The organism is Pseudomonas sp. BMW13 (assembly GCF_013357275.1).
In the GTDB taxonomy this organism is placed as follows: Bacteria; Pseudomonadota; Gammaproteobacteria; order Pseudomonadales; family Pseudomonadaceae; genus Aquipseudomonas; species Aquipseudomonas khazarica.
The window spans coordinates 1-54,467 of record NZ_SUKD01000019.1 but is presented as its reverse complement, the minus strand read 5'-3'; the positions used below and the strand labels follow the sequence as shown (position 1 = coordinate 54,467).

Sequence of the window (54,467 nt, the reverse complement as noted above, 5' to 3'; positions counted from 1 at the left end):
AAAGCGGTCGGACATGAACTCGCCCTTGTTCAGGCGCGCCCAGAACTCGCGGTAGTCGTCGCTGTGGCTGTCTTCTGCCAGGCAGAACATCCGGTGATGCTGGCCGATCACCTCGTCGCGGGTATAACCCATCAGGTCGAGGAAATTCTGGTTGGCGCTCACCACCTCGCCATCCAGGTTGAATTCGATCACCGCCATGGAGCGGTCGATGGCCTTGATGTAGCTCTCGTGCATGTGTTCGGCGGCGACCTGACGGGTGATGTCGGTGGCGATCTTCATGACCTTGGTTACCGCGCCCTGGGCGTCACGGATCGGCATGTAGGTGGCTTCGAGCCAGACTTCCCGGCGATCCCGCGTCAGCCTGGGAAAACGGTCGCTGAAGTGTTCGCCCTGGCGCAGGCGCTGCCAGAATTGCTGATAGGCCAGGCTCTCGCTCAGGCTGCGCGAACAGAACAGTCGGTGGTGCTGGCCGACGATCTCCTCCAGGCTGTAGCCCACCACCTCGAGAAAGGCGCGATTGGCATCGAGGATGATGCCATCCGGGGTGAACTCGATCATCGCCATCGATTGTCGTATGGCCTGCAGCTCGGCCGTTCCGGCGCTGGGCGCGTCCTTCTGCTCTTTATTGCGTGACAGCCACATCTCGCGTCTCCTTTCGTTCCGCCACCGGAGATAACACTAGACGACATTTGCGCGTTCCACTGGCGGTTCAAGCTGTGTAGGGTTGTCCGTTCGATGAACGAGGGACGGACATGGACAGAATCGATCGACTGGCCGCGCAACTGGGTGACGGGTTGAAAAGGCTGGGCGCCCAGGTGAGCACCGCAGAGTCCTGCACCGGCGGTGGGATCGCCGAGGCCATTACCCGCATTCCCGGCAGTTCGGCCTGGTTCGAGGCGGGCTATGTCACCTACTCCAATGCGCAGAAAACCAGGCAGCTGGACGTGTGCAGCGAGTTGTTCGTCAGCGTCGGTGCGGTCAGCCAGGAAGTCGTCGAGGCGATGGTACGAGGGGCCCAGGCGCACAGCGGCGCGCGCTACGCAGTCGCGGTCAGCGGAGTGGCCGGTCCCGACGGCGGCTCGGCGGAGAAGCCGGTGGGCACTGTCTGGTTGGCCTGGGGCGATGGCGAGCGGCTTTTCAGCGTGCGCAAACAGTTCGCCGGAGGCCGTGATCAGGTGCGCCGACAAACGGTCGAGGCCGCACTGACGGGGCTTCTCGCCCTGTTGGCGGAGGAAAATCCTTCCCTGGGGTAGGCGGACGACTTGCCCTGTGGAATAATACTGGCTACTTATACAGTTGTTGGTGGCCTGCCGGCCCTCTTGAACATGCGAGGATAGAATGGACGAGAACAAGAAGCGTGCCTTGGCGGCTGCCCTGGGCCAGATCGAGAAGCAGTTTGGCAAGGGCGCGGTCATGCGCATGGGCGATCACGAGCGCCAGGCGATTCCGGCCATTTCCACCGGTTCGCTGGGGCTGGACATCGCGCTGGGCATCGGCGGCCTGCCCAAGGGCCGTATCGTCGAGATCTACGGTCCGGAATCCTCCGGTAAGACCACGCTCACGCTGTCGGTGATCGCCGAAGCGCAGAAGCTCGGTGCCACCTGTGCCTTCGTCGATGCCGAGCACGCGCTGGACCCGGATTACGCCGGCAAGCTGGGTGTCAACGTCGACGACCTGCTGGTCTCCCAGCCCGACACCGGCGAGCAGGCCCTGGAAATCACCGACATGCTGGTGCGCTCCAACGCCATCGACGTGATCATCGTCGACTCCGTGGCGGCCCTGGTACCGAAGGCGGAAATCGAGGGTGAGATGGGTGACATGCACGTCGGCCTGCAGGCTCGCCTGATGAGCCAGGCGCTGCGCAAGATCACCGGTAACATCAAGAATGCCAACTGCCTGGTCATCTTCATCAACCAGATCCGCATGAAGATCGGTGTCATGTTCGGCAGCCCGGAAACCACTACCGGTGGTAACGCGCTGAAGTTCTACTCCTCGGTTCGCCTGGACATCCGTCGCACGGGTGCGGTGAAAGAGGGTGAAGAGGTGGTCGGTAGCGAAACGCGGGTTAAGATCGTCAAGAACAAGGTCGCTCCGCCTTTCCGTCAGGCCGAGTTCCAGATCCTCTATGGCAAGGGCATCTACCGCAACGGCGAGATCATCGACCTCGGCGTGCAGCAGGGCCTGGTCGAGAAGTCGGGTGCCTGGTACAGCTACCAGGGCAACAAGATCGGCCAGGGCAAGGCCAACGCCGCCAAGTACCTGGAAGACAATCAGGCCGTGGCACGCGAGATCGAGGGTCAGATTCGCCAGAAGCTGCTGGTCAGCAGCACTCCGGCGAAGGCGACTGCCGATGACCTGGCTGACGCAGAAGTCGACTTCTAAGCCTGCCGCGCACGCATGACCGCGATACTGGACAACCCGCTCGCCGTTCGGCGGGCGGCCATGGACCTGCTTGCCCGGCGTGAGCACGGGCGTGTCGAGCTGACGCGCAAGCTGCGCAAGCGCGGTGCACCGCAGGAGCTGATAGAGGTGGCCTTGCAGCGCTTGTCCGAGGAAGGCCTGCTGTCCGAGGCGCGCTATCTGGAAAGCTTCGTTGCCTATCGTGCGCGTGCCGGCTATGGGCCGCAGCGCATTCGCGAAGAGCTGGGGCAGCGGGGGCTGGAGCGCGGCGACATCGATCAGGCGCTGCGCGAAAGTGCTATCGACTGGTTCGAGTCGTTGCGTGAGACCTGGCAGCGCAAGTTTGCCGGTCAGTTGCCGACGGACGCTCGTGAGCGTGCCAAGCAGGGGCGGTTTCTCGCCTATCGAGGTTATTCGCTGGACATGATCGGACGTCTGTTGCGCGGCAGCGACGAATAGACGCCAGCGATCACTCGGCGACGCTTGCCAGCTGGCGCAGATAATCCAGCACGTTTGGCGCGCCGGCCAGGCGCAGTCCTTCGCCCAGGGCGGTGGCGTCCTGGTGCTCCTTGGGGAGCAGGAGGAACTCCGGCTTGCCGGCTTTCTTCAGCAGCGACAGGCGCGCGTAGGGTATGCCGTTGTCCAGCAGCAAGCCCATGAAGCCTGGATCGCTCCAGGCCTCTTCAGGCATGGCCAGTACGTGGTAGCGGTGCTGCAGGTTGTCCAGGCCCGTCTCGCTCAGGCGATAACGCACCATGTTGGCGGGCAGCAGCACTTCCAGGCCGCGTCTGCGCGCGTAGGCAATCGCGCTGGCGAAGGCTTCCCCCCGTGTTTCCCCTGCCCAGAATGTGCGGGTGCGCCAGTTGGCTTGCAGCAACTCCACCGGGTCGCCGGCCATGAAGCGTGGCAAGGGCTGGCTCATGGCCTTGAGGAAGTCCTTGTAGCTGATGATGCGGACCTGCCGGCAATGCTCGCTCGCCGCATAGTCTTCGAAACTGCCGTAGCCGGGGGCGGGAGTCGTACAGGCAAAACCGTCGATCAGGCGCAGGTCGAAGGATTGCAGCTGTTGCGTCTGCGCCTCCACGACCTGGGTCAGGGCGGAATGCGCCTGTGCCTTGTCCTCCTGCACCGGGCCGGACAGGGCGCCGCGAGGGAGGTGGAGCAACTGTTGCAGTTGCGGGCCCTCATGCCAGCAGATGCTGTCGGCAGGCGCTGGTAGCACCTTGAATGGCAGGCGCAGCACGCTGGCCCTGGCGAAGATCTGCCGCGAGGCACGACCCAGCAACCCCAGGCGTTGTGCCAGGGCCGTCAGGCGGCCACCAAGGGTGGAGGATTCGGGCAGGCTCATGGCCGACAGGTCGCTCCTGAAGCGTCTACTGCAGTGTGGCAGACACAGGCGGCTATTGCCCATACAGCGTGGTGCGGCACGTGAGCGCCTGTGGCTGCGTAGGTCTGTGGCAAAATAGCCGCATTCATTTGCGAGGGTGCCTCCATGCCCAGCTTGGTGCTGGATATTGCGTTATCGGCCGAACGAGTGCAGGCCATCTATCGGGGCCAGGCCAACCGGATTATGGCGCAAAGCCGCGACGGACGCCGAGTTAGTTTGCCAGCGCATCATTTGCGGCCGTATTTGACCCATGCAGGCATCCATGGTTCCTTCGTTCTGGAATTCAATGATGCCGGCGAGCTGCTGAGCTTACGCCCTCTGGGCTGATCTGGCGCACGTGCCTCGCGCCCGTCATGCGTGCACGGCTATAATCGCCGGTCCGCCCACCCTCTATCTGTCGAGCTGAGCCTGCCCATGTACACCCTGGCCCGCGAGCTGCTGTTCAAACTTTCCCCGGAAACCTCCCACGAGCTGTCTATCGACCTGATCGGGGCGGGGGGGCGTCTGGGGCTCAATGGTTTGCTGACCAAGGCGCCGGCCAGCTTGCCGGTCAACGTGATGGGCCTGCAGTTCGCCAACCCGGTGGGGCTGGCGGCGGGGCTGGACAAGAATGGCGACGCCATCGACGGCTTTGCCCAGCTTGGCTTCGGTTTCGTCGAGATCGGCACCGTGACGCCTCGGCCGCAGCCGGGCAACCCCAAGCCGCGCCTGTTCCGCCTGCCGGAGGCCGAGGCGGTGATCAACCGCATGGGTTTCAACAACCAGGGCGTCGATCATCTGCTCGAGCGGGTCAAGGCTGCGAAATTCAAGGGTGTACTGGGCATCAATATCGGCAAGAACTTCGATACCCCGGTCGAGCGTGCGGTGGATGACTACCTGGCGTGCCTGGACAAGGTGTACGCCCACGCCAGCTACGTCACGGTCAATGTCAGCTCGCCCAACACGCCCGGGCTGCGCAGCCTGCAGTTCGGCGACTCGCTCAAGGAACTGCTGGAAGCCTTGCGTCGCCGTCAGGAGGACCTGGCCCAGGAGCATGGCAAGCGCGTGCCGCTGGCGATCAAGATCGCCCCGGACATGAGCGATGAAGAAACCGCGCTGGTGGCGTCGGCGCTATTGGGCGCGGACATGGACGCGGTGATCGCGACCAACACCACGCTCAGCCGCGAAGGTGTCGAGGGGCTGGCCCATGGCGACGAAGCCGGTGGCCTGTCCGGTGCACCGGTGCGCGACAAGAGCACGCATATCGTCAAGGTGCTGGCTGGCGAGCTGTCCGGCCGACTGCCGATCATCGCCGTTGGCGGTATCACCGAAGGTCGGCATGCGGCGGAGAAGATCGCTGCCGGCGCCAGCCTGGTACAGATCTATTCGGGGTTCATCTACAAGGGGCCGGCGTTGATCCGTGAAGCGGTGGATGCGATCGCGGCACTGCGTAAATAAATAGGGCTCCCGAAGGAGCCCTTGGGCTTGCGCCCGCCGCCCGGATGGGGTCGGCATGGTGAAGTCGGGTGTGATCCTGATCAGCCGACAGCGTGAAGTTCGTTGAGTCGATGAATACCGGCCGCGCCGGTCAGCCCATCCCAGTTGTCACCACGGCCCTCACGCCAGCCATTGAGCCAGGCTTGACGTACCGATGGCAGGGTAAAGGGGCAAAGTTCGCGGGATTTACCATTGATGCCGTACTGATAGCCGCGCAAGAAAGCTCGTTCTAACGGATCACGCTTAAGTCTTCTCATAGGGTGTTGCCCTCACTGTTGACTGTTATGTCCCGTTGGCCTTGTGGCAAGGCCGGGCAGAAAATGTCTGCCTGCGAAGGCCCGCTGCCGGCGTGGCGGACCTTCTGTGCACTCGCCGTTGCAACGAGCGCCTTAGGTAGTGTTCTAACGAATGCACCGAGGCCTGTGAATGATCGATTTGTCATAAGGGCGTAACCTAAATGAGGGTGGCGCCATAAGGGGGCTGGGCATACATCCAGGCCCATTCGGCCAGACGCCGTGGGGCCTGGCTGAGCGCAGGCATGCCTGCAAAGTGCTAGTGCGAATGAGAGCGCTTGCTTATTCCGACGAAGGGTCGCCGTGTGACGTTTTGTCACTTATTTTTGAGTCGAGGTGCGCCGCCGCATCTCCCGGATTGCCATAGGCAGTAGGACACCATGTCTGATCGTTACGAAATCGTGCTGACTTGCCCCAAGGGGCTCGAAGGTCTGTTACTGGAAGAGGCCAGGGCGCTGGGGCTGGAGGAAGCGCGCGAGCAGACGGCGGCAGTCCGTGGCCATGCCGAGATCGAGGTCGCCTATCGCCTGTGCCTGTGGTCGCGCCTGGCCAACCGTGTGCTGCTGGTGCTGTCGCGTTTCACCATGAACAGCGCGGAGCAGCTGTATGACGGGGTCAAGGCGGTCGACTGGCGCGATCACCTGGAGCCGGCCGGCAGCCTGGCGGTGGAGTTCAGTGGCCAGGGTTCGGGCATCGACAACACCCATTTTGGCGCGCTCAAGGTCAAGGATGCGATCGTCGACCGGCTGCGGACCGCCGCCGGCGAGCGTCCGAGCATCGACAAGGTCAATCCCGACTTGCGCGTTCACCTGCGCCTGGACCGGGGAGAGGCGGTGCTGTCCCTGGACCTGTCCGGGCACAGCCTGCACCAGCGCGGATACCGCCTGCAGCAGGGCGCGGCGCCGCTCAAGGAAAACCTCGCGGCTGCGGTGCTGATCCGTGCCGGTTGGCCGCGTATCGCCGCCGAGGGCGGCGCCCTGGCCGACCCCATGTGCGGTGTCGGTACGTTCCTGGTGGAGGCCGCGCTGATGGCGGCGGACGTCGCCCCGAACCTCAAGCGCGAACGCTGGGGCTTTTCCAACTGGCTCGGGCACGTGCCGGCGCTGTGGAAGAAGCTGCATGCCGAGGCCGAGCAGCGTGCGGCGGCGGGCCTGGCCAAGCCACCGTTGTGGATTCGTGGCTACGAGGCCGATCCCCGCCTGATCCAGCCGGGGCGCAACAACGTGGAGCGTGCCGGGTTATCCGACTGGGTGAAGATCTATCAGGGCGAGCTGGCTCACTTCGAACCGCGTCCGGACCAGAACCAGAAAGGCCTGGTGATCAGCAACCCACCCTATGGCGAGCGCCTGGGGGATGAAGCCAGCCTGCTGTACCTCTACCAGAACCTCGGCGAGCGCCTGCGCCAGGCCTGCCTGGGCTGGGAGGCTGCGGTGTTCACCGGGGCGCCTGAGCTGGGCAAGCGCATGGGTCTGCGCAGCCACAAGCAATATGCCTTCTGGAATGGCGCGCTGGCCTGCAAACTGTTGTTGATCAAGGTGCAGACCGAACAGTTCGTGACCGGCGAGCGCCGGGCGAAGAACGTCGACGAGCCCGAGCAGGAAGCGCCGCAACAGGCGCGCCTGTCGGAGGGCGGGCAGATGTTCGCCAACCGCCTGCAGAAGAACCTCAAGCAACTGGGCAAGTGGGCGCGCCGCGAGGGGGTCGAGTGCTATCGACTCTACGATGCGGACATGCCGGAGTATGCCCTGGCGGTCGATCTGTACCGCGACTGGGTGCATGTGCAGGAGTACGCGGCGCCGCGCTCGATCGATCCGGAGAAGGCGCAGGCGCGCCTGCTCGATGCGCTGGCGGCGATTCCCCAGGCGCTGGGCGTGGCGCAGAACCGTGTGGCGATCAAGCGCCGTGAGCGCCAGGCCGGTACCAAGCAGTATCAGCGTCAGGCGGCTCAGGGCCAGTTCATGGAAGTGAACGAGGGCGGGGTCAAGCTGCTGGTCAACCTCACCGACTATCTGGATACCGGGCTGTTCCTCGATCACCGGCCGCTGCGCATGCGCATCCAGCGCGAGGCGGCCGGCAAGCGCTTCCTGAATCTGTTCTGCTACACCGCCACGGCTACGGTCCATGCGGCCAAGGGCGGGGCGCGCAGCACCACCAGCGTCGACCTGTCGAAAACCTACCTGGACTGGGCGCGGCGCAATCTGTCGCTGAACGGTTTCTCCGACAAACAGCGCCTGGAGCAGGGCGATGTGATGGCCTGGCTGGGCGAGGACCGGGGCGAGTACGACCTGATTTTCATCGACCCGCCAACCTTCTCCAATTCCAAGCGCATGGAAGGGGTGTTCGATGTGCAGCGCGACCATGTCGAGCTGCTCGACCTGGCCATGGCGCGTCTGGCGCGTGGCGGCGTGCTGTATTTCTCCAACAACTTCCGCAAGTTCCAGCTGGATGAGAGCCTGATGGCTCGCTATCAGGTCGAGGAGATCAGCGCGCAGACGCTCGATCCGGACTTTGCGCGCAATGCCAAGATTCATCGCGCCTGGCGCTTCAGCGCGCGTTGATTGCGTAGCTGGTGCAGTCCGCAGGCTGGCCCCCGGACTGCACCGGCCACGGCATCGTCAGCGCTTGGGCTGCGTGTAGGTGTCGAGCAGCACCTGGTCGAGAATCGAGGTCGCGCCCCAGGGCTTCGGGTCGTTGAGGATGGCCACTACCGCCCAGTCCTGGCCGTTGCTGTCGCGGCTGTAGCCGGCGATGGCGCGCACGTTGTTCAGCGTACCGGTCTTGATGTGCGCCTCGCCCACCAGCGGGGTGCGTTGCAGGCGCCTGCGCATGGTGCCGTCCATGGCCACCAGCGGCATGGAGCTGCGGAACTCGGCGGAATACGGGCTGCGCCAGGCCGCCTGGAGGATCAGGGCCATTTCCCTGGCGCTGATGCGTTCCGCGCGCGACAGCCCGGAGCCGTTCTCCAGCACCAGATGCGGCGCGGTGATGCCCTTGCGCGCCAGCCAGTCACGGATCACCCGTTGCGCGGCCATGGCGTCGTCCTTGTCCGCGTCGGTGCGGAACTGCGCGCCGATGCTGAGGAACAGCTGCCGGGCCATGGTGTTGTTGCTGTACTTGTTGATGTCGCGGACGATTTCCACCACGTCCGGTGACAAGGCGCGAGCCAGCAGGCGCGCGTCTTCCGGCAGCGGGGCGAGGCGGTCCTTGCCGAGGATCTTGCCGCCCAGTTCCTTCCAGATGCTGCGCACCGCGCCAGCGGTGTAGCTGGGGTGGTCGAGCAGCGACAGGTAGGTCTGTGCGCTGCAGCCTTCGGCCAGCTGGCCGCTGACGATCAGCGTGGTGCCGTCGTACTGCTGCACCGCGTTGTAGCGGATGTCGGGCCAGGAGGGGCAGGTGGATGCCTTGAGCAGGCGCACCTGGTTGTCGATGCGCACGCTGGCGATGGGCGGGTCCATGGCGATCTGCACCTTGCCGTCTTCGGCGCGGGTGATGAAGCGTTGCGCCTTGAGGTTGACCAGCAGCGAGTCGGGGGCGACCAGGAAGGGCTTGTTGCTGTCGCCGCCATCATCGTTGAAGGCGGGCAGCTGGGGTGCGACGAAGAAACTGCGGTCCAGCACCAGGTCGCCCTGGACCTGACGCACGCCGTTGATGCGCAGGTCGCGCAGCAGCAGCCAGAGTTTCTCCATGTTCAGTTTCGGATCGCCACCGCCCTTGAGGTAGAGATTGCCGTGCAGCACGCCGTCCTTCAGCGGGCCGTCGCCGTAGAACTCGGTTTGCCACTGATGGTTGGGGCCGAGCAGCTCCAGCGCGGCGAAGGTGGTCACCAGCTTCATGGTGGAGGCCGGGTTGACCGAGACGTCGGCGTTGAACTGCAGGCCGCCGCTCTGTCCGCCCAGTGGCACGGTCATGACCGACAGCGAGCCATCGGGAATCTTGTTGGCCTTGAGGGCTTTCTCGACGTTGTCAGGCAGGGTGCCGTTGGCCGCCTGGCAGGCGAGGGCGAGGGGAAGTAGCACGGCGCTCAGCGCCAATTGACGAAACCGCTGGATCATAGTGGAGAACCTTGCGCCTCCGGGCGCTTGCAACGAGGTCTGGGGCAGACAGCACGAACCGCATTAGGGACTGTCTGGCGCAGGAAAAAGTTGCCTCTCATTATGCAGCAAGGGCGCTGTGCTGCGAGCGGTAACTCCGCCGATCTGCTAGAGTGCCGCGCGTTATCACCTTTGAGGATTGTTTCATGGCGACCAACCGTTCCCGCCGTCTGCGCAAGAAGCTCTGTGTCGATGAATTTCAGGAGCTGGGCTTCGAGCTGACCCTGAACTTCAAGGCCGACCTGAACGACCAGACCATCGACGATTTCGTCGATCAGTTCCTCGACCACGCGATTGCCGGCAATGGCCTGGACTACGTGGGCGGGGAAGACTACGGCCTCGTGTGCCTGGCCAAGCGTGGCTCGGTGGCCGAAGAGCAGCGCACTGCCGTCGAAGCCTGGCTGAAAGGGCGTGACGAGCTGCAGGGTTTCGAGATCAGTCCGCTGCTGGACGTCTGGTACCCGGAAAAGCCGATCAACTAGGCCTGATCGACAGGCGGCGCTGGTCTCTCCAGCGCCCTCCCGGCCGACCAGGCTTCGTTCCGAGGCCTGGTCAGGCAAGCCCCGCCTTATCCAGTAGCGCCTGCTCGTCCACCGCGTCGATCTGATCCGCCTGCATGAACCGCTCGGCATAGCGCCGGTAGATCTTCTGGCGCACGAACAGGGCGAACAGCTGCGGGTCGACATGCGCGCCCCGGCACATGCCCGCCATGATATCCAGCGCTTCCGAAAGCGACTTGCCCTTCTTGTAGGGCCGGTCGGCGGCCGTCAGCGCCTCGAAGATGTCGGCAATCGCCATCATCCGTGCCGGCAGGCTCATCTGCTCGCGCGTCAGGCGTTTCGGGTAGCCGCTGCCATCCATCTTCTCGTGGTGTCCCCCGGCGATCTCGCTGACGTTCTGCAGGTGCTTGGGGAAGGGCAGGCGGTCGAGCATCAGGATGGTCTGCACGATGTGGTGATTGATGATGTAGCGCTCCTCGGCCGTCAGCGTGCCGCGGGCGATGCTCAGGTTGTGCAGCTCGCCACGGTTGAACTTGTACGGCGGCACCTCCAGGCGGAACCCCCAGGGGTTGTCGGGGCCGATCGCGTCCTGCTCGTCACGTTCGATCAAGTGCTCGGGGCAGTCGGCCAGCAAGGGTTCGTCGACCGGCAGGCTGTCCGGCGTCGAACGCTGCAGGCGCTTGGCCTCTTCCCAGGACACGCCCAGGCGCTTGTCGAGGGTGCGCGACCAGCGCCGTTCGGCGATCTGCCGCAGGCGTGCCTGGTCCGCATCGGCCATGCTCTCGCCGCCCAGGTTGATGCGTGCGATGAAGGCGAATTCGTCGTCCAGCTCCGCCAGCAGGTGGTCGCGCAGCGCCGCCAGCGCGCGCTCTTCGCCGCCTTCGCTGAGGCCGCGCCAATAACTGATCCAGGCATCGCGCTTGAGCACTTCGAAACGCATGCGCACTTCATGGATGCGGTCGTACAGGGTCTCCAGCTTGGTCGCCTTGTCGACCACGTACTCGGGCGTGGTGACCTTGCCGCAGTCGTGCAGCCAGGCGGCGATATGCAACGCTTCCCAGTCCTCGTCGCTGGGGTTGTAGTCGCGAAACTCGGGCCGCTCGCTGTCGGCTGCCGCACGGGCGAGCATCAGGGTGATCTCCGGTACGCGCTGGCAATGCCCGCCGGTATAGGGGCTCTTGGCATCGATGGCACCGGCGATCAGCTGGATGAAGGCGTCGAGCAGCTGCTTCTGCCTGGCCAGCAGGCGCTGGCTCTCGATGCACAGGGCGGCGCTGCCGGAGACGGCATCGACGAAGGCGACGCGGTCCGGGCTGAGCATGCTCTCGCTGTTCTCGCCGCTGTCGCGCTGCAGCAGCACCAGCACGCCGACGGTGTCGCCCTGGCGGTTGTGCAGGCCGGCCGAGATCAGGTGCAGGCGGGGGCTGTCCATCGCCGACAGCAGCCCCTGGAAGCTGCCGGCCTGATCGAAGCCGATGGAGGTGGCGATGCTGTCGCCGCCCGTGGCGGGCCGCTGCAGCCAGCCGGGCAGGGCGGGGTCGTCATGGGCCACGCCGGCGATGCCCAGCTCGCTCAGGCCGCGGCTCTGGCCGTCGATGACCAGGCCCTGCGGTTCCAGGCGGCCCGTGTCGTTGTCGAGCAGATAGAGCAGACCGCCCTGGGCATCGCTGATGGATACGGTGGCGTCCAGTACGCGCTTGAGCAACGCTTCGAAATGGGTCTCGGCGGAAAGGCTGGCGGCGATGTCGAGGAATCTCGACAGGCGATCCTTCATGCTGCTCATCGAGACCGCCAGTTGGTCGACCTCCAGGATGGGCGAGCGGCCGCTGGCCGGAAAGGCGAAATCGAAGCGATGAATCGCCTGCGCTTCCAGTACCAGGCTGCGCAGGGGCTTGACCACCAGGCGCGAGGTCAGCCAGCCCAGCGGCAGGCAGAGCAGCAGGGTGGTCAGGGTGATCAGCGCACCCTGCCAGCGGATGCGATAGGCGTCCGCCAGCAGTTCGTGCTCGGGCACCAGCAGCGCCAGGTGCAGGCCCTGGGGGCCACCTTCGCGCAGGTGCCGCTGGGACATGACCCAGCGCTGCTTGGCCAGCTCGACGATGCCGTCTTCCTGTTCCGAGAGCTTGCCGGACAACAGCTCGCCGAGGGCCGGGTTGAGATCCCTGACCTTGACCCGCTCGGTCTTGCCATCCACCTCGCGCAACAGGCGGCTGCTGTCGGGGTAGGCGACGGCATCGCCATTGGCATCGGCCAGTACCACTTCGCTGTTGGGGGTGACGCGGTGCTTGGCCAGGGTGGCGGAGAGGTCGTCCAGGGTCAGGTCGGCGCCGAGGACGGTGGTCAGGCCCGTGCGTCTGGCCAGCGTGGTGCCGATCTCCTGGGTGGAGAAGAACAGGTAGGGTGCGGTGGTGATCTGCCCGCCATCGCCCCGTGCGCGGATGAACCACTCGCGCTTGCGTGGATCGTATGACTCCTTGAGGTTCTGGCGGCGGCTCAAGGGGTTGAGCGAGCCGTCGTAGAACAGGTAGTCGCTGGCCGTTCCGGTGGCGCTGCGGTCGATGCTCCAGACCTGGTAGGCGGCCTTGTCCGGCGCGTCGAAGCGCTGCTTGAGCGCGTCGCTGCGCAGCGGGCGGACCATGAAGAAGTCACCGTCCTCGTAACCCAGGTAGAGCGAGGCGAGCTTGGGGTTGTCGCGCAGGGCCTGGGCGAACAGCGGCAGCAGTTTCAGGCGTTCGTCGAGCTCCCTGGCCTGGGTGGCGGGATGCAGGGCGATCAGGCTGAGCACGTGGCGTATGGGGCGATAGGTGCTGTCCAGGTCCCGTTCGACGTCCTGCTGGATGCGTTCGAACAGGGTCGCGCTGCTGGAAAAGATCAGCTGACTGGTCTGTCGGTAGTTGAACAGACCCAGCACGACGCCGGTGAACAGGAGCAGGAGGGTGAACAGAACGCTGATATGGACGTGCAGGGGAAAACGGCGTTCGCGGGGAACGGCGGTATTGAGCATCGCACTTCACTCCTTGCGGGCGCTGCAGGCTCACTCAGCATAGTGAAGGCTTGGCGATTCTGCCGAACGCTCTAGGACGGTTTTTCCGGCGTTGCCGTCGTCGTCACGGTTTTGCTCAGGTGCACGCGCAGGCCATGCACCAGCAGGGCGACGGTCAGGGCCAGGGCGACGCCGATCAGCGCATTGAGCAGGCGCACTTCCGCCAGGTGCCAGTCCCTGGCCAGGCTTTCGGTCAGCAGCACGAAGCACAGGCTGGTCTGCAGCACGAACAGGCCATAGTGGTTGGCCTGCAGGGCGCGGCTGAGGAAGACCAGCAGCAGGAGCGTGCCGACCATCACCGGCGGGCTCTGCAGGCTGTGCCCGAAGGCGATCAGCAGGCCTGCTGCGGCCAGGCTGGCGAGGCTGGCCTGCAGGGCGCGCACCAGGCTGCCCTGGAATTCCAGTTGCAGGGTGGTGATGACGGTCAGGGTCAGCCAGTAACCGCGTGACAGTCCGGCCAGGTTGACCAGCAGGCCCGAGGCCGAGAAGGCGAGCACGCAGGCCAGCGCGTGCAGCCGCCATTGCTGGCGCGGCAAGCGCTGGGCATGGCGCTTGAGTACCTTGAGAACGCTGATGAAACGCGGCATGTAGGGCCACATGCGCAGGCCGTGTACGCCGCGCAAGCCGAAGGCCAGCAGCATGACCCAGAGCCCGCCGAGGATGAACAGCATGGCCACGGCGTAAGGGTTGTGCAGATGGCCGGTGCCGAACTGCCCCTGGCCCAGGCACAGGCAGATGCACAGGCCGATGCCCAGCTTGCCGGCTTCGCTGCCGAAGCGTTGCAGCCAGGCCAGCAGCAGGCCGAAGGCGGCGAAAATGCCCAGGCTGATCAACGGATGCGTGGCCGCCCAGAAGCCCAGCCCGGCACTGCAGGCACCCAGCAGGGTGAGCAGCAGCATGCGCAGCATGCCGAAGCGATGCAGGGGGTTGGCCTGTGCTGCCTGGAAGGCGCCCGCAGAGGCCCACAGGAAGCCGGTATGGGCGGTGAACAGACCCAGCAGCAGGGGCAGTGCGCAGCCCAGCCCGGCGACCACGGCCGGGCCCCATGCCGGCGGGCCGGCATGCCAGGTGAAGCTGCTGCGGATCAGGTTCTTCATGAGGTCGCGGAACGCCCGGTCATTTCTCTCGCCATTTCCGTAGCGTAGCTGTCGGTCATGCCGGCGATGAAATCGATGACCCGCATGAACGAGCGGTACAGCGGCCAGCCGGGTTCCGGGGCGTAGTAGCTGAGCAGATCGAGGATGCGCCGGTGCTTGAACGACAGCGGGCGGCCGCTGTGCTGCTCCAGCGCCGCGCCGCAGAACGCGTTGAGGAGAATCTCCAGGGTGGTGTACGCGCCGATCTCGTGCAGGGTCTTGCGCTTGTCGTGGAAGATCTTCTCCCGGGCCAGGGACTTGGCGCTCTGCACGCAGTGCTTGGCCGCGCCGTGCATGTGCTCGACCAGATCGCCCTGCAGGCGCCCGGCAAGCAGATCGTGCTGCTGTTCGACGAAGGCGTTGGCGGCGGCATTGGTCAGGTGCTCGATGGCCTTGCCGCGCAGGATCGCCAGTTTGCGTCGCCGCGAGTCCCGTGGGCCGAGCTGGCGATAGGTTTCCGGCAGGTCATCGCCCACCAGGGCGAGCAGCAGCGCCTCGACTTCGGCATAGTCGAGCAGCTCCATCTCCACGCCATCTTCCAGGTCGATCAGGCCGTAGCAGATGTCATCCGCCGCCTCCATCAGGTACACCAGCGGGTGGCGCGCCCAGCGCTGCGCCTCCAGCTGGGGCAGCTCGAGCTTGGCGGCGATCTGTTCGAGCAGCGGCAGCTCGCTCTGGTAGCAGCCGAACTTGTGCTTCTTGTAGCCCAGCGCTTCAGCGTGGCGGGCCGTCCAGGGGTATTTGAGGTAGCTGCCCAGGGTGGCGTAGGTCAGCCGTGTGCCGCCGTCGAACTGGTGGTACTCCAGCTGGGTGAGGACGCGGAAACCCTGGGCATTGCCTTCGAAATTGAGGAAGTCGCCGCGCTCGGCGTCGCTCATCGCATCCAGCCAGCCGCGTGCCGCCGCCTGCTGGAACCAGTGGCGGATGGCATCTTCTCCGGAATGGCCGAATGGCGGGTTGCCGATGTCATGGGCCAGGCAGGCCGACTGCACGACCATGCCCAGATCGCTTGGCGTGCACCAGCTGGGCAGCGTCTCGCGCAGCATCTCGCCCACGCGCATGGCCAGCGACCGCCCGACGCAACTGACCTCCAGCGAGTGGGTCAGGCGGGTATGGATATGGTCGTTGCTCGAGACCGGGTGCACCTGCGTCTTGCGCCCCAGGCGGCGAAAGGCACCGGAGAAGATGATGCGGTCGTGGTCTTTGTGGAAGGGGCTGCGCCCGAGCTCGTCAGAGCTGGGGGCGGGTTTGCCGAGACGTTCGCGGGTGAGCAGGGTATGCCAATCCAAGGCCGATCCTCGCCTGTTGATCCGGGCTCCTAGCTTGGGTGTTCGAGCGGGCGCCTGCAAGTGCAGGGTGCCGATGGGGGCGATGTTTCCGCTCTGCGTCGGGTGCCGCTGAGTCGCTGCCTCTAGTCCATATCGACGATGCACGGCAGGACGCTCTGCGTATGCTGACTGCGCATTGCCGGCCCGATATTCGTCAGGCGCCTGCTGCCAATCGCCTTGGCACCTTGCAGTGTACCGCCAACAGGAGTTCCTCGATGTCATCGACTCACGCACTTGCCGCCCTCACCAGCCCGGTCATCGTGACGGGGGCTGCCTCGGGCATTGGCCTGGCGTGCGCCGAGTTGCTGGCTGAGGCCGGCCGGCCCGTGGCGCTGTGGGACCTGCAGGTCGACAAGGCGATCGTTGAAGCGGTGCGCATCAGCGAGGCCACCGGAGTGGCGACGACCAGTCTGGGCGTCGATGTGGCGGACCTCGGCCAGGTGAGTCGGGCGATCAACCAGAGCCGCGCAGCGCTGGGCACCATTGGTGGCCTGGTGCACGCTGCCGGCGTTCCCGGTACCTGCCCGCTGGAACAGCTGAGCCCGGCTGCCTGGGCGCAGGTGATGGATATCAACCTGCGTTGCTGGCCGTTCATGATTCAGGCCTTGCTGGAGGACTTCAAGGTCAGCAAGGGGGCCGCCTGCGTGGGGATCGCCTCGATCAACGCCACCCTCGGCAATGCCTTCAACCCCACCTACAGTGCCTCCAAGGCCGGCATGCTCGGCTTGAACCGCGCCCTGGCCGATGAGCTGGCGCGCTTTGGCATTCGCATCAACGCCGTCTCGCCAGGCCAGATCATGACCCAGATGATCGCCGATGCCATCGCGGCAGCGCCGACGGGGCTCAAGGAGCGTTTCGAGAGCCGCATTCTCCTGGGGCGCCTCGGTCAGCCCCGTGAAGTGGCGACTGCCGTGCGCTTTCTGCTGTCGTCCGAGGCCAGTTACATCACCGGCGCCGAGCTGGTGGTCGACGGTGGCAATATCTCCTCGCAGCGCTGACTGCAGGGCTCGTCGCCCCGTGCGGGCCCGAGCGATCGGCCATGCAGAGACAGGGACGGGCCGCTCAGAGCCCGGCGGCGTCGATGTCCACCAGCAGCAGGCGCCGGCCGTTGTCGATGAACTGGCCGGCCGTCAGGCAGTACTGGTTGCTGGTGGCGTCGCGGTAGGTGGTGGAAAGCGTCAGGCGGCGCTCCTCCCAGCCCTCGGCGAGCAGCTGGTAGAAGTACGGGCGCCACGACCAGTTGTGGCCCAGATAGCGGTCGTCGGCGTGCCAGGACTGCTGGCGCCACTCCAGGTTCGGCGTGAGCTGGGTGCCGTGACGGTCGCACTGGTAGATGCGCAGCAGCCACGGGTAGTTGTCGGGGGCCTTCAGGCTGGAGGCCGGGGCGCCGCTTTCCGCCCACAGCTTCAGCTCGCCCATCAGTTCGGCCAACTGCTGGCGCAGGTTGACCAGGCGCGCCCGCTCGGCCAGTTTCTGTTGCACGTAGCTGTCGCGCAGACGGGCGAAGCGGCCGACGAAGGCGTCGCTGGCGAACAGCTCCACTTCCGGCTTGGCGAACAGGAAACCCTGCACGTAGCGGGCGCCGCACTCCAGCGCGAAGTTCAGTTCCGCCTCGGTTTCCACGCCCTCGGCGATGATCCAGCAGCCGGTCTTCTCCGCCATCTGCGCGAGGGCCTTGACCACCTCGCCACTGGGGCCGCCCCGCGCGGCCTCCTGGAACAGGCGCATGTCCAGCTTGAGAATGTCCGGCTGCAGCGCCAGGACACGGTCGAGCTGCGAGTAGCCGGCGCCGAAGTCGTCGATGGCGATGCGTGCGCCGGCCTCGCGGTAGCGCGACACCACGTCGGGCAGGCGCTGGCTGGCGCCGCCCAGCTCGGTGATCTCGAAGACGATGCGTGTCGGGTCGATGGCGCTGCGCTGCAGCTGGATCAGGCTCGGTAGCGGTTGCGCCGGGCGCAGGCGGCTGATCCAGCGAGGGGAGATGTTGAGGCTGAGGAACCAGTCCGCCGGCGCCTGATGGAAGCGGCGCAACGCATCCTCGCGAACCTGGCGGTCGAGTCGGCGCAGCGCCGCCGGTGGCGTTTTCGGATCGGCGAACAGTGGCCCGGCCGAGTGCATCCGGCCATCGGCGTCACGCAGGCGAGCCAGCGCCTCGACACCTGCGATACGGCCCGTGGCGGTGTCGATGAAGGGTTGGAAGACGGCGAAAGGCAGTCCGTCGATCACCTGGGTGTCCTTAGCGTCAGCGGTTGAGCCACCGAGTGGTGGAGGATCACTCGAGCAAGCAAGATCGCGGCCAGCTCAGGACTAGACCAGCCATGCTGGCCGTTTGCCTGCCTTTCAGCGACGCCGCAGGAGTGGCGCGACGATCAGCGCCAGGCGCGCCCAGCGACGCCAGCCCCGTTTGCCGCCCAGCAGGCCGGCCAGCGCCAGCACGCCGCCGGTGAGCAACAATGGTGCATTGCCGGTGCGCAGGCGTTTGCCGTACTCGCGCACCTGCTGCAGCGGTTCGCTGATCTGCAGCACTTCATGGCGCACCTCCTGGCGGTGCATTTCCAGGCGCATGCGCAGCACGGCCTTGCGCAACTGGCGGCGCGAAGCGCCCGGGGGCAGGGTAGGCAGGGTCATGGCAGCAGTTGCTCGCGGTCTCGTTGCAGTTCCTCCAGGCTGGCGCTGAAGGGCGGTTCTGCGTTGCGCAGGCTGAGCAGCAGCCAGGTGGTGCAGCCGAGCAGGCCCAGGCCATAGAACAGGCACAGGCCGATGGCGACTTCCAGGCGGTGGCTGTCCCAGTAGAGGATCAGCAGCAGCGCGGACAGGCCGATCAGCAGCAGCAGGGCGAAGCCCAGGCACAGTCCGCCCAGGAGCAGCGAGCGCAGGGCCTGGTTGCGCTGGTCTTCGAGTTCGTGGGCGAACAGCGCCACGTGCCCCTGCAGCAGGCCCAGCAGCGCTGCGCCGAGGCGACGTGGCGATGGCCCGGTGGGCGTGGGCGCGCTCAACGGCGGCTGATCAGCAGGCCGATGACCAGGCCGATGGCGGCCGACAGACCCAGTGCCTGCCACGGGTGCTTGTGCACGTAGTCCTCGGTGGCATCGACCGCGATCTTGCCTTGCTCGCGCACGCCGGCCTCGGCCTTGTGCAGCGTGTCGCGGGCGCGGCCCAGACTGCTGCGGATGTCGTCACGCAGCGCCTCGGCTTGCTCGCCGGCCAGGCTGGCGGAGTGTTGCAGGAGCTTTTCGGTGTCGCTGACCAAAGCCTGGAATTCATCCAGCAGGGCGTCCTTGGTGCTAGGCGTAGCGGCTTTGCGTGGCATAGAGCAGTCCTCTGCGTAGGGTGTGTAAGGGTTACGAGTGTTCTGCGGCGCGAGGGTTCCAAAAGGATAGTCGGGAAGTGACTGGCTTGGCGTTTGGTATAGCGCTTGCAACTTGTCGGTGCGCGAGGGTGGCCGAATGCTCCCTGATGGGGCTGTTTCGGCCTGGCTCAGGATGGCCGGATTCGCACATAACTATTTGATTAACAAGAATTAAGCATCGATTGACGAGTTTCTGGTGGTGCCATTTTGGGGCCGCCTGCCAGCACTCTTCGAGGGCGCGCACAATCGCCTGGCTGCATTGTGGTGCGTGATTTCGAGGTCGTGCCTTCGTTTGGTGCCTTTTCTTCTGCCTCTGGAGTTTTCTCGCCCGATGGAAAACATCAACAGTGCCGTGGCCACGCTGATCCACGGCTCCAATACCCTGTTCATCCTGCTGGGTGCGATCATGGTTCTGGCCATGCATGCCGGCTTCGCCTTTCTCGAAGTGGGGACGGTGCGGCAGAAGAACCAGGTCAACGCGCTCTCCAAGATTCTCTCGGACTTCGCCATCTCGGCCCTGGCCTATTTCTTCATCGGCTACTGGATCGCCTACGGCATCACCTTCCTCGAGCCAGCCGCAGTGTTGACCGAGAACCACGGCTATGGGCTGGTGAAGTTCTTCTTCCTGCTGACCTTCGCCGCTGCCATTCCGGCGATCATCTCCGGCGGTATCGCCGAACGGGCCAAGTTCGGTCCGCAGCTGTGCGCCACGGCGCTGATCGTCGCCTTCGTCTATCCCTTCTTCGAGGGCATGATCTGGAACGGCAACTACGGCCTGCAGGCCTGGCTGGAGGGGCGCTTCGGTGCGGGCTTCCATGACTTCGCCGGGTCGGTGGTGGTCCACGCGGTAGGTGGCTGGCTGGCGTTCGGCGCGGTGACGCTGCTGGGGCGCCGCAATGGTCGCTACCGCGATGGCAAGCTGGTCGCCATGGCACCGTCGAACATCCCGTTCCTGGCGCTGGGCTCGTGGATCCTGATCATCGGCTGGTTCGGCTTCAACGTGATGAGTGCGCAGACCCTTGAGGGCGTCAGCGGGCTGGTCGCCGTCAACTCGCTGATGGCCATGGTCGGCGGTACCGTCGCAGCGTTGCTGGTCGGGCGCAACGACCCGGGCTTCCTGCACAACGGCCCCCTGGCCGGCCTGGTGGCCGTCTGTGCCGGTTCGGACCTGATGCATCCGGTGGGGGCACTGGTCACGGGGGCCATCGCCGGCGCGCTGTTCGTCTGGGCATTCACCGCGACCCAGGTGAAGTGGAAGATCGACGACGTGCTCGGCGTATGGCCGCTGCATGGCCTGTGCGGGGTGTGGGGCGGCATCGCCTGTGGCATCTTCGGCCTCGAGGCCCTGGGCGGCCTGGGCGGGGTGAGCCTGGCCAGCCAGGTGATCGGTACTGCGCTGGGCGTTGCGGTGGCTCTGGCCGGCGGTTTCCTGGTGTATGGCGTGCTCAAGGCATCCCTGGGTATCCGTCTCAGTCAGGAGGAGGAGTACAACGGCGCCGACCTCTCGATTCACAAGATCGGTGCGGTCAGCCAGGACTGAGCACGGCGCCGCGAGGCGGGGCCGGATCCAGGCAATAAAAAACCGGGCAGTTGCCCGGTTTTTTATTGCCTGTGAGATCAGTCGCGGCGACCTGCGACCTGCTTGCCGTCGACCGTGCCTTCCTTGAGCATGATCTGGTATTCCTTGCCGTCGGTTTCCACCTGGTGCAGGCGCACCAGCAGGTGCCCCCAGTCCTTGGCGAACCACAGCACGGTCTTGCGGCTGCTCTGCGTGGGGTCACGGACGCGCTCGACCTTGATCGCATCGATCAGGCCGGCCTTGGTGCGCACCACTTCCTCGCCGAGCACGCGGAAGTCGTAGGTCTCGATCTCGTCGCCATCGACCACCTGGTAGCTGACGCTCTTCTTGCCGGCGGCGACGTCCTGTTGCAGCGCGATCTGGTAGGTCGACTTGTCCAGCAGGCCACGATTGAGCGGGAAGGTCACGGCGTCGCCACGGTCATTGCCGATGACTTGCTTCTGCTCCCAGTCGAAGTCCTGCTCGACCTTCTTGCCCTTGCCCAGACCGCTGCGATTCAGGCGGTAGGTCAACGGCATGAGGGTCTGGTTGTCGACCCGGAAGGTGCTCTCCTCGGTCAGGCCGGCGACCAGCATCGAGGCTTCGAAGTTGAGGGTCCAGCGGCCGTCGGCATCCTGCTTGAGGCTGCGTTCGGCGCTGCCGCTGACGGGCAGCTGTTTCCAGTCCGCGGTGTAGCTGGCGGAGAAGGGCAGCAGGTCTTCGGCAAGAGCGGGCAGGCTGAGCAGGGTCAGGGCGAACAGCAGGGCACGACGCATAGAGTCTCCTAGGTTCGGATCAGGTGGCCGCCAGCGGGCAGCGGCTTGCCGTCCAGCATTGCGCCTTGCGCACCAAGACGCAAGCGACCTTCGGCAAACCAGCGAACCGCCAGCGGGTAGATCGCATGTTCCTGCTGGTGCACGCGACGGGCCAGGCTCTCGGCCGTGTCGTCCGGCGCGACCGGCAGCACTGCTTGTACGACCAGAGGGCCACCATCGAGTTCCTCGGTGACGAAGTGCACGCTGCAGCCGTGCTCGGCGTCTCCGGCTTCCAGGGCGCGCTGGTGGGTGTGCAGGCCCTTGTGCCTGGGCAGCAGCGAAGGGTGGATGTTGAGCAGGCGACCGCTGTAGTGGGCGACGAAACCAGGGGTGAGGATGCGCATGAAGCCGGCCAGCACCACCAGCTCGGGCTGGTGGGCGTCGATGGCCTGGATCAGTGCGGCATCGAAGGCTTCGCGGCCATCGAACTGCTTGTGGTCGAGCAGTTCGGTGGCGATGCCAGCCTGCCTTGCGCGTTCCAGGCCATAGGCATCGGCGCGGTTGCAGACCACCGCAGCGATGCGAGCCGGGTTGCCGTCGTGGGCGATGCTGTCGATCAACGCCTGCAGATTGCTGCCTGAACCGGAGATCAGGACGACGACATTGCAGGGCATCAGTGGCCTTTCAGGTTGTTCAGCTGAACCTGCGCCGCGCCTTCGGCCGCCGCGTTGATCTGGCCGATGACCCACGGCTCCTCACCGCTGGCACGCAGGCTGGCCAGGGCGGTTTCGACCTGATCCTGGGCCACGCAGATGACCATGCCGACGCCGCAGTTGAGTACGCGGTGCATTTCGTGCTCGTCGACGTTGCCTTGTTCCTGCAGCCAGTCGAACACCGCCGGGCGCTTCCAGCTGGCCACGTCGATCACGGCCTGGGCGCCTTGCGGCAGCACGCGCGGGATGTTGTCCAGCAGGCCGCCGCCGGTGATGTGGGCCATGGCCTTGACCGCGCCGGTGTCCTTGATCAGCTTGAGCAGCGGCTTGACGTAGATGCGCGTCGGCGCCATCAGCAGGTCGGTCAGCGGCTTGCCGTCCAGTTGTACCTGCTCGATGTCGGCGCCGGAGACTTCGATGATCTTGCGGATCAGCGAGTAGCCGTTGGAATGCGGGCCGGAAGATGGCAGCGCGATCAGCGCGTCACCGGTGACCACCCGGGAACCGTCGATGATCTCGCTCTTTTCCACCACGCCGACGCAGAAGCCGGCCAGGTCGTAGTCCTCGCCTTCGTACATGCCCGGCATCTCGGCGGTTTCACCACCGACCAGGGAGCAGCCAGCCAGCTCGCAGCCGGCGCCGATGCCGGTGACCACGGTGGCGGCCACGTCGACGTTGAGCTTGCCGGTGGCGTAGTAATCGAGGAAGAACAGCGGCTCGGCGCCACAGACCACCAGGTCGTTGACGCACATGGCGACCAGGTCCTGACCGATGCTGTCGTGCTTGTTCAGGTTCAGCGCCAGGCGCAGCTTGGTGCCGACACCATCGGTACCGGAGACCAGAACGGGCTGCTTGTAGCCGGCCGGGATCTCGCACAGGGCGCCGAAGCCACCCAGGCCACCCATGACTTCCGGACGGGCGGTGCGCTTGGCCACGCCTTTGATGCGTTCGACCAGGGCTTCACCGGCATCGATGTCGACACCTGCGTCCTTGTAGCTGATGGAGGGTTGCTTGCTCATAGATCCGGGCCTTTGGATGGGGAGTTCGTGTAGGCGCCGACTGGGCGCGGGCTCATGCACAGAGCCCGGCGCGCATAGCGGCTGGCGAAGGCGCGCGATTTTATCAGGCTTGCCCGGTAGCGGCCACTCGCACGCATGCGCTTTGTCGCCGGGCCTGCCTGCGGTTGCCGGGGCACCAGCGGCTGTTTAAGGTATAGGCCTTTGCGCACGCCGGCAGACCGTTGAATGACTGCCTGCGTTGCCATTGCTGCGTCGAAGCCGGCCCGCAATGCTCGTTCACCCTGCGTGAAATCGAGCGTTGCGGGCCGGCTTTTGCCTGGCACTGGCCGACGCTCGGGCTGTTCAGCTGCCTGCGCCGCGTGCCGCCATCCCTAGCGAGAGTTCGCCATGCGTCTGTCTGTCCGCCTGATGTTCATCTGTCTCACCTGCCTGGGCCTGCCGGCCATGGCCGCGCCAGTCGCCGAGCTGTACCAGGTCCGCGAGGCGGTTGCCGACCAGCAACCGGAAAACCGCGATGTCGCCATGCAGCAGGCGCTGCAGACCCTGGTCCAGCGTCTGACCGGTGACACCAAGGCGCTGCAGAGCGCTGGCCTGGAGGGATTGCGCAAGGACCCGCAGCAGATCGTCAGCCGTTACGGCTACGAAGGCGATGCGCTGGTGGTCGAGTTCGACCCGGCCAGCACCGACCGCGAGTTGCGCAAGGCTGGCCTGGCGCTCTGGGGCAGCAATCGCCCGGCGATCCTGACCTGGTGGCTCAGCGAATCCGTCGGTGGCAGCCAGTTGATCGGCGAGAGCCAGGGGGCGGCAGCGACGCTGCGCGCGGCGGCCCAGCACCGTGGCTTGCCGTTGCGTCTGCCGCTGGCCGATCTCAGCGAGCAACTGGTGGCAACCGGCGAAGCCCTGGCGGCCAATGACCCGCAGGCCTTGCGCGAGGCCTCCGAGCGCTATGCCGCCGACGCCATGCTGGCTGTGCAGGCCACCGAGGCAGGTGGCGCCTGGCAGGCGACCTGGCGTTTGTGGCTGGGCGATGAGCGCGAGCAGGGCAAGGCGGAGGCGGCCGACCAGGCGGCGTTGGCCGATGCCGTGATGCTGGCGGTCAATCAGCGTCTGGCGCCACGTTTTCTGGTCAAGCCAGGCGCGGCGCAAAGCCTGACGGTGGTGATCGAGGGGGCCGACCTGGGCCGCTTCGCCGCGCTGGAGCGCCTGCTCGAGCCGTTCGCCGCGCGCCTGGTGGATGTCGACGGGCAGACGCTGACCTACCAGGTCAGCGCCACCGCCGAACAACTGCGTGCACAGCTGGCCCTGGGACACCTGCAGGAAGTGACCGAGCCAGTGGATGCTGGCGAGCCGGTCGCCGGGCCGGACGGGACCGGCAGCGAAGCGCCGCAGGTGAAACCGCGCACCGATCAGCTGCGATTCCGTTGGTAGACTACAGGGCGGGCTGAGTGTGCAGCCCTGTCACGCGGCGCCTGGGCGCCGTTTCGCATCGAGGACGCGAGCATGACCGATTCCACTCGTTGGCTATGGATGGCCGGGCTGTTTCTGCTCGGCTGGCTGCTGTACCTGCTGCACCCGATTCTTTCTCCTTTCCTGATCGGCATCCTGCTGGCCTACCTCGGCGATCCGCTGGTCGATCGCCTGGAGCGTCAGCGCCTGTCGCGCACCGGCGGTGTGGTCGTGGTGTTCGCCCTGTTCGCGCTGGTGCTGCTGATCCTGCTGCTGGTCCTGGTACCCATGCTCGGCCGCCAGCTGGTGCGCCTGTATCAGTTGGCGCCGGAGATGCTCGACTGGCTGCAGGGCACGGCGCTGCCCTGGACGCAGTCGCACCTGGGGCTGCAGGATGTGCTGCAGCTCGATCAGCTCAAGCAGGTGTTCACCGAGAACATTGGCAAGACCACCGACGTGCTCAAACTGGTGCTGGCCCAGGCGACGTCCTCGAGCCTGGCGTTCCTCGCCTGGCTGGGCAACCTGCTGCTGATTCCGGTGGTGAGCTTCTACCTGATGCGTGACTGGGACCTGCTGGTCGAGCGCATGCGTCGCCTGTTGCCGCGCCAGCGTGAAGGGCTGGTGGTGAAACTGACCAGCGAATGCCATGAGGTACTGGGCGCCTTCCTGCGTGGGCAGCTGCTGGTGATGCTGGCGCTGAGCGTCATCTATGCCTCGGGGCTGATGCTGGTCGGCCTGGAGCTGGGGCTGTTGATCGGCCTGCTGGCCGGCCTGGCGAGCATCGTGCCGTACATGGGCTTCATCGTCGGGATCGGTGCGGCGCTGACCGCCGCGCTGTTCCAGTTCGGCCTCGACCCCTACCCGCTGCTGGGCATCGGCGTGGTGTTCATGATCGGTCAGATGCTCGAAGGGATGGTGCTGACGCCAATGCTGGTGGGGGATCGCATCGGCCTGCACCCGGTGGCGGTGATCTTCGCCATCCTTGCAGGCGGCCAGCTATTTGGCTTCACCGGGGTGCTGCTGGCGCTGCCGGTGGCTGCGGTGATCATGGTTTTGCTGCGTCATGCTCATGATTTATATAAACTTTCCGGTCTTTACGGAGAGTCCAACAGCGGTTCCGATGAACCGCCGAGCCCTGCATGAAACCAATCCAGCTTCCCCTGGGGGTGCGTCTGCGTGACGACGCGACCTTCGCCAACTACTACCCCGGTGCCAATGCGGCGGCGCTGGGCTATGTCGAGCGTCTGTGCGAGGCCGATGCCGGCTGGACGGAGAGCCTGATCTACCTCTGGGGTGGTGAAGGCGTAGGGCGCAGTCACCTGCTCCAGGCGGCCTGCCTGCGTTTCGAGCAGCGCGGTGAGGCGGTGGTCTATCTGCCGCTTGGCGAGGTGGTGCAGCACGGCCCGGAACTGCTCGACAACCTCGAACTGTGCGAGCTGGTCTGCCTCGATGACCTCGATGCGGTGGCCGGGCGCAGCGATTGGGAGGAGGGCCTGTTCCACCTGTTCAATCGCCTGCGCGACAGCGGCCGGCGCCTGTTGCTGGCCGGCACCATGTCGCCGCGCGAGCTGCCGATCCAGCTGCCGGACCTGAAGTCGCGGCTGACCCTGGCGCTGGTCTTCCAGCTGCACGAGCTGTCCGACGAGGACAAGCTGCGCGCCCTGCAGCTGCGTGCCTCGCGACGCGGCCTGCAGATGAGCGATGACGTCGGTCGCTTCATTCTGACCCGTGGTGAGCGCAGCATGAGTGCGTTGTTCGAGCTGCTGGAACGCCTGGATCAGGCTTCGCTGCAGGCCCAGCGCAAGCTGACCATTCCCTTCCTCAAGGAAACGCTGGGCTGGTAGGGGCTGGCGTGGGTATCTGCGACAGTCGCTAGCCTTGCTGCTGCGCGATGTCCGCCATGAAGGTGCGAATCGCCTGTGCGCAGGCGTGTGGGCGTGCCTGCAGAATGAAATGCGGCCCGTCCAGGCGGACCTGGCGCAGATCATCGCAATGCGCGGCCAGGCTGCCGGCTGCCCTGGCCGCAACCAGCCGATCCTGTTGTGGCCATAGCTGCAGGGCGGGCACGGCGAGACGTCCTTGCGCTGCCCGCAGTCCGGCCAGGCTGCCGAGGCGGGCACGTAGCAGCGCTTGATCCAGACCGCGAATTTCCTCCTGTACCCGTCTCAGTACTGCATCCTCGACGTCGCGACCCAGGCACAGCGCGCGCAGTATCGGCGCATGCGTGAGCAGTGCCGGTGGCATGGGCATGTGCCTGAGCAGCGCGAGGAATGGGGACGGGCGGCTCAGGAAGGTGGCGGCGAAGATCACGGCGCGCAGGCCTTCGGGTTTTCGCAGCGCCAGGCGAAACGCCAGTGGGCCCGAGAAGGATTCACCCAGCAGTACGAAGGGGGCATGCCCCAGCTCAGCGAGCAACCTGTCGGTCAGGCTGGCGTAATCCTGCGGCCCTTGGGCCGGGAGTGCGAGCGGCTGGCAGTCGACATCCCGTAGCGCGTCGAGCAGAGGGGCGAAGAGGTTGCTGCTGCCGTTGAGTCCTGGCAGCAGCACCAGACGCATCAGGCGTCTCCTGCCAGCTTGCGGTCGTACTGGAAGCGCCAGCGGGTGTAGAGCAGGGCGCAGCAGAACAGGTTGAAGCTGATCAGCGCCTCCAGCACACCGAACAGGGCGCGTGCCGGGTCGATGGCGGCGAGCACGCCCTGGATGAAGTAGAGGTTGACCACGAAGCAGGCCCAGGCGTGGGCGCGGGCGTTGCCCAGGACGATGCCGGGGGCGAGCAGCGCCAGCGGCAGCAGCTGGATGGCCAGGACCACGCCGATGCGTGCGCCGTGCAGGTCGGCGAAGGCCAGGTTCCAGACCAGCAGCAGGAGCAGCAGGGCGACGAAGCTGAACAGGCTGAGCGCGCGGCTGAGCTTCATGCGTGGTTGCAGCCACTCGAGGCTGGGCAGGGGTTTCTTCTCACGGGCCACGATCAGCGCTCCAGTTTGCTGGCGGTCTGGGCCAGGCGTTGGCCAAGTGCGCGGCACAGGGCGGTTTCATGTTCGTCCAGTGCCCGTTTGCCATCGCCGCCGGCATGGTGGCTGGGGCCGTAGGGGGTGCCGCCGCCGCGTGTGTCGAGCAGCGCCGACTCGCTGTAGGGCAGGCCGCAGAGCAGCATGCCGTGATGCAGCAGGGGCAGCATCATCGACAGCAGCGTGGTTTCCTGGCCGCCATGCAGGCTGGCGGTGGAGGTGAACACGCCGGCAGGTTTGCCGACCAGCTCGCCGGTCAGCCACAGGTTGCTGGTACCGTCGAGAAAATACTTCAGCGGCGCGGCCATGTTGCCGAAGCGGGTCGGGCTGCCCAGGGCCAGGCCCGAGCAGTGCTTGAGGTCATCCAGGGTCGCGTATATCGCGCCGTCCGCGGGCACGTCGGGGGCGACCGCCTCGCATTCGCTGGAAACCGCCGGCACCGTGCGCAGGCGCGCTTCCAGGCCGGCCATCTCCACGCCACGGGCGATCTGTCTGGCCATCTCCGCGGTGGCGCCATGGCGGCTGTAGTAGAGCACCAGGATATAGGGCGAACTCATGCCAGCAGCTCCAGCACCTTCTCCGGCGGGCGACCGACCACGGCCTTGTCGCCGGCGACCAGGATCGGACGTTCGATCAGCTTCGGGTGGCTGACCATGGCGTCGATCAGCTGCGCCTCGTCGAGGCTGGCGTCGGCCAGGCCCAGGGCCTTGTACTCGTCTTCGCCGGTGCGCAGCAGGGCACGGGCGCCGATGCCGAGCTTGCCGAGGATGCTCGCGAGCTGTTCGGCAGTAGGCGGCGTTTCCAGGTAGCGCACGACGGTGGGCTGCAGGCCTCGGGCCTCGAGCAGTTCCAGGGCACCGCGCGATTTGGAGCAGCGCGGGTTGTGATAGAGGGTCAGGTCGGTCATGGTGGCTCGCATCCGGCGTGAAGTGGCGGGTATTCTAACCGCCTGGTGCGCGGATGCACGAACACCACCGGGTGACTCGGGTGCGACCTTTTCTCGCGGCGCACGGTCTGTTCAGGTTTGAAGGCTAAGGAGAGGTCATGCAGCGTCATCTCAGGGACTGGCTGGGGTTCTGGCTGAGTCTGTACCAGCGTTTCATGGAGAACCGCGGGGCGGGTAACGCGGCGGCGCTGACCTACACCACGCTGTTCGCCGTGGTGCCGATGATGACCGTGACCTTCGCCATGCTGTCGGCGATTCCAGCGTTTCAGGGCGTCGGCGAAGAGATTCAGGCGTTCATCTTCCGTAATTTCGTGCCCTCGACCGGCGAAACGGTGCAGGAATACCTGCGCGAGTTCACCACCCAGGCGCGCCAGCTGACCTGGTTCGGCGTCGGGCTGCTGGCGGTGACGGCCTTTCTCATGCTGGTGACCATCGAGAAGACCTTCAACGTGATCTGGCGCGTGCGTCAGCCGCGTCGCGGGATGTCCAGCTTCCTGCTCTACTGGGCGATCCTCAGCCTGGGCCCCTTGCTGCTTGGCGCGGGGTTCGCGGTGAGCACCTATATCGCCTCGCTGGCGCTGATTTCCGGGCCGGATGCCGTGCTGGGAGCCAAGACCCTGCTGGCCTTCGCGCCACTGTTGTCCAGTATCGCAGCCTTCACCCTGCTCTACGCAGCGGTGCCCAACACGCGGGTTCCCTTGCCCCATGCACTGCTCGGCGGGCTGTTCGCCGCGATTCTGTTCGAGGTCGCCAAGGCACTGTTCGGCCTCTATGTCCGCCTGTTCCCCGGTTACCACCTGATCTACGGGGCGTTCGCCACCGTGCCGCTGTTTCTGGTGTGGATCTACCTGTCCTGGCTGATCGTGCTGTTGGGTGCCGAGCTGGTGTACGGCCTGTCGCAGCCTCGCCACTGGCGGCGAGAACCGATCGCCAAGGCGCTGATCCTGCTGGTGATCCTGCGCTTGCTGTTGAAGCGTCAGCAGAAGGGGGAAGCGCTGCACCACGGCGACCTGCAGCGCGCCGGCTGGCGTCTGCCGGAGGACCAGTGGGCCGAGGTGCTGAGCTTTCTCGAGCGCGAGCGCCTGGCATGCAAGGTCGGTAATGCGGGCTGGGTGCTGTGCCGGGACCTGCACAACTTCACCCTGCATCAGTTGCTGGAACTCAGCCCGTGGCCATTGCCGAACGTCTCGCAACTGCCCGCGCAGCTCGACGAGCCCTGGTACCCGAGCCTGTGCAAGGGCCTCGAGCACCTGCAGAACGAGCGCGAAGAACAGTTCGGTATCAGCCTGGCGCTCTGGTTGCCGGGCAAGGAGTGAGCGCACGCCGTCGCTGAGGGTGGCGTGAAGTATCACCGGCATTTCCGGGAGAAATGCTTGACGTCGCGCAGCGACGGCCCGGAGGGTCACCGCCGGGGATGGCAGGTGACAAAGGATTTCCGGGAGAAATGCTTGACGTCGCGTAGCGACGGCCCGGAGGGTCACTGCCAGGGATGGCAGGTGACAAAAAACGTCAGTTTGCGGCGTCACTACTCCGTGCTTTCATCAATGCAGCAGGCGTGACGCCGAGTAACGGCGTGATACACAGGGCTGGCATGTTTCTGGCAACGGCAGTTTCAGTTGCTATCGAACTGCCAGCAGGGCAGGGATCGCTGAGGACGCATGCAGGAATGACTGGCAGAAACAAAGTAATCCATCTCCATCGACGCGACCCGCAGGACGCGCTGGAGCGGCTCAACCGCATCACCGGGCTGCGTTTCGCGCGCTGGCCCGAATCGCTGCTCGAACAGGTGGCCCCCGAGAATCTGCCGCAGGCTGCGGAGCCGGCCGTCGAGCAGCCTTCCTCCAACCCGGAGGCTTCCTCCGGCTGAAACGAAAACCCCGCGCAATGCGCGGGGTTCTGGTCTTGCCGCTTCGCCTCAGGCGAGTGCCTGGCGACTTTCGCTGCTGGCCTGCTCGACGGCTTGCACGAAGAACTCCTCGACCACCAAGCTCTGCGCCGGCACGGCGGAGCGCAGGCGCACCTGCATGTCTTCGACTTTCTGCCGCACCGGCATGCGTGCGATGCCGGACAGCAGGATCTTGCCCTGGGCATTGACCTTGCCGTGGTCGACATTCACTTCGCGGCGCTTGTCACCGTCGCGGTAGCTGACCAGCAGCGATACCGGCAGGTTGGCCAGGCCCGGCAGTTGCAGCCAGGTCGCGACGTTGTATTCGGCCACACGACCCTCGTAGGGCGTGACCACCAGGCGAGCGACGTCGACGATGCGTGAGGGTACGGAGCCGATCAGCTTGTCTTGCGCTTGGGACATGATGCTATTCCAGGCAGGTTGAGACTTCAGTGCCAGGAATTATAAGCAGCCCTCGCGTGACGAAACTGTGCGCTCGACAGACAGGATGCGTGATTGGGATCGCACTTTTGTGTATCAAGCCAGACGCAAAGGATGGCGCGTGACCGACGAGGTTCCCAGGTTGCTTTCGGGCAGCGGCAGGATGGCCTGGTTGTGCACGCTGGCGAGTTGCAGCCAGAGGTGTTCTCCGGTGGCGAACTGGCCGTTGGGCAGCCACAGGCCGTGATGCCATCCGTTGCCAGGGGCCGGGGTGCTCTGCAGCACGCCGGGGTGGGTTTGCGCGTTGGGTGCCCGCCGCAGCCACACCGGACGCGGCAGGCCCTTGAGGTAGCGCAGGCCCAGGTGCAGGCCTTCGGCGTTGAGGTGGCGCCAGCGCACCAGGGCCAGCGTGGGCGTGCCATAGGTGAGCAGCAGCACCAGTTGCCCGACCTGCAGTTGCCCCCCTTCGTTGGCATTGCACAGCAGCCTGGCGCCGCCGGGGCTGGCGTCGAGTATCTGCGCCTCGGTGCGTTGCGGCAGCTTGTCGAGCAGTTGCGCGTGAATGGCCGGCAGCCCGACCACCAGGCTGCACTGGCCGTCGAGCTCGGCACGTTCATGGCGACGTTGCTGGCGCGTCAGCCAATGCTGGCGCACGCGCTCGAGCAGCTGACGTTCCTGGCCGCTCTGCAGCGGGGCCGGCTCGTGCAGGGCGATCAGCAGGGCACCCAGTTCGAAGCGGCGAAGATTCTCCGGCTCGCCCTCGGCCTGCTGTTCGAATGCCAGGCAGGGCTGCGACTCGCTGAGATCGACCAGCGGGCCCTCGGCTTCATCTTCCTCGTCCCAGGGCAGCAGCCTGGCCAGTGCCGCGAGCGGGGCGAGCGCACTGAACAGCGTCAGGCACTCACCTTCGTCCAGGTGGAAGGGGTTGCTCTGCGCCAGCAGCAGCATCTGCTGGTAGAGGCCGCGCAGGGTGCTGGCCGGCTTGGGCTCGAAGGCCGCCGCGACGGGTTCGTCCAGGCACTGCTGGTGCTCGCCGATCCAGTACAGCAGGTGGCTGTCGCGCCATAGGGCCGCAGGCGGCTCCTGATACAGCTGGTAGTGGCGCAGCAGTTGTTGTGCGAGAAAGTGCTGGGCCATGTACAGGCACCAGGCCAGGTGCGGCAGGGACGGCTGGCGGCCTTGCAGGATCTGCAGCAGCAGGCGCTTGAAACCGGTCGCCAGCTCGCCGCACAGGCGTACGAACAGCGCGCTGGGCGGTGGCTGGCGGTTCGCCAGGCCGGCGTAGTGGCGATACTCGTCACTGAAGCTTTGCAGCGCACGTTGCCTTTCCAGTAAGGTCAGGCCGCTGCGATTGAGCGTGAACAGCAGGCCCAGCACTTGCTGCAGGCCGTGTTCCGCCTCGAGCAGGCGCGCGGCGGCGAGTCGTTCGACGATCTCCGCTGGCGATACACTGCTGTCCTCGCGGATGTCCGGTACTTCCAGACGCAGGGCATCCAGCGTCATATCAACCCCGAGAGGACGAGGATCGAGTACATGGGCTTACGGCTCCGGATTGTCGGCAAGGCTGTTCTGGGTATTTGCGCCGGTCTAGTGTTGGCCGGTTGCAGCGAAGACTTCGGACCTGATCAGCATGGACGAAAGGTAACGGCTGACAGCCTGGATGGCCAGTGGCTGGTCATTAATTATTGGGCCGAGTGGTGCGCGCCTTGCCGCACGGAAATTCCCCAGCTCAATGCATTGGCGAAGGCGCTGGAAACGCAGTCGGCGCAAGTCATCGGCGTCAACTTCGATGGCTTGCAGGGCGATGCGCTGAAGCGTGCTGCGGATGGCTTCGACATTCGTTTCACCGTGCTTGCCGAGGACCCGGCAGCGCGTTTCGAACTGCCGCACAACGATGTGCTGCCGGCGACCTACATCGTCGATCCCGAGGGCAGGTTGCGTGAGCGCTTGGTCGGCGAGCAGACCTCGGCGGGGCTGCAGGCGCATCTGCAACGCCTGCGCGAGGAGTGACGCGCCGATAAAAAGCACTGCGACGAGCAGTCGCAGTGATAGATAGCATGCTAAGCTTTTGTCGCGGCCGAACCTGCGCCGTGTTCCATGAGCTTGCCCGATGTCCGCACCCCATCTCGTTCGCGGCAGCGCCGGTTACCGGCGTGCCACCCTGGCGCTGTTCTGCGCCGGCTTCGCCACCTTCGCCATGCTCTATTGCGTGCAGCCGCTGCTGCCGCTGCTGGCTGCGCACTTTCGCGTCTCGGCGGCCAGCAGCAGCCTGGCCCTGTCGCTGACCACCCTGAGTCTGGCCCTGTGCCTGCTGGTCTCCGGCGCCCTGGCGGAAAGCTGGGGGCGCAAGCCGGTGATGGCTGCTGCACTGGGGCTCGCTGCACTGCTGGGAATGGCCTGTGCGCTGGTGGACGAGTGGAGCAGCCTGCTGCTGTTGCGCGCCCTGCTGGGCCTGGCCCTGAGTGGCCTGCCGGCGCTGGCCATGGCCTATGTCGGCGAGGAGTTCGATCCCGAGGCGCTGCCTGCCGCCATGGGCCTGTACATAGGCGGTACGGCCCTGGGTGGACTGCTCGGGCGTTTGCTCGCCGGGCTGTTGAGCGACCTTGGCGGCTGGTCCTGGGCCCTGGGCGGGATTGCCTTGCTGGGCCTGCTGGCGCTGCTGCTGTTTCTCTGGCTGCTGCCGCCGTCCCGGCATTTCTCCGCCCAGCCACTGTCGCTACGCGGGCTGCTGCGCAACTTCATCCTGCACCTGGGCAACCCGCGCCTGCGCGTGCTGTTCGCCCTGGCATTCCTGCTGATGGGCGGTTTCGTCGCGCTGTTCAACTACGTGGGCTTTCGCCTCGCCGCCGAGCCGTTCAACCTGTCCGCCACGGTGATCGGCCTGCTGTTCACGGTCTACCTGCTGGGCATCTTCAGTGCCGGCTGGGCAGGGCGGCTGGTGCCGCGCTTCGGTGCGCGTCAGGTGCTGTCCGGGGGCATCGCCCTGATGCTGCTGGGCGTCGCCCTGTGCGTCGGCCCCTGGCTGGGTGCGGTGGTCGTCGGGCTGGCCTTGTTCACCCTGGGCTTCTTCGCCGCGCATGCGGTGGCCAGCGGTCAGGTCGGCGCTCATGCGCAGGGCGCCAAGGCGCAGGCATCGGCGCTCTATCTGTGTGCCTATTACCTGGGCTCCAGCGTGGTTGGCTATGGTGGAGGGTATGTCTGGGAGCATGCCGGCTGGCTGGCATTGCTCGGCGTATTGGCCATGCTGTTCGTGCTGGCGGCTGTCCTGGTGCGACGCCTCTAGGCTGTTTGGCGCTCATTCAGTAGGTGTTCAAGGAAGGTTCAGCGCCTGTTCAGTAGTCTTCCCGCAGGCTTGGCGTCGAGTCGTTGATGGCCGCGCCGAGGCCTGCAACCCTGGCGTGGCGCTTCGCTACCGACAGCGGTTGTGGCTGTCGCCGACTTTTTCGTTATCTGGCCGGGTATCTGCCCGGCCTTCGCAGTCTTGAGTAGAAGGGAGAAGAACATGAAGTTGCTGGTGGTGGAGGATGAGGCGCTGCTGCGTCACCATCTGTTCACTCGCCTCAGCGAGAACGGGCACGTGGTGGATGCCGTGCGCACGGCTGAAGAGGCGTTGTACCGTGCCGAGTCGTTCAATCATGACCTGGCGCTGGTCGATCTCGGCCTGCCGGGCATGAGCGGTATCGACCTGATCCGGGAGTTGCGCAGCCAGGACAAGCATTTCCCGATCCTGATCCTCACCGCACGTGGCAACTGGCAGGACAAGGTCGAAGGGCTCTCCTGCGGGGCGGACGATTACGTGGTCAAGCCGTTTCAGTTCGAGGAGCTGGAGGCGCGCCTGAATGCTTTGCTACGTCGCTCGTCGGGGTTCACCAAGTCGACCATCGAGGCCGGTGCGCTGGTGCTGGACCTGAACCGCAAGCAGGCGAGCGTCGATGAGCAATCCCTGCAGCTGACGGCCTACGAGTACCGCATCCTCGAGTACCTCATGCTGCATCACCAGCAGGTGGTGGCCAAGGAGCGCCTGATGGAGCAGCTCTATCCGGGCGACGACGAACGCGACCCCAATGTCATCGAGGTGCTGGTGGGGCGTCTGCGGCGCAAACTGGAGGCGCTGCTGAACGGCAAGCCGATCGAGACGGTGCGTGGCCAGGGCTACATGTTCAACGAGCGCTGCAAGTGAAGCGACTGCGCAGCATCCTGCGCAAGCTGCGCATCCGCCTGGGCTCGCTGCGCCTGCGGCTGATGCTGGCCAGCGCGGCCCTGGCGATGCTGTTCATGCTGTCGCTGATGCCGGTGCTGCAGGGCGTTTTCCTCATGGCCCTGGAACAGACGGTGGAGAAGCGCCTGGCCTCCGACGCGGCGGCGCTGATCTCGGCCGCGCGCATCCACGATGGCGAGCTGCACATGCCGGAGAAGATGCCCGACGAGGAGTTCGACAACCTCGATTCCCATCTGCTGGGATTCATCTTCGACCGGGACGGCACGCTGCTCTGGCGTTCGCGCTCGTCCATCGACGAGCTGGTGCGCTACCTGCCGCACTATGACGGCCAGGGCCACGAATTCGCGCGTATCCGTGACGACAGTGGCCATGAGTACTTCGTCTACGACATCGAGGTGGACCTGCTGCGCGGCGATGAAACGGCGCTGAGCATCGTCACCATGCAGCCGACGCGTGAATATCAGGTGCTGTTCAACGGCTTCGCCTGGCAGTTGCGCCTGTGGCTGGGCATCGCCCTGCTGGTGCTGCTCGGCTTGCTGTGGTTCGGCCTGACCTGGGGCTTTCGCAGCCTGCGCGGGCTCAGCGATGAACTCGATGGCGTGGAGGCGGGCACGCGCCAGCGCCTGAGCGACGATCACCCGCGCGAGCTGCTGCGCCTGACCAATTCCCTCAACCGCCTGCTCGACAGCGAACGGCGCCAGCGCGAGCGCTATCGCGACTCGCTCGAAGACCTCGCCCATAGCCTGAAAACGCCGCTCAGCGTGCTGCAGGGCATCGGCGAGACCCTGGCCGTTCAGGAGGGCAATCGCGAGCAGGCGCAACTGATGCAGGCGCAGATCGAGCGCATGAGCCAGCAGGTCGGCTACCAGCTGCAGCGTGCGAGCCTGCGGCGCAGCGGCCTGGTGCGCCATCGCGAGCAGATCTGGCCGCTGCTGGAAGGCCTGTGCCGTTCGCTGGACAAGGTCTATCTCGACAAGCAGGTGGAGGCGACGCTGGAGGTGCCCGAGCACAGCCAGGTCACCATGGAGCGTGGTGCCCTGATGGAGCTGCTCGGCAACCTGCTGGAGAACGCCTATCGGCTGTGCCTGCAACGGGTGCGGGTGAGCGTGCAGCCGTTGCTCGACGGCTGCCTGATCACCATCGAGGACGATGGCCCCGGCGTGCCGCAGAATCAGCGTGAGCGCGTGCTGCAGCGGGGCGAACGGCTGGATGCGCAGAATCCGGGGCAGGGCATCGGCCTGGCGGTGGTCGAGGACATCATCGAGAGCTACGACGGTGAGCTGAGCCTGGAGGATTCCGAGCTGGGTGGCGCCTGTTTCAGGGTGCGCCTGTACGACTGAGGCGCATGCCTCAGTCAACACACTGCGGGTTCCACACTGCTTCCCAGAGATGCCCATCCGGGTCCTGGAAGTAGCCGGCATACCCGCTCCGGAAGGTGGCCTGCGCCGGTTTTACGAGCGTCGCGCCTGCGTCATGAGTGCATCGACCTCTTCCGCGCTGGCCAGATTATGGCCAAGGGTGATGACGCTGATACGGGGTCGCATGGGCGCGCTCCCGTTATGCCGTGGCGGTCAGCCCTCCTGGGCACGATAGGCGCCAGGGGTCAGCCCGGTCCACTTCTTGAACGCCCGATGGAATGCAGACGGCTCGGAAAAGCCCAGCTGTTCGGCGATGTCCTGGATGGCCAGTTCGTCGCGGCCCAGGTGATAGATCGCCAGGTCACGGCGCAGGTGGTCCTTGAGTTCCTGGAAACTGGTGCCTTCCTCGCGCAGGTGACGGCGCAGGGTCTGCGGGCTGGTGTGCAACTGGTGAGCGACCTGTTCGAGGTCGGGCCAGGTACGGCAGTCGCGCCCGAGCAGGCGGCGAATCTGGCTGATCAGGCTGTCACCGCCGTCGGGGCGTGCCAGCAGGTCGGCCGGGGAGTGCTCGAGAAACTGCTTGAGGGTGCGCTCGTCCTGCAGCAGCGGCATGGCCAGGTAGCGGGCATGGAACAGCAGGCTGGTCTGCCCGGCGGCGAAGCGTCGGCTGCAGGGAAACAGCAGTTCGTACTCGGCGACATGTTCCGGCTCGGGGTAGGCGAAGGTGGCTTCCTCGAGGCGGATGCGCTGGCCGATCAGCCAGCTGCCGAGGCGGTGCCAGATCACCAGCAGGCTTTCCACCAGAAAGTGATCCGGGTCCCACAGCGTGCTGTCGTCCACGCTCAGCCGTGCCCAGTCGCCCTCGCGCTGCAGATGGATGCTCGGTGCATCCGGGAACAGGCCATAGAACAGGGCACCACGGCTCAGGGCCTTCTCCAGGCTGCGGCAATGGATGATGGCGTGGCCCATCATGGCGAAGGTGCCGCGTTTGCTGGGCTGGCGCCCGAAGCCCAGGTACTCGTCGTCCAGTGCCTCCCAGAGCAGCTGCATCAGCCGGGCGAACTGCTCGGGGGCGATGCGTGCACGCGGTTCCACCAGCACCGCCGGCTGGATACCGGCCTGGCGCAGTAGCGCGTCGCAGGCGAGGCCGCGGCGCCCGGCACCGCGCAGCGCGGCGCGGACGAAGTGGCTGGCGATGGTGCGTTCGCGCATGCTGGCTTTCCAAGGTCGAGGGGCACCGATGGTAGGCGGCTGGCGTTCGCGGCGGCAAGCCAGCCGAGCGATTGGGTCAATTCAGGCTGAGCGCATGGGTCATTGAGGGGGCAGCGGGGCGGCACTTACCCTCTGGCTCATAAAAAACAGCGGAGGACCCGCCCCATGCAGCGCACTCATTTCGACACCGAACACAACCTGTTTCGCGATGCCTTCGCGGCATTCCTGGACAAGGAGGTGGTGCCCCATCAGGAGGCCTGGGAAGAGGCCGGAGTGGTGGATCGCAGCGTGTGGCGCAAGGCGGGCGAAATGGGCTTCCTGCTGCCCTGGGCGGACGAGGAATATGGTGGCACGGGGCTCAAGGACTTCCGCTACGAGCAGATCATGTGCGAGGAGCTGGCGCGTATCAACGAGCCCGGTTTCATGATTCCGCTGCACTCGGCGCTGTGCGGCCCCTATATCGCCGAATACGGCAATGCCGAGCAGAAGGCGCGTCTGCTGCCAGGCATCATCCGTGGCGAGACCATCCTGGCCGTGGCGATGACCGAGCCGGCCGCTGGCTCCGACCTGGCCGGCATGCGCACCACGGCGGTGGACAAGGGCGATCACTGGCTGCTCAACGGCTCCAAGGTGTTCATCTCCAACGGTTACCTGGCCGACGTGGTGATCGTCGCGGCCAAGACCGATCCGGCCAACAAGCACGCCATGGGCCTGTTCCTGGTCGAGCGTGGCATGCCGGGTTTCGAGCGCGGCAAGAAGCTGAAGAAGCTCGGCATGCACAGCCAGGACACCGCCGAACTGTTCTTCAACGAGGTCAAGGTGCCCAAGGAGAACCTGCTCGGTGACGCCAAGGGCGGCTTCTTCTACCTGATGAACATGCTGGCCCAGGAACGCCTGACCAACGCCTGCGGCGCGGTGGCCGGGGCCGAGGCGGCGCTGCAGGCGACCGTCGAGTACGTCAGGGAACGCCAGGCCTTCGGTCGCCCGGTGGCGCACTTTCAGAACACCCGCTTCAAGCTCGCCGAGATGCGCACGCAGATCGACGTGGCGCAGGTGTTCACCGACCGCTGCGTGATGGACCACAACCAGAAGCAGCTCAGCCCCGAAGTGGCTGCCGAGGCCAAGCTGTTCACCACCGAGCTGCTCGGCAAGGTCGTCGACGAGGGTGTACAGCTGCATGGCGGTTGGGGCTACATGTGGGAGTATCCGATCTGCAAGATGTACGCGAACGCGCGCATCCAGCGCATCTTCGCCGGTACGTCGGAGATCATGAAGGAAATCATCAGCCGTGGCATGAAGCTGTAAGGTCGCGCAGGAGCGATCAGCGCATCGACATTGCGGGGGCGCACGAACGCTGCCGCCGCGTCGGCCAACCGGTCACTTATCAGGAGACGCCATGAGCGGCCCACTGTCTTCGTTGAAGGTTCTCGACTTCTCCACCCTGTTGCCAGGGCCATTCGCTTCCTTGCTGCTCGCCGACATGGGCGCAGAGGTCCTGCGCGTCGAGTCGCCGACGCGCATGGACCTGGTGCGCGTACTGCCTCCACACGATGGCGGCACCTCCACCAGCCACGCCTACCTGAACCGCAACAAGCGCAGCATCGCCCTCGACCTCAAGCGCGCGGAGGCGGTCGAGGTGGTCAAGCAGCTGGTGCGTGAATACGACATCGTGCTGGAGCAGTTTCGCCCCGGTGTGATGGACAAGCTGGGCGTCGGCTACGAGGCGCTCAAGGCGATCAACCCGAAGCTGATCTACGTGTCGATCACCGGTTATGGCCAGAGCGGGCCGTATCGTGATCGCGCCGGGCACGACATCAACTACCTCGCACTGGCCGGCATCGCCAGCTATACCGGGCGTGCCGACAGCGGCCCGCTGCCGCTGGGGGTGCAACTGGCGGACCTGGCCGGCGGCTCGCTGCATGGGGTGATCGGCCTGCTTGCCGCCGTGGTGCAGCGCCAGGTGAGCGGGCAGGGCCAGCAGGTCGACGTGAGCATGACCGATTGCGCCTTCAGCCTGCATGGCATGGCGGGCGCAGGCTACCTGGGCGCCGCTGTGGAGCCGGACATGGAGAATCAGGCGCTCAACGGTGGCAGTTTCTATGACTACTACCGCACGCGCGACGGCCGCTGGTTCTCGGTCGGCAGCCTGGAACCACAGTTCATGCAGCAGTTCTGCGCCGCCATCGGTCGCCCCGAGCTGGCGGCACGCGGGCTTTCGCCCAAGGCGGACGACCAGCGTGCGCTCAAACGCGAGATCGAGATCGAGATCGAGAAGCGCGACTTCGCCGAGTGGAGCGAGGTGTTCGCCGCGCTGGATGCCTGCGTCGAGCCCATGCTGCCCCTCTCCGAGGCGGTGGCGCATCCGCAGATCAGGTCCCGTGAGCTGGTGGTCGAGGTGCCGCGCGAGGGGCTGCCGGCGCAGGCGCAACTGGCCTGCCCGCTGAAATTCTCCGACGGCCTGGCGTCGCCCCGGCATGTCGGCGCGGCGGTCGGCGCGCATACCGAGCAGGTGCTGCAGGAGCTGGGTTACGACGCCGAACGGATCGCCGCGCTGCGCGAGGCGCGCGTGTTCGGTTGAGTCGCGCTGGGCGGTTGCGCTCTGCTTACTCCTGGCGCTGCTCACCGCTGAAAGTCAGCGTCACCTTGCAGCGTCTGCAATAGTAGCGGCGGCCCTTGGCGACCAGAGCATGGCGCTGGGCCGAGAAGGGGAACTCGCCGTCCGTGCAGGCGCAGCGGTAGATGAAGCGGTTGACCTTGCGGCGCTCGACCTCGTAGCTGTGGCAGCGATGCGGCGGCAGCTCGTAGACGCCCCGCATGATCAGCTGCCACTCCTCGCCATGCGGCTGGATGCGTGAGCCGAACAGCTGGTGGGCGATCATGTGGGCGACTTCGTGAGGCACCGTCTGGCGCAGGAAGTCCTCATGGTTGTCCCGGTACAGCTGCAGGTTGAAGCGCAGCTTGTTCTCCGTCAGGTGGGCGACGCCCGCCTTCTGCCCGCGCAGCTTGAAACTGATCTGCGGACGGGCGAAAGGTTGCTTGAAGAAGGCCTCGGCCTGTTGGTAACAGGCTTCGACACGGGCATGGATCTGTTCGGGCATGGCAGGTAGCGGCTGCGGTTCGACGGGGGATTATGCCGCAAGCGCCAGGGATACGGCGAAGTTGCCCGGACCTGCGGACCAGGTGCCGCCTTCCGGGCCGACGAATGGTGGCCCAGATGCAAGAAGGGCCGACATCACTGCCGGCCCTTGCTGTCGACGCGCTTCAGCGCTAGCTGGTGTAGACCGGGCCGACGCCCATGCCCCAGAGAATCACCGAGCTGGCGATCATCGCCACCAGTACCACCAGACCGACCGCCAACACCGAGCTGGAGAACATGAAGCCTTCGTCCTCGGGGATGCTCATGAAGGTCGGTATGCCGACGTAGAGCAGGTAGACCGTGTAGCAGATGGCGATCGTACCCACGACCATGCCCAGCCACAGGTGCGGGTACAGGGCCGCCAGGCCGCCGATGAACAGCGGGGTCGCGGTATAGGCGGCGAAGACGATGCATTGGGTCAGGCTGGGATTGGCATCGTAGGTGCGCGCCATCCAGTGGATGAAGGCGCCCATTACCGCGACGCCGGCGAGCATGGCCAGGTAGGACATGATGGTCATCACCATCGCACTGCCTTCGGTGAGCATCACCGGCGCTCGATCACCGATGGCCCAGCCGACCTGGGTGGTGCCGATGTAGGCTGAGATCGCGGGGATGGCCGCGAGGACCAGCACGTGGGTCAGGTACATGTGGCTGATGGATTCTTCCTCGCCACGGATTTCTTGCCATTCTTGGTCGGGATGGGTGAAGAGCCCCCAAACGTGGTGGATCATGCCAGACACCTCCTCATTCTTATGACGGTCGCCCCCCGCGGACGCCCGGCGCGCATGGGCAGCGCCACCGGGTGACCAAGCCGAATCAATGCGACCTTATGTCGCAGTATAGGCAGGGGCTGGAGCGGGCGTGGTGCCTGGCTTTAGAGCAAATCGCTCTCTCTGGGTCAGCGGTAATAGCGCTCTAGAATTTCCATCGCCAGGTTGATCGACTGCAACCGCTCTGTGCTGCCGCCTCGGTCGGGGTGGTGCTGGCTGACCATCTGCCGATAGCGTTGCTTGATCCTTGGCAGGTCGAGGGCCCGCTCGTCGTCCAGTTCGAACAGCTCCAGCGCGGCCTGCTTCTCGTCGCCACCCTGCATGCGCGTCCAGAAGCTGGTCAGCAGGCGTTCGACGTCGCGCTCGTCGGTATCGCGCAGCTGGCTCATGTCGAGGTAGTAGTCACGCAGCTCGTCACGCTCGCTCAGCGCAGCGGCGCCGGGCTCGTACGGCAGCAGGCGAATGCACAACGGGCTGATCTGCAGCAGGTGGCTGCCCTGCTGCCAGAGCCGCTCGCGCAGGCGATACAGGGCGTTGAACAGCAGGAAATGGGTGCGGAACAGCACCAGTTTGTCGGCCAGCGGCAGGTTGGGGATATGGCCGCTGTGGCGCTCTTTCAGTTGCTGGATCAGCGCGTACTCGGCAAGCCCCTCGGGAGCGGCCTGCAGCAATTGCAGCACCTGTTCGGCGAGGTCCTGAGTGGGGTCTAGGTCGTCATTCATCGGCCGAGCCTAGCATTTCGTTGCCGGTGGGGTAGGGGCGAGACGCCATTGTGCGTAAAATGTCGCGCTTTCGTTCCCACCCCCTCGGATCTCGACGCACCATGGGCACCCTTTCGGTCAACCAGAACAAACTGCAGAAGCGCATTCGCCGCCTGGCCGGCGAGGCCATCACCGATTTCAACATGATCGAGGATGGCGACAAGGTGATGGTCTGCCTGTCCGGCGGCAAGGACAGCTACACCATGCTCGACGTGCTGCTGTACCTGCAGAAGGTGGCGCCGATCAAGTTCGAGATCGTCGCGGTGAACATGGACCAGAAGCAGCCCGGTTTCCCTGAGCACGTGCTGCCGGCCTATCTGGAATCCATCGGTGTGCAGTACCACATCATCGAGAAGGACACCTACTCGGTGGTCAAGGAGAAGATTCCCGAGGGCAAGACCACCTGCTCGCTGTGCTCGCGCCTGCGTCGCGGCACGCTGTACACCTACGCCGACGAGATCGGTGCAACCAAGATGGCGCTGGGGCACCACCGCGACGACATCCTGGAAACCTTCTTCCTCAACATGTTCTACGGCGGCACGCTCAAGGCCATGCCGCCCAAGCTGCTCTCCGACGACGGCCGCAACGTGGTGATCCGCCCGCTGGCCTACTGCGCGGAGGCGGACATCGAGGCCTACAGCCAGCTCAAGGAATTCCCCATCATCCCGTGCAACCTGTGCGGTTCGCAGGAGAACCTGCAGCGCCAGGTGGTCAAGGAGATGCTGCAGGAGTGGGAGCGCAAGAGCCCCGGCCGTGTCGAGATCATGTTCCGCGCCCTGCAGAACGTGCACCCGTCGCAACTGGCCGACCGCAACCTGTTCGACTTCCGGAGCCTGAAGATCGACGACAGCGCCACCCCGCGCTTTCTCGATGTGATGAGCCTGTAACCGGGGTGGGGTGGATCACGCTTCACCGATCTACCGTGCTGGGGCCATCGGTGGATGCAGGAACCGACATCCACCTTGCGCCGCATGGGTGCTTGCCAGGCCGCCAGGGCCTGGAGTAAGGTTCAGCCATCGTTTTGGAGAATTCCATGTCTGTCAGCCACAACCTCCTGTCCATGCTGCAAGCCGGTGCCTCTCGCGCCGCGCTGGCTCGTGCGCAGGCGCTCGTGGCGGCGGCGTATTATTTCTTTGGGTATTGGTTTAGCCACAGGCGCGCCTGATACCCCACAGGCGGCCTAGCAGAACAGGGTCGCCACCAGAGACGTTTTCCAGAAAACCCCCGGTCGGCAACCCGACCGGGGGTTTTGTTTTTTCGGTCGAAAAAGACCACGTATCGAGGACATGCAGATGAACCGTTATTACCGCAACTACCGCTACGACTGGCGATTTAGCAGCGTTACCGCCGCCCTGACACCTTTGCAACGAACACTCAGCTAGCGCCGCCGCGGCACCGACCGCGCCGGCCAAGGAACCGCCAGATCATGAACGCATCCGTCTCCGCTCAACTCGCTTCCCACGCCACCTCCATCGTCCGTCGCAGCGCCCAGCCGCTGCCCAGTCCCGCCGTCCTGCGCCAGCGCCTGCCGTTGCCCAGTCTGCTTGCCGAACGCATCTGCGCCGACCGTGCCGCCATCCGTGCCGTGCTCGATGGCGAGGATTCGCGTCTGCTCGTCGTCGTCGGCCCGTGTTCCCTGCATGACCCGGTTTCGGCTCTCGAGTATGCCGAGCGCCTGGCGGAACTCGCGCCCCAGGTCGACGACCAGCTGTTGCTGGTGATGCGCGCCTACGTGGAGAAGCCGCGTACCACCGTGGGCTGGAAGGGCCTGCTGTACGACCCGCATCTCGACGGCAGTGGCGACATGGCCGAGGGGCTGCGCCAGTCGCGGCAACTGATGCTGGACATTCTCGCGCGCGGCCTGCCACTGGCGACCGAGTTGCTGCAACCGCTGGCTGCCGGCTACTTCGATGACCTGCTCGGCTGGGCGGCGATTGGCGCACGCACCAGCGAATCGCAGGTGCACCGCGAGATGGTCAGTGGCCTGGGCCTGCCGGTCGGCTTCAAGAACGGCACCGATGGCAGCGTCGCCATCGCCTGCGACGCCATGCGTTCGGCTGCGCACCCGCACCAGCACTTCGGCATCGATGAGCTTGGCCACCCGGCACTGCTGCACACCGCCGGCAACCCGGACACCCACCTGGTGCTGCGCGGTGGCCACGGTGCGCCCAACCACGATGCCGCCAGTGTCGCCGCCGCGCGCGACGCGCTGCAGCGTCAGGGCATCGCGCCGCGCATCATGGTCGATTGCAGCCATGCCAACAGCGGCAAGGACCCGCTGCGTCAGCCGGCGGTGCTGGACAGCGTGATCGACCAGCGCCTGGCTGGCGACCTCAGCCTGCGCGGGGTGATGCTGGAGAGCCACCTGTTCGACGGCTGCCAGGCGCTTTCCGGCGAGCTGCGCTACGGTGTCTCGATTACCGATGGCTGCCTGGGCTGGAGCGCGACCGAGGCTGCACTGCGCCAGGCGGCCGAACGCCTGCGCTAGGGGCGCCCGCCGATCCGCGAGCGGCAGTGCCTTCGGGCGGGGCTTGAGTGTTCGGCGAACTGCGTGCAGGCTTCGTCACTGGTTTCAGCAAGGATTCGATTCATGCGTGATTACAAGTGGCTGCACGCGTTCTGCCTCAATCGCTTCGGTTCGGAGAAGGCGCTGCAGGCGATGCTGCCGCAGCCGCGCAGCGAGGCCGAGCTGCGCGCATTGAGCGATGACCGCTACCTGTCGTTGATCAGCCTGCGCATCTTCCGCGCAGGGCTCAAGCACAGCCTGGTGGACGCCAAGTGGCCGGCGTTCGAGGAGGTGTTCTTCGGTTTCGACCCGGAGAAGGTGGTGCTGATGGGCGGCGAGCGCCTGGAGAACCTGATGCAGGACGCGCGTCTGATTCGCCATCTGGGCAAGTTGAAGAGCGTGCCGCGCAACGCCCAGTTCATCCTCGATGTCCGTCGCGAGAAAGGCAGCTTCGGTGCCCTCGTCGCGGACTGGCCGGCAAGCGATATCGTCGGTCTGTGGAAGTACCTGGCCAAGCACGGCAGCCAGTTGGGCGGGCTGTCCGCACCGCGCTTCCTGCGCATGGTCGGCAAGGATACCTTCGTGCCCACCGATGACATGGTGGCGGCGCTCAAGGCCCAGGGCATCATCGACAAGGCGCCGACCAGCCAGAAGGATCTGGCTGCCGTTCAGGCGGCCTTCAATCAATGGCACGCCGAGAGCGGCCGGCCACTGTGTCAGCTATCGGTCATGCTGGCGCATACGGTCAATCACTGAAGTCGTCGTTCAGCGCATCCAGCCACTCTTTCGGCACGTCGCGTTTCATCGCCAGCTGGCACTGCTGGCTGTCGGGATCGAACACGATCACCGCCTCGCCCTTGTCCAGGGCGCGGCGCACGCGCTGGACGCGGGTCTCCAGCGGGGTTTCGTCACCGTTGTCGGTACCGTCGCGGGTGACGAAGTCTTCGATCAGGGCGGTGAGGGTGTCGGCTTGCAGCAGGTGGGCGGGAATCAGCACAGCGAACGGGCTCCAGTGGCAGGCGCTCATGATAGAGGCAGAGCGCCTGCCGCCGCGAGCCTCTGCCGATGTCAGGCGCCCTGCGGGTCGAGGTAGCGCTCCAGGGTGCTGTAGAGCACGCCGCTGTCCAGCGGTTTGCCGAGGAAATCGTCCATGCCGGCGTCCAGGCCGTGCTGGCGGTGCTCTTCGAGGATGTGTGCGGTCAGGGCGATGATGGGCACGGCGGCCAACTGCTGGCCGCGTTCCAGGCGACGGATCTGCCGGGTGGCCTCGAAACCGTCCATCACCGGCATCTCGCAATCCATCAGGATCAGCTGCACGGCGGCGGGGTCGCGCGCATATTCGTCGACGGCCGCCTGGCCGTTGGTCACCAGGCGCACGCTGTAGCCGCGTTTCTTGAGAAAGCCCTGAACCACCAGCTGATTCACCGGGTTGTCCTCCGCCACCAGGATGCACGGGGCGTTGCCATTGTCGCTGCGTACTTCTCTCACCAATCGATGTACCTGTGCTCTGGGTTCTTCATACAGCCCGCTCAGTGCCTGGCGCAGGGCGTTGATCGCCACGGGCTGGGCCAGGTGTTGCAGGCGCAGGCCGTGACTGGCCGGTAATTGCTGGCAGGCTTCGGGCGGGCAGACCAGCAGCACGCGCTGCTGCGTCTGCAGCATGGGCCTGAGCGAGTCGAGCCAGTGGTTCACCCCGCCCGGCCAGGGCGCCATCAATATCAGCAATGGCGGCGCGGCGAAATCCTCCAGATAGCCTTGCAGGCGCTCCGGTGTCTGGCAGCGCTCGGTGCGCATGCCCCAGCGCCCGAGCAGACGGCTCATGGCATCCAGGCCCAGGCCGTCCAGCGAGGCGAGCAGGGCGGTGCGTCCGGCCAGCAGACGGCTGAGTTCGTCGGGCACGTCCGGTTCGGCCAGCAAGGGTATATCGAATGCGAAGCGCGTGCCTTGGCCGAGGGTGCTCTGGACCTCGATCCGTCCGCCCATCATCTCCACCAGCTCCTTGCTGATGGCCAGGCCCAGGCCGCTGCCGCCGTAGCGGCGGGTGGTGCTGGAGTCGCCCTGGGCGAAGGACTCGAACAGCTGCGCCAGTGCCTGCTCGCTGATGCCGATACCACTGTCGCTGACGGCGAACACCAGGTGCGGTTCGCCGTGACTGTCGCTGCGGCGGCTGACGCTGAGCGCGACATGGCCTTCGGCGGTGAATTTCAGGGCGTTGCTGAGCAGGTTCATCAGCACCTGCTTGAGGCGTGTCGGGTCGCCCTGAATCCGCCGCGGCACGCCGTTTTCCAGGCTGACGTAGAGGCGCAGGCGCTTGTCCATGGCCTGCCCGGTGAACAGGCTGAGGGTGTCGGAGATCATGTCCTCGAGGTCGAACTCGATCTGTTCCAGGCTGAGCTTGCCGGACTCGATGCGGGCGTAGTCGAGGATGTCGTTGATCACCGCCATCAGCGAGCTGCCGGAGCTGGAGATGGTGTCGACGTAGAAGCGCTGGCTGCGATCCAGCGGCGTCTCGCGCAGCAGTTGCAGCATGCCCAGCACGCCGTTGAGCGGCGTGCGGATCTCGTGGCTCATCTTGGCCAGAAAGCGACTCTTGGCCTGGCTTTCGAATGCCGCCTGCTCGGCGGCGCGGCGCGACTGGAAGCCTTCTTCCTTGAGCAGGTTGATGCGGTCGGCCAGGCCGATGGACAGGGTGATCAGCTCGATGGTGACGCCGATCTTCACCGCCGTGGCGCCGAACACGCCGAACACCTCCAGGCCCAGCGAGCCGGTGGTGGCCTGGATGAAGGCGAACAGCAGGATGGCCCAGGCCAGGGTGTAGTAGGAGCCGTAGCGCACGCCCCGGCGCCAGATGTAGATACCGGTGAGCAGCAGGATCAGCGACACCACGGAGACGGTGACGCTGGCCAGGATGTTCCAGGCGGCGAAGCCGATCAGCGGTACCGACAGCAGGCAGCCGATGCACACCAGCATCAGCAGGCGCAGGCCGGTGTCGAGTGTCGGAAAGTACTGCCGCGCGTGGAGGAAGTGGCGGCTGAACTGGATGGCCGTGAGGCAGTGCAGGTACATCAGGATGTAGATGCTGACCGACTGGAAGGCCACGTGCTCGGGGAGCAGCTTGAACAGCATGCCGTCGAAGCAGGCGGCGAGCAGGCCGACGTTGAGGTTGTAGGCCAGGTACCAGAGGTAGGCCGACTCGCGCAGTGACAGGTAGAGGAACAGGTTGTAGCAGAACATCGCGAACAGCACGCCATAGAAGGCGCCGGCGAACCCCATCAGGTTCTCCTGCGCCGCCGCGCTGGCGCCGTAGGTGGCGAAGAACAGCGGCACGAACACCGTGCTGCTGGTTTCCACGCGGATCAGCAGCGTGCTGACCCCCGGCTCCATCTGCATGGGGAACCAGAAGTTGCGGACCTGCACCGGGCGTTGCGAGAAGGCGAAGCGGTCACCGCTTTCCTGGGCCTGGCGCCGGCCCTGGGGATCGATCAGGTAGACCTGCAGGTGATCGAGAAGCGGGTAATTGACTTCGAGGTAGCCGCCGAGCGGGTGATCGAGGCTGCTGACCAGGCGCACCTTGAACCACCACACGGAGGCATTCTTGCCGAGATTGGCATGCTCGCCGTCCAGGTCGTGGAAGGCGCCATCGTCCAGGGCCTGGACCTGCTCGACGCTCAGGCTGCCGTCCGCGTCCTCGTAGTAGCCGGTGTAGGGGCCCAGAGAAAAACGCAGGTCGTCACTGTCCAGCGGCGCGGGCGTGAGGGCCCAGCTCGGACATGCAAGCCAGAACAGCAGCAAAGCCAGACATAGACGAGGCATCCGTGAACCTCAGAAGGCCATGTGCATGGCCGGAAGTCGTTTTAACGTCGCATGGCGACGACCCGCAGGTTGGCCAAGGTGCTGGCGGCCATAAAAAGGGGAGCCTGAGCTCCCCCTGTCGTCCTTCGTGCCACTTTGCCCTTATGTGGGAAACCCTTCAAGCATCCCGATCATGTTGCTTGACCAGGCTGTCCACCGGCGGCACCCGGGTGCCGCTTTCCATCTGCGCATCGTGCTCCAGCTGATGGCTGAAATGCTCCAGCGAACCCTGGGCGGGCTGGGCGTCGCTGGCGAACACCGGCGGGCTCATCATGTAGGCGGTGAGCAGGCTGCTGAGCGCCTTGAGGCTGTCGATGTGCGTGCGCTCGTAGCCATGGGTGGCATCGCAGCCGAAGGCCAGCAGCGCCGTGCGGATATCGTGGCCGGCGGCGACGGCCGATTGGGCATCGCTGTGGTAGTAGCGGAACAGGTCGCGGCGCACCGCCACCTCCTGTTCGGCGGCCAGGCGCAGCAGCTGGCGGGACAGGTGGTAGTCGTAGGGGCCGCCGGAGTCCTGCATGGCCACGCTGACGGCATGCTCGCTGGATTGCTGGCCGGGCGCGACCGGGGCGATGTCGATACCGACGAACTCGCTGACGTCCCAGGGCAGGGCGGCGGCGGCGCCGGAGCCGACTTCCTCGGTGATGGTGAACAGCGGGTGGCAGTCGATCAGCGGTTGCAGGCCGTGGTCGCGAATGAGCTTGAGCGACGTCAGCAGGGCGGCCACGCCGGCCTTGTCGTCCAGGTGTCGGGCGCTGATGTGACCGCTTTCGGAGAACTCCGGCAGGGGGTCGAAGGCGACGAAGTCACCCACCGAGATGCCCAGCGAGTCGCAGTCGGCGCGGGTGGCGCAGTAGGCGTCCAGGCGCAGCTCGACGTGGTCCCAGCTGATCGGCAGGGTGTCGACCGCCGTGTTGAAGGCGTGTCCGGACGCCATCAGCGGCAGCACGCTGCCACGGATCACGCCGTTGTCGGTGAACAGGCTGACGCGGCTGCCCTCGGCGAAGCGGCTCGACCAGCACCCCACCGGGGCCAGGCCGAGGCGGCCGTTGTCCTTGATCTCGCGGACGATGGCGCCGATGGTATCCAGGTGTGCGGAGACGGCGCGGTCAAAGCGTTCGTATTCGCTCTGGCGCCCGCGCAACGTGGCGCGGATGGTGCCGCGACGGGTCAGTTCGAAGGGGATTTCCAGCTCTTCCAGGCGCTCGGCGACGTAGCGCACGATGGTGTCGGTGAAGCCGGTCGGGCTGGGGATGGCGAGCATCTCCAGCAGCACCTTCTGCAGGTAGTCGAGATCGGGTTCGGGTAGTTGTTGCATACAAGCTCCTCGGCGTTTGAGTCTTCCCACTCCCGTTCGCGGGAGTGGGCCGGGGGAGTGGGGTTCAGCTCGTGGCCTGGCTCAGCGGGAACAGCAGGTCGACGAAGCGCTCGGCGGTCGGCTGCGGTTCATGGTTGGCCAGGCCGGCGCGCTCGTTGGCTTCGATGAACACGTAGCCGGGCTGGTCGGCGGCCGGCACCAGCAGGTCGAGGCCGACCACCGGGATCTCCAGCGCACGCGCTGCCTTGATCGCGGCATCGCGCAGCTTCGGATGCAGGATCGCGGTGACGTCCTCCAGCGTGCCGCCGGTGTGCAGGTTGGCGGTCTTGCGCACCGCCAGGCGCTGTCCGGCGGGCAGCACGCTGTCGTAGTCCAGGCCGGCGCCGTGCAGGGTGCGCAGGGTCTCGGCATCTTTGGGAATGCGGCTCTCGCCGCCAGTGGCGGCCTGGCGGCGACGGCTCTGCGCGTCGATCAGCTCACCGATGCTGTGGCGGCCGTCACCGATGATTTCGGCCGGGCGGCGGATCGCGGCGGCGACGACTTCATAGCCGATCACCAGCACGCGCAGGTCGTGACCGGCGTGGTAGCTCTCCAGCAGCACGCGCTGGTCGAACACCCGTGCGCGTTCGATCGCTTCCTGCACCTCGCCGGGCGTGCGCAGGTCCACGGCGACGCCCTGGCCCTGTTCGCCATCGACCGGCTTGACCACCACCGAGCCGTGCTCGGCGAGAAACGCGGCATTGTCCTCGGCACTGCCTGCGAGGCGCTGGTCGGGCACGCTGAGCTGTGCCCGCGACAGCGCGCGGTGGGTCAGGCGCTTGTCCTGGCACAGGGTCATGCTCACCGCGCTGGTCAGGTCGCACAGCGATTCGCGGCAGCGGATGCGCCGGCCGCCATGGCTGAGGGTGAACAGCCCGGCCTCGGCGTCGTCCACCTGCACCTCGATGCCACGGCGCAGGGCTTCGTCGACGATGATGCGTGCATAGGGATTGAGTTCGGCCTGCGGTCCTGGGCCGAGGAACAGCGGCTGGTTGATCCCGTTCTTGCGCTTGAGGCTGAAGGTCTGCAACTCGCGGAAGCCCAGCTTGGCGTACAGCCGCTTGGCCTGCTTGTTGTCGTGCAGCACCGACAGGTCGAGGTAGCTCAGGCCACGGCTCATGCCGTGCTCGATCAGGTGGCGCACCAGCACTTCGCCGACGCCCGGCCGGCTGCACTGCGGGTCGACCGCCAGGCACCAGAGGCTGCTGCCGTTTTCCGGGTCGCGGAAGGCGCGCTGGTGATTGAGGCCCATGACGCTGCCGATCACCGCGCCGCTGTCCTCGTCCTCGGCCAGCCAGTAGGTCGGGCCGCCGTCGTTGTAGGGAGTGAGCTTGTCCGCATCGATCGGCAGCATGCCGCGGGTCTGGTACAGGCAGTTGATCGCTTGCCAGTCCGCCTCGCTCTGCGCGCGGCGGATGCGGAAACCGCGAAAGCTGCGACGCGCCGGCCGGTAGTCGGTGAACCACAGGCGCAGGGTGTCGGACGGGTCGAGGAACAGCTGTTGCGGGGCGTGGGCCAGCACCTGGTGCGGGGCGGCGACGTACAGGGCGATGTCGCGCTCGCCGGGCTGTTCGTCGAGCAGGGCTTCGGCCAGCGCCGTGGCGTCCGGGTAGGTGTGGCCGATCAGCAGTCGCCCCCAGCCGCAGTGGATGGCCTGCGGCTGGCTGGGCTGGCTGCTGTGGTCCTCGGCCAGACGCGCCTGCAGACGTTCGTAGGAGGGTGTCTGGCCGCGGATCAGGCGTTGGTTAAAGGCAGGGGAGCGCATGAGTTGTCCTTTATCTCTACCTCCGGTCTGGGCCGGATCGAGTGTTGAGTCGCGACAACCCCGGATGACATCCGGGCTACGACCGTTGATCCGGCAGGCGCGCCGCGAGCGCCGCGCCTGCCCGCTTTACAGACCCTGTTCGCTCAGCCAGAGGTTGAGCGCCGCGAGCTGCCACAGCTTGGAGCCGCGCAGCGGCGTCAACTGGCTCTGCGGGTTGGTCAGCAACTGGTCGAGCATGCTCGGGTTGAACAGGCCGCGATCCTGGCTGGGGTCGAGCAGCAGGTCGCGTACCCAGCCGAGGGTGGCGCCTTCCAGGTGCTTGAGGCCCGGTACCGGGAAGTAGCCCTTGGGCCGGTCGATCACCTCGCTGGGGATGACCTTGCGTGCCGCTTCCTTGAGCACGTGCTTGCCGCCGTCGGGCAGCTTGAATTGCGCCGGAATGCGCGCCGACAGTTCGGCCACGCGGTAGTCGAGGAACGGCGTGCGCGCCTCCAGACCCCAGGCCATGGTCATGTTGTCCACGCGCTTGACCGGGTCGTCGACCAGCATCACCGTGCTGTCCAGACGCAGGGCCTTGTCCACCGCCGCGTCGGCGCCTGGCTGGGCGAAGTGCTCACGGACGAACTCGCCGGCCATGTCGCCAGTCAGCCAGGCCGGCTGCACGCAGGCGGCGTACTCGTCGTGCTCGCGGTCGAAGAAGGCGGCGCGGTAGGCGGCGAAGGCATCCTTGGCGCCGTCGACCTGCGGGTACCAGTGGTAGCCGGCGAACAGCTCGTCGGCGCCCTGGCCGCTCTGTACCACCTTGCAGTGCTTGGCCACTTCACGCGAGAGCAGATAGAAGGCGATGCAGTCGTGACTGACCATCGGCTCGCTCATGGCGCGGAAGGCCTGCGGCAATTGTTCGAGAATCTCGTGCTCGCCGATGCGCAACTGGTGATGGCGAGTGGCGAAGCGCTGGGCGATCAGGTCCGAGTACTGGAATTCGTCACCACGTTCGCCGCCGGCATCCTGGAAGCCGATGGAGAAGGTCAGCAGGTTCTCCACACCGGCTTCACGCAACAGGCCGACCAGCATGCTCGAGTCGACGCCACCGGAGAGCAGCACGCCGACATCCACGGCGGCGCGCTGGCGGATCTCCACCGCCTGGCGCATGGTTTCCAGCGTCTGCTCGCGCCATTCTTCCAGGCCGTAGCCGGCTTCGTCGCCGCGCGGGCCGAATTGCAGCGACCACCAGCTCTGCTGCTCGACCTTGCCATCCGCGTCGACGCGCATCCAGGTCGCTGGCGGCAGTTTTTCGACGCCGGCCAGGATGGTGCGCGGCGCCGGCACCACGGCATGGAAGTTCAGGTAGTGGTTGAGCGCCACGGCATCCAGCGTCTTGGCGATGTCGCCGCCTTGCAGCAGCGCCGGCAGCGACGAGGCGAAGCGCAGGCGCTGACCGGTGCGCGACAGGTACAGCGGCTTGACGCCGAGGCGGTCGCGGGCGATGAACAGGTTCTGCGTGTCGCGCTCCCAGACGGCGAAGGCGAACATGCCGTTGAGCTTGGGCAGTAGGTTCTCGCCCCAGGCGTGATAGCCCTTGAGCAGCACTTCGGTGTCGCCGCCGGAGAAGAAGCGATAACCCAGCGCCTCCAGTTCGGCGCGCAGCTCGGGGTAGTTATAGATGGCGCCGTTGAATACCATGGACAGGCCGAGGTCGCTGTCGATCATCGGCTGGCCCGAGGCTTCGGCCAGATCCATGATCTTCAGGCGGCGATGGCCGAGGGCGATGGGGCCCTGGCTGTGGAAGCCGTGGGCGTCGGGGCCGCGAGGGGCCAGGTGGTGGGTGATGCGTTCGACTGCCGCCAGGTCCGCGGGGCGTCGATCAAAACGTAGTTCTCCAGCTATTCCGCACATAGTTCCTTACCGGTGTTTCCGTTGGGGAGTGGTCCGTTCCCGGACCTTTTACACCAAAACAAAAAAATGCTTTCATGTCAAAGTTTTGGTGGCTATGAATTGGTGCTTATGAGCGATAAAAAAGTTCCTGTTGAAATAGATTTGTCATCTGTCATGGCATTCGAGATGCCGCTTTTCCAGGCCTTGCGGCGCTTGCAGCAGGCGGGGGAGGTGCACGCCAAGCGTCTGGCCCGCTTCGGTGGGCTGACCCCCATGCAGCTGATGATCCTGCAGGTACTGGCCAGCGAGACGCGCCTGACCGCCAGCGTGCTCAGCAGCCGAGTCAGCCTGACGGCGGCGACGCTGTCCGGTCTGCTCGATCGCCTGGAGGAGCGCGGCCTGCTGCAACGCCAGCGCGACGATCAGGATCGCCGTCGCCAGTGGTTGCTGATCAGTGAGGCCGGCCGCGAACTGATCCAGCAGGCACCGTCGCTGATGCCACCGGAATTCAACCGGCGTTTTGCCGCCCTTGCCGATTGGGAGCGCCACGCTCTGACGGCGGCGCTGTTGCGTGCCGCCGAGCTGTGCGGGGAAATGGATTGAGGCGCGGCGGGCGGCGCGTCTTTTTCAGAAAAAATTCAAGCAGGGTGTTGACTTAGCGTCGCCACCTGCATAAAGTGCGCGCCTCGCTAAGGCACATGGGTGGTTAGCTCAGCCGGGAGAGCATCTGCCTTACAAGCAGAGGGTCGGCGGTTCGATCCCGTCACCACCCACCATTAGCGAATTCGGACGCAAGTCCGGCCGACGCGCAGCGGTAGTTCAGTCGGTTAGAATACCGGCCTGTCACGCCGGGGGTCGCGGGTTCGAGTCCCGTCCGCTGCG

The 54,467-nt window shown here is 65.7% G+C and carries 53 protein-coding genes and 2 tRNA genes (1 of these 55 running past the window's edge); 26 read left to right on the top strand and 29 right to left on the bottom strand.

The genetic code is table 11. The annotated features are described in order from the left end of the window. On the bottom strand, window positions 1-642 hold the start of the coding sequence (locus E4487_RS24695) for a PAS domain-containing methyl-accepting chemotaxis protein (RefSeq protein WP_175253762.1). The gene continues 663 nt to the left of window position 1, outside the view; only the first 642 of its 1,305 coding nucleotides appear in the window; the start codon lies at window positions 640-642; its stop codon lies beyond the left edge, outside the window. Window positions 643-752: 110 nt separating this feature from the next. Between E4487_RS24695 and E4487_RS15145 the strand changes: the two genes are divergently transcribed. The 3 genes from E4487_RS15145 (at window position 753) to recX (ending at window position 2,859) form a co-directional block, all read left to right on the top strand. After that, complete coding sequence (locus E4487_RS15145) at window positions 753-1,253, top strand: CinA family protein (RefSeq protein ID WP_175253761.1); 501 nt, start codon at window positions 753-755, stop codon at window positions 1,251-1,253. Window positions 1,254-1,338: 85 nt separating this feature from the next. Next, a complete protein-coding gene (recA, locus tag E4487_RS15140) occupies window positions 1,339-2,382 on the top strand; it encodes a recombinase RecA (RefSeq protein WP_037053238.1) in 1,044 nt (347 codons plus the stop codon). Between the two features lie 15 nt (window positions 2,383-2,397). Next, on the top strand, window positions 2,398-2,859 hold the full coding sequence (recX, locus tag E4487_RS15135; protein WP_175253760.1) for a recombination regulator RecX: 462 nt from the start codon (window positions 2,398-2,400) through the stop codon (window positions 2,857-2,859). Window positions 2,860-2,869: 10 nt separating this feature from the next. On the opposite strand, the gene E4487_RS15130 is transcribed toward recX, so the two are convergent. Further along, complete coding sequence (locus tag E4487_RS15130; RefSeq protein WP_175253759.1) at window positions 2,870-3,748, bottom strand: DUF6685 family protein; 879 nt, start codon at window positions 3,746-3,748, stop codon at window positions 2,870-2,872. Window positions 3,749-3,892: 144 nt separating this feature from the next. Between E4487_RS15130 and E4487_RS15125 the strand changes: the two genes are divergently transcribed. Beyond that, the gene (locus E4487_RS15125; protein WP_080756997.1) at window positions 3,893-4,114 is read left to right on the top strand and encodes a DUF2835 domain-containing protein; all 222 of its coding nucleotides are present in this window, start codon (window positions 3,893-3,895) and stop codon (window positions 4,112-4,114) included. Window positions 4,115-4,201: 87 nt separating this feature from the next. Further along, complete coding sequence (locus E4487_RS15120; protein WP_037053235.1) at window positions 4,202-5,224, top strand: quinone-dependent dihydroorotate dehydrogenase; 1,023 nt, start codon at window positions 4,202-4,204, stop codon at window positions 5,222-5,224. An 80-nt stretch (window positions 5,225-5,304) separates the two neighbouring features. On the opposite strand, the gene rmf is transcribed toward E4487_RS15120, so the two are convergent. Next, a complete protein-coding gene (gene rmf / locus E4487_RS15115) occupies window positions 5,305-5,520 on the bottom strand; it encodes a ribosome modulation factor (RefSeq protein ID WP_080756998.1) in 216 nt (71 codons plus the stop codon). Between the two features lie 416 nt (window positions 5,521-5,936). On the opposite strand from rmf, the gene rlmKL reads away from it, so the two are divergent. Next, window positions 5,937-8,114 (top strand): bifunctional 23S rRNA (guanine(2069)-N(7))-methyltransferase RlmK/23S rRNA (guanine(2445)-N(2))-methyltransferase RlmL, encoded by a 2,178-nt coding sequence (rlmKL, locus tag E4487_RS15110; protein WP_175253758.1) that lies wholly within the window; start codon window positions 5,937-5,939, stop codon window positions 8,112-8,114. 57 nt (window positions 8,115-8,171) lie between these two features. On the opposite strand, the gene dacB is transcribed toward rlmKL, so the two are convergent. Beyond that, entirely contained in the window at window positions 8,172-9,608 is a 1,437-nt protein-coding gene (gene dacB, locus E4487_RS15105) for a D-alanyl-D-alanine carboxypeptidase/D-alanyl-D-alanine-endopeptidase (RefSeq protein ID WP_150605798.1), read from the bottom strand. A 185-nt stretch (window positions 9,609-9,793) separates the two neighbouring features. On the opposite strand from dacB, the gene E4487_RS15100 reads away from it, so the two are divergent. Continuing rightward, window positions 9,794-10,129 carry a YggL family protein gene (locus E4487_RS15100; RefSeq protein WP_175253757.1) on the top strand — a complete coding sequence of 112 codons (336 nt, stop codon included), beginning with the start codon at window positions 9,794-9,796 and terminating at the stop codon, window positions 10,127-10,129. 70 nt (window positions 10,130-10,199) lie between these two features. Here E4487_RS15100 and E4487_RS15095 read toward each other — a convergent pair whose 3' ends face one another. The 3 genes from E4487_RS15095 to E4487_RS15085 all read right to left on the bottom strand — a co-directional run bounded on the left by E4487_RS15095 (window position 10,200) and on the right by E4487_RS15085 (window position 15,615). Further along, window positions 10,200-13,151 carry an HD domain-containing phosphohydrolase gene (locus tag E4487_RS15095; protein WP_175253756.1) on the bottom strand — a complete coding sequence of 984 codons (2,952 nt, stop codon included), beginning with the start codon at window positions 13,149-13,151 and terminating at the stop codon, window positions 10,200-10,202. Between the two features lie 71 nt (window positions 13,152-13,222). Then, window positions 13,223-14,287 carry an FUSC family protein gene (locus E4487_RS15090; protein WP_037053224.1) on the bottom strand — a complete coding sequence of 355 codons (1,065 nt, stop codon included), beginning with the start codon at window positions 14,285-14,287 and terminating at the stop codon, window positions 13,223-13,225. After that, the gene (locus tag E4487_RS15085; RefSeq protein WP_037053222.1) at window positions 14,284-15,615 is read right to left on the bottom strand and encodes a deoxyguanosinetriphosphate triphosphohydrolase; all 1,332 of its coding nucleotides are present in this window, start codon (window positions 15,613-15,615) and stop codon (window positions 14,284-14,286) included. The genes E4487_RS15090 and E4487_RS15085 overlap by 4 nt, the downstream gene beginning before the upstream one ends. Before the next feature lie 254 nt (window positions 15,616-15,869). Between E4487_RS15085 and E4487_RS15080 the strand changes: the two genes are divergently transcribed. Then, window positions 15,870-16,652, top strand: coding sequence for an SDR family NAD(P)-dependent oxidoreductase (locus E4487_RS15080; RefSeq protein ID WP_175253755.1), 783 nt, complete (start codon window positions 15,870-15,872; stop codon window positions 16,650-16,652). A gap of 64 nt (window positions 16,653-16,716) precedes the next feature. Here E4487_RS15080 and E4487_RS15075 read toward each other — a convergent pair whose 3' ends face one another. The 4 genes from E4487_RS15075 to E4487_RS15060 form a co-directional block, all read right to left on the bottom strand. After that, window positions 16,717-17,880, bottom strand: a complete 1,164-nt coding sequence (locus tag E4487_RS15075) for an EAL domain-containing protein (RefSeq protein ID WP_047586710.1) — start codon at window positions 17,878-17,880, stop codon at window positions 16,717-16,719. A gap of 114 nt (window positions 17,881-17,994) precedes the next feature. Then, window positions 17,995-18,282 carry a hypothetical protein gene (locus tag E4487_RS15070; protein ID WP_047586713.1) on the bottom strand — a complete coding sequence of 96 codons (288 nt, stop codon included), beginning with the start codon at window positions 18,280-18,282 and terminating at the stop codon, window positions 17,995-17,997. Beyond that, window positions 18,279-18,650 carry a phage holin family protein gene (locus E4487_RS15065; protein ID WP_037053215.1) on the bottom strand — a complete coding sequence of 124 codons (372 nt, stop codon included), beginning with the start codon at window positions 18,648-18,650 and terminating at the stop codon, window positions 18,279-18,281. Before E4487_RS15065 ends, E4487_RS15070 begins: the two co-directional genes overlap by 4 nt. Beyond that, complete coding sequence (locus E4487_RS15060) at window positions 18,647-18,964, bottom strand: YqjD family protein (RefSeq protein WP_037053213.1); 318 nt, start codon at window positions 18,962-18,964, stop codon at window positions 18,647-18,649. Before E4487_RS15060 ends, E4487_RS15065 begins: the two co-directional genes overlap by 4 nt. A 370-nt stretch (window positions 18,965-19,334) precedes the next feature. Between E4487_RS15060 and E4487_RS15055 the strand changes: the two genes are divergently transcribed. Beyond that, window positions 19,335-20,543, top strand: a complete 1,209-nt coding sequence (locus E4487_RS15055; protein ID WP_037053212.1) for an ammonium transporter — start codon at window positions 19,335-19,337, stop codon at window positions 20,541-20,543. A gap of 77 nt (window positions 20,544-20,620) precedes the next feature. On the opposite strand, the gene E4487_RS15050 is transcribed toward E4487_RS15055, so the two are convergent. Genes E4487_RS15050 through purM form a run of 3 tightly spaced genes read right to left on the bottom strand, consistent with a single transcriptional unit; the run spans window position 20,621 to window position 23,048 of the window. Beyond that, the gene (locus E4487_RS15050; RefSeq protein ID WP_150605787.1) at window positions 20,621-21,337 is read right to left on the bottom strand and encodes a DUF3108 domain-containing protein; all 717 of its coding nucleotides are present in this window, start codon (window positions 21,335-21,337) and stop codon (window positions 20,621-20,623) included. An 8-nt stretch (window positions 21,338-21,345) separates the two neighbouring features. After that, a complete protein-coding gene (gene purN / locus E4487_RS15045) occupies window positions 21,346-21,990 on the bottom strand; it encodes a phosphoribosylglycinamide formyltransferase (protein WP_037053209.1) in 645 nt (214 codons plus the stop codon). Continuing rightward, window positions 21,990-23,048 (bottom strand): phosphoribosylformylglycinamidine cyclo-ligase, encoded by a 1,059-nt coding sequence (gene purM, locus E4487_RS15040; protein ID WP_037053207.1) that lies wholly within the window; start codon window positions 23,046-23,048, stop codon window positions 21,990-21,992. The genes purN and purM overlap by 1 nt, the downstream gene beginning before the upstream one ends. A gap of 387 nt (window positions 23,049-23,435) precedes the next feature. Here purM and E4487_RS15035 point away from each other — a divergent pair, with 387 nt between their 5' ends. From E4487_RS15035 to hda, 3 genes are all read left to right on the top strand, one after another. After that, on the top strand, window positions 23,436-24,476 hold the full coding sequence (locus E4487_RS15035; RefSeq protein ID WP_037053206.1) for a DUF2066 domain-containing protein: 1,041 nt from the start codon (window positions 23,436-23,438) through the stop codon (window positions 24,474-24,476). 72 nt (window positions 24,477-24,548) lie between these two features. Then, window positions 24,549-25,637 carry an AI-2E family transporter gene (locus E4487_RS15030; RefSeq protein ID WP_037053204.1) on the top strand — a complete coding sequence of 363 codons (1,089 nt, stop codon included), beginning with the start codon at window positions 24,549-24,551 and terminating at the stop codon, window positions 25,635-25,637. Further along, window positions 25,634-26,338 (top strand): DnaA regulatory inactivator Hda, encoded by a 705-nt coding sequence (hda, locus tag E4487_RS15025; RefSeq protein ID WP_037053203.1) that lies wholly within the window; start codon window positions 25,634-25,636, stop codon window positions 26,336-26,338. The genes E4487_RS15030 and hda overlap by 4 nt, the downstream gene beginning before the upstream one ends. A gap of 28 nt (window positions 26,339-26,366) precedes the next feature. Here hda and E4487_RS15020 read toward each other — a convergent pair whose 3' ends face one another. Genes E4487_RS15020 through arsC form a run of 4 tightly spaced genes read right to left on the bottom strand, consistent with a single transcriptional unit; the run spans window position 26,367 to window position 28,409 of the window. Then, the gene (locus E4487_RS15020; RefSeq protein WP_150605779.1) at window positions 26,367-27,050 is read right to left on the bottom strand and encodes an alpha/beta fold hydrolase; all 684 of its coding nucleotides are present in this window, start codon (window positions 27,048-27,050) and stop codon (window positions 26,367-26,369) included. After that, a complete protein-coding gene (locus E4487_RS15015) occupies window positions 27,050-27,460 on the bottom strand; it encodes a DUF2069 domain-containing protein (RefSeq protein WP_037053201.1) in 411 nt (136 codons plus the stop codon). Before E4487_RS15015 ends, E4487_RS15020 begins: the two co-directional genes overlap by 1 nt. Before the next feature lie 2 nt (window positions 27,461-27,462). Then, the gene (gene wrbA, locus E4487_RS15010) at window positions 27,463-28,059 is read right to left on the bottom strand and encodes an NAD(P)H:quinone oxidoreductase (protein WP_175253754.1); all 597 of its coding nucleotides are present in this window, start codon (window positions 28,057-28,059) and stop codon (window positions 27,463-27,465) included. Next, window positions 28,056-28,409 carry an arsenate reductase (glutaredoxin) gene (gene arsC, locus E4487_RS15005; RefSeq protein WP_037053199.1) on the bottom strand — a complete coding sequence of 118 codons (354 nt, stop codon included), beginning with the start codon at window positions 28,407-28,409 and terminating at the stop codon, window positions 28,056-28,058. The genes wrbA and arsC overlap by 4 nt, the downstream gene beginning before the upstream one ends. 137 nt (window positions 28,410-28,546) lie before the next feature. On the opposite strand from arsC, the gene E4487_RS15000 reads away from it, so the two are divergent. Further along, window positions 28,547-29,764, top strand: coding sequence for a YihY family inner membrane protein (locus E4487_RS15000; RefSeq protein WP_134675435.1), 1,218 nt, complete (start codon window positions 28,547-28,549; stop codon window positions 29,762-29,764). Between the two features lie 350 nt (window positions 29,765-30,114). After that, window positions 30,115-30,315, top strand: a complete 201-nt coding sequence (locus E4487_RS14995) for a hypothetical protein (RefSeq protein WP_037053195.1) — start codon at window positions 30,115-30,117, stop codon at window positions 30,313-30,315. Window positions 30,316-30,363: 48 nt separating this feature from the next. On the opposite strand, the gene E4487_RS14990 is transcribed toward E4487_RS14995, so the two are convergent. Together E4487_RS14990 and E4487_RS14985 are read right to left on the bottom strand one after the other, a co-directional pair. Next, window positions 30,364-30,756 (bottom strand): hypothetical protein, encoded by a 393-nt coding sequence (locus E4487_RS14990; RefSeq protein WP_037053193.1) that lies wholly within the window; start codon window positions 30,754-30,756, stop codon window positions 30,364-30,366. 114 nt (window positions 30,757-30,870) lie between these two features. Beyond that, entirely contained in the window at window positions 30,871-32,277 is a 1,407-nt protein-coding gene (locus E4487_RS14985; protein ID WP_037053192.1) for a hypothetical protein, read from the bottom strand. A 30-nt stretch (window positions 32,278-32,307) separates the two neighbouring features. On the opposite strand from E4487_RS14985, the gene E4487_RS14980 reads away from it, so the two are divergent. The 4 genes from E4487_RS14980 (at window position 32,308) to E4487_RS14965 (ending at window position 36,333) form a co-directional block, all read left to right on the top strand. Continuing rightward, window positions 32,308-32,784 carry a TlpA disulfide reductase family protein gene (locus tag E4487_RS14980; RefSeq protein WP_167494311.1) on the top strand — a complete coding sequence of 159 codons (477 nt, stop codon included), beginning with the start codon at window positions 32,308-32,310 and terminating at the stop codon, window positions 32,782-32,784. A gap of 100 nt (window positions 32,785-32,884) precedes the next feature. Then, on the top strand, window positions 32,885-34,057 hold the full coding sequence (locus E4487_RS14975; RefSeq protein ID WP_037053190.1) for an MFS transporter: 1,173 nt from the start codon (window positions 32,885-32,887) through the stop codon (window positions 34,055-34,057). A gap of 219 nt (window positions 34,058-34,276) precedes the next feature. Beyond that, complete coding sequence (locus tag E4487_RS14970) at window positions 34,277-34,954, top strand: response regulator transcription factor (protein ID WP_037053189.1); 678 nt, start codon at window positions 34,277-34,279, stop codon at window positions 34,952-34,954. Beyond that, a complete protein-coding gene (locus E4487_RS14965) occupies window positions 34,951-36,333 on the top strand; it encodes an ATP-binding protein (protein WP_037053187.1) in 1,383 nt (460 codons plus the stop codon). Before E4487_RS14970 ends, E4487_RS14965 begins: the two co-directional genes overlap by 4 nt. Before the next feature lie 231 nt (window positions 36,334-36,564). On the opposite strand, the gene E4487_RS14955 is transcribed toward E4487_RS14965, so the two are convergent. After that, window positions 36,565-37,563 carry an AraC family transcriptional regulator gene (locus E4487_RS14955; RefSeq protein ID WP_037053181.1) on the bottom strand — a complete coding sequence of 333 codons (999 nt, stop codon included), beginning with the start codon at window positions 37,561-37,563 and terminating at the stop codon, window positions 36,565-36,567. 165 nt (window positions 37,564-37,728) lie between these two features. Between E4487_RS14955 and E4487_RS14950 the strand changes: the two genes are divergently transcribed. Together E4487_RS14950 and E4487_RS14945 are read left to right on the top strand one after the other, a co-directional pair. Then, a complete protein-coding gene (locus tag E4487_RS14950; RefSeq protein WP_047590734.1) occupies window positions 37,729-38,868 on the top strand; it encodes an acyl-CoA dehydrogenase family protein in 1,140 nt (379 codons plus the stop codon). A 91-nt stretch (window positions 38,869-38,959) separates the two neighbouring features. Continuing rightward, window positions 38,960-40,141, top strand: a complete 1,182-nt coding sequence (locus E4487_RS14945; protein ID WP_175253753.1) for a CaiB/BaiF CoA-transferase family protein — start codon at window positions 38,960-38,962, stop codon at window positions 40,139-40,141. Window positions 40,142-40,166: 25 nt separating this feature from the next. Here the strand turns inward: E4487_RS14945 and E4487_RS14940 are convergent, their stop codons facing one another. The 3 genes from E4487_RS14940 to E4487_RS14930 form a co-directional block, all read right to left on the bottom strand. After that, window positions 40,167-40,661 (bottom strand): SprT family zinc-dependent metalloprotease, encoded by a 495-nt coding sequence (locus tag E4487_RS14940; RefSeq protein WP_175253752.1) that lies wholly within the window; start codon window positions 40,659-40,661, stop codon window positions 40,167-40,169. Window positions 40,662-40,830: 169 nt separating this feature from the next. Continuing rightward, the gene (locus E4487_RS14935) at window positions 40,831-41,430 is read right to left on the bottom strand and encodes a Yip1 family protein (RefSeq protein WP_175253751.1); all 600 of its coding nucleotides are present in this window, start codon (window positions 41,428-41,430) and stop codon (window positions 40,831-40,833) included. A 167-nt stretch (window positions 41,431-41,597) separates the two neighbouring features. Continuing rightward, window positions 41,598-42,191 carry a DNA-J related domain-containing protein gene (locus tag E4487_RS14930; RefSeq protein ID WP_047590731.1) on the bottom strand — a complete coding sequence of 198 codons (594 nt, stop codon included), beginning with the start codon at window positions 42,189-42,191 and terminating at the stop codon, window positions 41,598-41,600. A gap of 101 nt (window positions 42,192-42,292) precedes the next feature. Between E4487_RS14930 and ttcA the strand changes: the two genes are divergently transcribed. From ttcA to E4487_RS14915, 3 genes are all read left to right on the top strand, one after another. Next, window positions 42,293-43,117, top strand: coding sequence for a tRNA 2-thiocytidine(32) synthetase TtcA (gene ttcA / locus E4487_RS14925; protein WP_037053173.1), 825 nt, complete (start codon window positions 42,293-42,295; stop codon window positions 43,115-43,117). Between the two features lie 539 nt (window positions 43,118-43,656). Beyond that, entirely contained in the window at window positions 43,657-44,718 is a 1,062-nt protein-coding gene (locus tag E4487_RS14920; protein WP_175253750.1) for a 3-deoxy-7-phosphoheptulonate synthase, read from the top strand. A 102-nt stretch (window positions 44,719-44,820) separates the two neighbouring features. Further along, the gene (locus E4487_RS14915; RefSeq protein WP_150605767.1) at window positions 44,821-45,492 is read left to right on the top strand and encodes a DNA-3-methyladenine glycosylase I; all 672 of its coding nucleotides are present in this window, start codon (window positions 44,821-44,823) and stop codon (window positions 45,490-45,492) included. Here the strand turns inward: E4487_RS14915 and E4487_RS14910 are convergent. The 5 genes from E4487_RS14910 to E4487_RS14890 all read right to left on the bottom strand — a co-directional run bounded on the left by E4487_RS14910 (window position 45,482) and on the right by E4487_RS14890 (window position 53,606). Next, window positions 45,482-45,733 carry a YheU family protein gene (locus E4487_RS14910; RefSeq protein ID WP_037053170.1) on the bottom strand — a complete coding sequence of 84 codons (252 nt, stop codon included), beginning with the start codon at window positions 45,731-45,733 and terminating at the stop codon, window positions 45,482-45,484. The genes E4487_RS14915 and E4487_RS14910 overlap by 11 nt on opposite strands. A 71-nt stretch (window positions 45,734-45,804) precedes the next feature. Next, window positions 45,805-48,549, bottom strand: a complete 2,745-nt coding sequence (locus tag E4487_RS14905) for a hybrid sensor histidine kinase/response regulator (RefSeq protein WP_175253749.1) — start codon at window positions 48,547-48,549, stop codon at window positions 45,805-45,807. A gap of 157 nt (window positions 48,550-48,706) precedes the next feature. Further along, the gene (locus tag E4487_RS14900; RefSeq protein WP_037053167.1) at window positions 48,707-49,906 is read right to left on the bottom strand and encodes an osmoprotectant NAGGN system M42 family peptidase; all 1,200 of its coding nucleotides are present in this window, start codon (window positions 49,904-49,906) and stop codon (window positions 48,707-48,709) included. Window positions 49,907-49,970: 64 nt separating this feature from the next. After that, on the bottom strand, window positions 49,971-51,710 hold the full coding sequence (ngg, locus tag E4487_RS14895) for an N-acetylglutaminylglutamine synthetase (protein WP_175253748.1): 1,740 nt from the start codon (window positions 51,708-51,710) through the stop codon (window positions 49,971-49,973). Window positions 51,711-51,836: 126 nt separating this feature from the next. Next, window positions 51,837-53,606: an N-acetylglutaminylglutamine amidotransferase gene (locus E4487_RS14890; protein ID WP_175253747.1), complete on the bottom strand. Its 1,770-nt coding sequence runs from the start codon at window positions 53,604-53,606 to the stop codon at window positions 51,837-51,839. 108 nt (window positions 53,607-53,714) lie between these two features. Between E4487_RS14890 and E4487_RS14885 the strand changes: the two genes are divergently transcribed. The 3 genes from E4487_RS14885 to E4487_RS14875 all read left to right on the top strand — a co-directional run bounded on the left by E4487_RS14885 (window position 53,715) and on the right by E4487_RS14875 (window position 54,467). Continuing rightward, window positions 53,715-54,188 carry a MarR family winged helix-turn-helix transcriptional regulator gene (locus tag E4487_RS14885; RefSeq protein WP_037053159.1) on the top strand — a complete coding sequence of 158 codons (474 nt, stop codon included), beginning with the start codon at window positions 53,715-53,717 and terminating at the stop codon, window positions 54,186-54,188. 97 nt (window positions 54,189-54,285) lie between these two features. Continuing rightward, window positions 54,286-54,361, top strand: a tRNA-Val gene (locus E4487_RS14880). Window positions 54,362-54,393: 32 nt separating this feature from the next. Then, window positions 54,394-54,467, top strand: a tRNA-Asp gene (locus E4487_RS14875).

Bases quoted from the DNA above. Each gene is read 5' to 3' on its own strand.
- E4487_RS14885 (WP_037053159.1), top strand. From the start codon at position 53,715: ATGAGCGATAAAAAAGTTCCTGTTGAAATAGATTTGTCATCTGTCATG.
- E4487_RS14985 (WP_037053192.1), bottom strand. From the start codon at position 32,277: ATGACGCTGGATGCCCTGCGTCTGGAAGTACCGGACATCCGCGAGGAC.
- E4487_RS15090 (WP_037053224.1), bottom strand. From the start codon at position 14,287: ATGAAGAACCTGATCCGCAGCAGCTTCACCTGGCATGCCGGCCCGCCG.
- dacB (WP_150605798.1), bottom strand. From the start codon at position 9,608: ATGATCCAGCGGTTTCGTCAATTGGCGCTGAGCGCCGTGCTACTTCCC.
- E4487_RS14915 (WP_150605767.1), top strand. From the start codon at position 44,821: ATGCGTGATTACAAGTGGCTGCACGCGTTCTGCCTCAATCGCTTCGGT.
- arsC (WP_037053199.1), bottom strand. From the start codon at position 28,409: ATGACCGACCTGACCCTCTATCACAACCCGCGCTGCTCCAAATCGCGC.
- E4487_RS15130 (WP_175253759.1), bottom strand. From the start codon at position 3,748: ATGAGCCTGCCCGAATCCTCCACCCTTGGTGGCCGCCTGACGGCCCTG.
- E4487_RS14905 (WP_175253749.1), bottom strand. From the start codon at position 48,549: ATGCCTCGTCTATGTCTGGCTTTGCTGCTGTTCTGGCTTGCATGTCCG.
- E4487_RS15060 (WP_037053213.1), bottom strand. From the start codon at position 18,964: ATGCCACGCAAAGCCGCTACGCCTAGCACCAAGGACGCCCTGCTGGAT.
- E4487_RS15125 (WP_080756997.1), top strand. From the start codon at position 3,893: ATGCCCAGCTTGGTGCTGGATATTGCGTTATCGGCCGAACGAGTGCAG.
- E4487_RS15145 (WP_175253761.1), top strand. From the start codon at position 753: ATGGACAGAATCGATCGACTGGCCGCGCAACTGGGTGACGGGTTGAAA.
- ngg (WP_175253748.1), bottom strand. From the start codon at position 51,710: ATGCGCTCCCCTGCCTTTAACCAACGCCTGATCCGCGGCCAGACACCC.
- E4487_RS14945 (WP_175253753.1), top strand. From the start codon at position 38,960: ATGAGCGGCCCACTGTCTTCGTTGAAGGTTCTCGACTTCTCCACCCTG.
- recX (WP_175253760.1), top strand. From the start codon at position 2,398: ATGACCGCGATACTGGACAACCCGCTCGCCGTTCGGCGGGCGGCCATG.
- E4487_RS15070 (WP_047586713.1), bottom strand. From the start codon at position 18,282: ATGACCCTGCCTACCCTGCCCCCGGGCGCTTCGCGCCGCCAGTTGCGC.
- E4487_RS15095 (WP_175253756.1), bottom strand. From the start codon at position 13,151: ATGCTCAATACCGCCGTTCCCCGCGAACGCCGTTTTCCCCTGCACGTC.
- E4487_RS15050 (WP_150605787.1), bottom strand. From the start codon at position 21,337: ATGCGTCGTGCCCTGCTGTTCGCCCTGACCCTGCTCAGCCTGCCCGCT.
- E4487_RS14935 (WP_175253751.1), bottom strand. From the start codon at position 41,430: ATGATCCACCACGTTTGGGGGCTCTTCACCCATCCCGACCAAGAATGG.
- E4487_RS15030 (WP_037053204.1), top strand. From the start codon at position 24,549: ATGACCGATTCCACTCGTTGGCTATGGATGGCCGGGCTGTTTCTGCTC.
- E4487_RS14930 (WP_047590731.1), bottom strand. From the start codon at position 42,191: ATGAATGACGACCTAGACCCCACTCAGGACCTCGCCGAACAGGTGCTG.
- E4487_RS14980 (WP_167494311.1), top strand. From the start codon at position 32,308: ATGGGCTTACGGCTCCGGATTGTCGGCAAGGCTGTTCTGGGTATTTGC.
- E4487_RS14990 (WP_037053193.1), bottom strand. From the start codon at position 30,756: ATGTCCCAAGCGCAAGACAAGCTGATCGGCTCCGTACCCTCACGCATC.
- E4487_RS15120 (WP_037053235.1), top strand. From the start codon at position 4,202: ATGTACACCCTGGCCCGCGAGCTGCTGTTCAAACTTTCCCCGGAAACC.
- wrbA (WP_175253754.1), bottom strand. From the start codon at position 28,059: ATGAGTTCGCCCTATATCCTGGTGCTCTACTACAGCCGCCATGGCGCC.
- E4487_RS14920 (WP_175253750.1), top strand. From the start codon at position 43,657: ATGAACGCATCCGTCTCCGCTCAACTCGCTTCCCACGCCACCTCCATC.
- rmf (WP_080756998.1), bottom strand. From the start codon at position 5,520: ATGAGAAGACTTAAGCGTGATCCGTTAGAACGAGCTTTCTTGCGCGGC.
- E4487_RS14970 (WP_037053189.1), top strand. From the start codon at position 34,277: ATGAAGTTGCTGGTGGTGGAGGATGAGGCGCTGCTGCGTCACCATCTG.
- E4487_RS14975 (WP_037053190.1), top strand. From the start codon at position 32,885: ATGTCCGCACCCCATCTCGTTCGCGGCAGCGCCGGTTACCGGCGTGCC.
- E4487_RS14955 (WP_037053181.1), bottom strand. From the start codon at position 37,563: ATGCGCGAACGCACCATCGCCAGCCACTTCGTCCGCGCCGCGCTGCGC.
- E4487_RS15100 (WP_175253757.1), top strand. From the start codon at position 9,794: ATGGCGACCAACCGTTCCCGCCGTCTGCGCAAGAAGCTCTGTGTCGAT.
- E4487_RS14950 (WP_047590734.1), top strand. From the start codon at position 37,729: ATGCAGCGCACTCATTTCGACACCGAACACAACCTGTTTCGCGATGCC.
- E4487_RS15020 (WP_150605779.1), bottom strand. From the start codon at position 27,050: ATGCGTCTGGTGCTGCTGCCAGGACTCAACGGCAGCAGCAACCTCTTC.
- E4487_RS15035 (WP_037053206.1), top strand. From the start codon at position 23,436: ATGCGTCTGTCTGTCCGCCTGATGTTCATCTGTCTCACCTGCCTGGGC.
- E4487_RS15000 (WP_134675435.1), top strand. From the start codon at position 28,547: ATGCAGCGTCATCTCAGGGACTGGCTGGGGTTCTGGCTGAGTCTGTAC.
- E4487_RS15080 (WP_175253755.1), top strand. From the start codon at position 15,870: ATGTCATCGACTCACGCACTTGCCGCCCTCACCAGCCCGGTCATCGTG.
- E4487_RS15055 (WP_037053212.1), top strand. From the start codon at position 19,335: ATGGAAAACATCAACAGTGCCGTGGCCACGCTGATCCACGGCTCCAAT.
- E4487_RS14900 (WP_037053167.1), bottom strand. From the start codon at position 49,906: ATGCAACAACTACCCGAACCCGATCTCGACTACCTGCAGAAGGTGCTG.
- E4487_RS14995 (WP_037053195.1), top strand. From the start codon at position 30,115: ATGACTGGCAGAAACAAAGTAATCCATCTCCATCGACGCGACCCGCAG.
- E4487_RS14890 (WP_175253747.1), bottom strand. From the start codon at position 53,606: ATGTGCGGAATAGCTGGAGAACTACGTTTTGATCGACGCCCCGCGGAC.
- recA (WP_037053238.1), top strand. From the start codon at position 1,339: ATGGACGAGAACAAGAAGCGTGCCTTGGCGGCTGCCCTGGGCCAGATC.
- E4487_RS14940 (WP_175253752.1), bottom strand. From the start codon at position 40,661: ATGCCCGAACAGATCCATGCCCGTGTCGAAGCCTGTTACCAACAGGCC.
- purN (WP_037053209.1), bottom strand. From the start codon at position 21,990: ATGCCCTGCAATGTCGTCGTCCTGATCTCCGGTTCAGGCAGCAATCTG.
- purM (WP_037053207.1), bottom strand. From the start codon at position 23,048: ATGAGCAAGCAACCCTCCATCAGCTACAAGGACGCAGGTGTCGACATC.
- hda (WP_037053203.1), top strand. From the start codon at position 25,634: ATGAAACCAATCCAGCTTCCCCTGGGGGTGCGTCTGCGTGACGACGCG.
- ttcA (WP_037053173.1), top strand. From the start codon at position 42,293: ATGGGCACCCTTTCGGTCAACCAGAACAAACTGCAGAAGCGCATTCGC.
- rlmKL (WP_175253758.1), top strand. From the start codon at position 5,937: ATGTCTGATCGTTACGAAATCGTGCTGACTTGCCCCAAGGGGCTCGAA.